Consider the following 50979-nt stretch of genomic DNA (forward strand, 5'->3'; position numbering starts at 1 on the left):
CAAAAAGCTGATTTGATCGTGAAAGCCATCGATACTTTATTAGCCCTGGATGACGAAGATCTGCGCAAGGACTTTCCACTGGTGGTTTACCAAACCGGTTCCGGGACCCAAACCAACATGAACGTTAACGAAGTCGTTGCCCATCAAGCTGCTAAGATCAACGCTGACATCGAAATTTTACCAAACGATGATGTCAACCATGGTCAAAGTTCAAACGATATTTTTCCAACGGCGATGAACTTGACCGCTGCCGCTGCTGTCAATCGTTTGGAAGCATCATTACAACATTTAATTGATGAATTAAAAAAGAAGCAAGAAAAATACTGGACCACGGTTAAAATTGGCCGGACCCACTTGCAAGATGCTACGCCATTGACATTTGGCCAAGAAGTCAGCGGCTGGGTCAGTGCGCTGGAACATGATCTAGGGTACATTCAAACGTTGAGTCAAACTTTAAGTGAAATCGCCATGGGCGGGACTGCCGTTGGGACTGGTTTGAACGCTGCGCCTCACTTTGCTGACATCATTGCCGAAAAGATGAGCGATTTGTACGGCTTGAAGTTTACCGCCGACAGCAACAAGTTTTACGGTCTGGCTCACCACTCAGGGTTGAACGTGGTCCATGGGGCCATCAAGACCTTGGCAAGTGATCTGATGAAGATCGCCAATGATGTGCGTTTCTTAGCCAGCGGTCCACGTGCCGGCTACGACGAATTGAACATTCCTGCAAACGAACCAGGTTCATCGATCATGCCCGGGAAAGTTAACCCAACACAAGCTGAAGCAATTACTATGGCAGCCGTTCGGGTCATGGGAAACGACGTTGTGGTTAACGTGGCTTCCAGTCAGGGTAACTTTGAAATGAACGTCTACAAGCCAGTGCTTATCGATGCCTTCTTGGAATCAGCTGAACTGCTTGAAGGAACCATGCGCGGATTTGCTGACAAGATGATTGCCGGCTTGACCGTCAACGCTGCCCGGATGGAAGAATTAGTCGACAACTCATTGATGACTGTGACGGCTTTGTCACCACACATCGGCTACCACGAAAGTGCAACTATTGCGCAAACTGCTGAAAAAGACGGCACCACGTTAAAGGTTGCTGCTTTGAAGTCTGGACTGGTTACAGAAGAACAATTTGATAAGTGGGTCGTTCCGATTGATATGACCAACATTAACCAAAAATAGCGTGTGGAAGAAGGCGGTTGAGGGCGGAGCAGAAGACGCTTTCGGCAGGAAATCCTTGTTTTGGATTTCGTGTTGGAGGTGGTTTCTGCAGTCGCCCTCAACTTTCTGAAACACGTTTCAGCTAGGCAAAATAGAACTTCCTAGCCAGCAAACAGCGCATTAAAACAAATCAAAAGAGGTAAAATCATGGCTGAAAAATTCACTTTCACACCAACAGATATTAGCACGTTAAAAGATCACTATGACGTTATCGTAATCGGTTCCGGCGGGGCCGGCTTGACGGCTGCCATTCAAGCCCATGAATTAGGGTTGAAACCCGTCATTCTTGAAAAGATGGACAAGATCGGCGGCAACACCACCCGAGCCTCATCAGGAATGAACGCTGCCGAAACGCTGGTTCAATTGAAGCATGGCATCGTTGACAGTTTTGAAGACTTTTACGCTGAAACCTACAAGGGCGGCGGCGAAAAGAACAACACCGAACTGTTGAAGTTCTTCTCTGAACATGGCGCCTTAGCCATTGATTGGTTAGCGGACCACGGCATTCATTTGGATGACATTACCATTACCGGTGGGATGAGTGTTATGCGGACCCACCGTCCCAGTTCTTTAGCCCCGATCGGCGGTTTTCTGGTCACCGAATTTTTGAAACAGGTTGCCAAAGCAGGAATCCCATTGTTTACCGGCGTTAAAGTTACTGAACTGGTCAAGGACGGCGACAAGGTCGATGCTGTTAAGTTAGACATTGCCGGCAAAACCAGTGAATTGAAGGCCGATGCAGTGATCTTGGCTACTGGTGGTTTCGGTGCCAACCAAGAATTGTTGACGAAGTTCCGGCCTGATCTGAAGGGCTACAAGACCACCAACCAGCCAGGTGCAACTGGCGACGGGATCAATTTCGCCCACGCATTAGGGGCTAAGTTAGTGGATATGGATCAAGTCCAGGTCCACCCAACCGTTCAACAAGACACGCCGCACGCTTACCTGATCGGTGAAGCTGTTCGTGGTGAAGGTGCCATTTTGGTCAACAAGCATGGCGACCGGTTCACCAACGAACTGGACACCCGGAAGAACGTTACCGCTGCCATTGATGCCTTGAAAGAGGGCGGCGCCTACCTGATTTTTGACCAAGGTATCCGGGACCGGGTCAAGGCCGTTGAATTCTACGACCATGTTGGATTAGTTACTACTGGTAAGACAACGGATGACCTGGCTGATCAACTTGGCTTTGATAAGACCGCGCTGAACAATGCCGTTTCAACCTGGAACAAGGCTGTTGCTGCTAAAAACGATGCCGAATTCGGCCGGACAACGGGGATGGAACGTGATATTGAACACGCGCCATTCTTCGCTATCCATATCGCCCCAGCTGTGCACTACACTATGGGCGGTATCGCCATCAACCACAAGACCGAGGTGCTGGATGAAAACGGTCAAGCAATCACCGGCCTTTTCGCAGCTGGCGAAATCGTTGGCGGTTTGCACGGGAATAACCGAATCGGCGGGAACTCGATTGCTGAAACTGTTATTTTTGGTCGGCAAGCAGGGCAGCAGGTTTATAAGTATATTAAGTAAGGAATTTCTAAGTTTTAAAAAGGCCGGGCAATTGAGCTCGACCTTTTTTGTATACTTATATCAAATCATAATAGAACTGCATTTTCTTTAATAAAGGATACGAAGCTGGCTACTGCCGGTGACCGTAGACTATTTTCGTAATAACATAGCCAAGTCGAACGGGTGAAGTCCTTGCCATTTTGCCACCTAAGAGGTTTGACATATCCCTTGAAATTCTTGAGTACGATCTTTGGGAGAATTGCCCAACCAAGACCAGCAGAAACAAATGCTAAAGCTGTGTCTATATTGCTAGCAGTCATTCTGACTGGTGGTAAAGCAGAAAAACGCTCATTATACCAGTGTTCAATTTGACCCTTTAAATAAGGGTCAGTATTGTATTCAATATAATCAGATTGTTGCAACTCATCAAACGAAATTTTGGATAGATTGGCTAGACAAAGCGGTTCATCAGCGAGAAGTTGTTTGCCGTCGTTCCATGCATAACCTTCTCGAAGTATAGCTACCGGAGTTTCCTGATTTTTTAGGAGCGGATACACATCCCAGCTCCGACCGGTTTTAACACTGATGTTAACTTGAGGATTCAATTCTAGATATTTTTTAAGTAGATCCGGTAGTCTAAATCTAGCAAAAATAGACGTTACACCAATCGTTAATGAGCCATGAATCTCATCACTAGTCGACAATAAATCTGCCTGTAATGCTTGATAATCGTTTTTAAGTATCTGACAGTGTTGAATGAATTTGCGACCGTTTGGGGTAAATTCAATCCCACTGTGTTCGCGAATGAGCAGATCTGTGCCGAATTCATCTTCTACTTTTTTAATTCGGTTAGTCAGCGCTGGCTGAGAGAGGTACAATCGTTGTGCCGTTTTTGTAATGTTTTTTTGGTCGTATAGCGCTAACCAAAGCTCGACATCTTTAAAATCCATTACAGAGTCCTCCATAACTTATTGTAATCGCTAACATAATAATACCATATTTTACATTATGGTTGATACACCTTATTCTTAACATGTAAACAAAATCACAAATGGGGTGAACAACATGGGTTTAACAGTAGCAGAAAAATGTATTCAAAACTCAATTGTCTACGGTGATATGACAAAGCGTGGCAGTCGAATCGGCATCCATGCCCATCAAACACTAGGACACGATTTGAACGCAATTATGACTTTTCTAGCTCTCAATCAGTTAGGAATTGATCATGTTAAAACGGAACTCTCTGTACAATACATGGATCACAATATGATTCAAGCGGATTATAAAAATGCTGATGACCATCGCTTCTTACAGGAAATGACAGCAAAATATGGTGTGGTCTGCGCACGTCCCGGGAGTGGCATTTGTCACCAGCTTCACCTCGAACATTTTGGTATTCCGGGTAAAACGCTTATCGGTGGTGACTCACACACGCCTTGTCAAGGCGGTTTAGGAATGTTTGCCGTTGGCGTTGGTGGTTTTGATGCTGCCATGGCGATGGCAGGCGAACCTTTATATATCAAAATGCCATACATTATCAACATCCATCTTACTGGTCATTTACCAGCAAAGGTTTCTGCAAAGAATGTCATTCTTGAAGTACTTCGAAGAATTGATGTTAAAGGTGGTGTAGGAAAAGTTCTTGAATATAGTGGTCCTGGTGTTAAGACGCTGAACGTTGCGGAACGGTCTACAATTACGAACATGGGTGCAGAAACGGGTGCTACTACATCAATTTTTCCGAGTGACGAAAACACAAAAGCTTGGATGCGCGCTTATCATCGTGAGGAAGATTGGATTCCTTTAAGTGCTGATGAAGATGCTCATTATGATGAGGTAATGGAAATTAACTTGAACGAGCTTGAACCTCTTATTGCATTACCTTCTTCACCGGGAAAAGTCGTTCCAGTCCGAGAGGTTGCCGGTCGCAAAATTGATCAAGTGATGCTAGGAAGTTGTACGAATACTGCATTGAATGATATGAAGTCAATTGCGAATATCATGGAAGGCCATACAATCAGTGATTCAGTGGACGCGGCACTTTATCCTTCAACTAGAACTGTCATTGCAGAAAGTATCAAGCGTGGGTACTTCAATTCGATTGTTGACTCTGGTGTTCGAATTTTTGAACCAATGTGCGGTGGATGCAATGGTTGTGGGTTTGCACCACAAACTAAAGGTGTTTCTATTCGAACCACACCGAGAAATTTTCCAGGTCGTAGTGGTACTAAAGATGATCAAGTATACTTGGCAGCCCCTGAAACAGCCGCTGTTTCTGCTATCACTGGAGAGATAACGGATCCACGAGATGTTGATATTCCAGAATTTAGTTACGAGTTGCCAGATTCGTTTATCGAACCCTCTAATTTATTTTATACACCACATTACGTTGACGAAGTTCATTACGGCCCAAATTTGAAACCGATTCCAAAATTTGGTAAGCACGACAGTGTTGAATCTGGTGAAGTACTTTTGAAGTTGCCAGACAATATTACTACGGATCATATTTGTCCTGCTGGTGCGCTTTACCTGCCAATTCGCTCAAATATACCAGAAATTTCCAAACACTCTTTCATGACTATTGATTTAACTTTTCCGGATCGTGCCAAGGCTGCTGAAGGCGGTGTTCTTGTTGCGGGTGAAAATTATGGTCAAGGATCAAGTCGTGAACAAGCTGCGATTATTCCACGTTTCTTAGGAATCAAGGCTATTTTAGCTAAAGACTTTGCTCGTTTGCATCTTGCCAACCTAGTCAACTGGGGTGTCGTCCCTCTAACTTTCAAGAGTGATGATGATTATCAGGCTATCGACCAAGGCGATACGCTCACGGTAAAGTTAGACGAGATGCAAGCAGGTCAAGATGTAACTGTTATCAATGAAACAAAAGGAGCGACCTTCACTGTTAGCTCACCGTTGAGTACGGAAGATATTGAGACGGTAAAATGGGGTGGCCGCTTGAATCAAATGCGAAATAGGAGTGATAGCCATGTTACTGCATGAAAAGGGACAATTCTATCAAGACGATGAGTTAGTTGAAGCCACAAATGTTAATCCTAAGAAGATTGAAGCAGGTCGGGCTAAAACTATGGCTTACAAAATCATTAAAGAACATAATACCAGTCATTCAATGACTGATTTACGGTTAAAATTTGATGCTATCGCTTCACATGACATCACGTACGTTAGCATTATTCAGACCGCAAAGGCTTCAGGCATTGATCACTTCCCGATTCCTTACGTGCTGACAAATTGCCATAATAGTTTATGTGCAGTTGGCGGCACCATTAATGCTGATGATCACCGATTCGGATTATCGGCAGCAAAAAAATATGGTGGTATCTTTGTGCCGCCTCATGTAGCAGTCATTCACCAGTACATGCGAGAAATGATGGCTGGGGGAGGCAAAATGATTCTTGGTTCGGATAGTCATACACGATATGGTGCCCTTGGCACAATGGCCATTGGTGAAGGTGGCGGTGAGTTAGTTAAGCAACTGATGGGTAAAACATATGATGTTGCATATCCAGAAGTTGTTGCCATTCACTTAACTGGCAAGCCTAGACCAGGAATCGGACCACAAGATGTAGCACTAGCGTTGGTAGGTGCAGTGTTCAATAAGCGGTTTGTTAAAAATCGGATTCTTGAATTTATCGGCCCTGGCATTCGCCAATTGGATCAAGACTTCCGTAATGGAATTGATGTGATGACTACTGAAACAACTTGTCTCTCATCAATTTGGGAAACAGATGATACAGTCAAAGACTGGCTCACAATTCATGGACGAGCTGATGATTATAAGAAACTGACCCCTGAAGATGGTGCGTATTATGATCGTAGCATCGATATTGACCTGAGTAAGATTGAGTCCATGATTGCTTTACCATTCCACCCAAGTAACGCATTCAGCATTCACGAATTGAACGCTAATTTGGATGACATCCTAGGCGAAGTTGAAGCCAATGGGGAAAAACAATTAGATGGCAACGGTTTGCACTTGCAACTGCGAGACAAGGTGCATAATGGTCGTCTTTATGCGCAAGATGCTTCAATTGCTGGTTGTGCCGGCGGAACTTTTGGTAATATTCGCGCGGCTTCTCATATTCTTGATGGACATGCAATTGGAAGTAAAGATTTTGCTTTAACCATTTATCCGTCAAGTATGCCAATTTATCAGCGATTAGTTGATACGGGAGAAGCATCAACAATGATGACAGCTGGTGCAATATTTAAGACTGCTTTCTGTGGCCCTTGCTTTGGCGGCGGTGAAACGCCAGCTAATAATGCATTGTCTATTCGACACACGACTAGAAACTTTATTCACCGTGAGGGCTCTAAACCTCAAGAAGGGCAGCTTTCATCAGTGGCTTTGATGGATGCACGTTCTATTGCAGCCAGTGCATTAAATGGTGGCGCAATTACGGCCGCGACAGATATTGATTTTAATGAGCCACATACACCTGTTTATAGTTTTAACCCGAAGATTTATAATAACTTGATTTTCCATGGTGAAGGAAAGGCCGACCATGATCAACCATTATTATTTGGTCCAAATATTAAGAATTGGCCGAAATTTACCGAGATGCCCGATTCGCTACTGGTTAAAGTCGCTGCATATTTGACAGATCCTGTAACGACGACTGACGAACTAATTCCTTCAGGGGACACCTCTAGCTATCGTTCAAATCCTGAAAAGCTCGCAAGTTTTGCGCTTTCTAGAAAGGTACCAGAATATGTCGAACGTGCTAAGCTTATGCGCAGTGCAGAAACTCAACGTCGAGACGGTGGGGCTCAAACACAAGTTGATCCCGATTTAACGAGAGTGTACGATGGTTTTCAAAAAAAATTCTCTGATGTGCAACCCAACGATGTGATGTTAGGCACTATGATTTATGCGCATCGACCAGGTGATGGTTCTGCTCGTGAACAAGCAGCTTCTTGTCAAAAAGTCCTCGGAGGTATGGTCAATGTTGCTCGTGAGTATGCTACAAAGCGTTATCGTTCTAATCTTATAAACTGGGGCATTTTGCCACTGTTGAATCAAGACTTTAAAGCGGCACCTGATGATTTTCTGTATTTGACCGGTATTCATGATTTTTTGGCGAATGCTGGTACACAATTAACTGGGTATTTGTTCCACGAAGGGAAGTGGAAGGACTATACGTTTGAAATTGGCGCGTTAACCGATGATGAACGTAAGATTCTTCTTTCAGGTTGTTTGATTAACCTAGATCGCAAAGAAATGCTGGCGAAAATTCATGGATAGTTTAGAAACAAAAGATGCAACAGCTCAATTTTCAGAATTATTAATACAAGAAAAAAAGCGTGAGACCGATTTGGCAAATCACAAATCACCACAGGTAAAAACGAATACAATTGGGTTATTGCCTGGTGATGGGATTGGTCCTCGCTTGATGACACAAGCAAAACGCGTATTGAATCAATTACTGCAATCAGAAATTACGGCTGGCAATTTTAAAATGGAAGAGATTTCAGGTTGTACCTTAAATGATCGGTTAAAAGCGGGTCAAGCCGTTCCAAAAGACGTCCTTGAAAAAATTAAAACTTATCCAGTATTACTCAAGGGACCAATGGCCACGCCTAAAGCTGGGGAAACCAGTAAAAATCTTGAAAGCGCTAACGCTAAACTTCGGCGCTCTCTTGATTTGTATGCCGCAATGAGACCAATGCAACTTGATAATGGTCGTGAATGGACTTTTTTCAGAGAAAACATAGAAGGTCCATACTTGTTCGGGAGTAAGGGTGTTCAAGTAGATGACGAATTATCAGTTGATTTCGTTGTTCTAACTCAGACGGAGATTACGCGATTAGCTAAGCGTGCATTCGAATACGCTAAGAATCATGGTAAAACGGATGTAGCAGTGGTTACAAAGGCAAACATCGTTAAGTTAACTGATGGCAATTTCTTGAAAACTTGCCAAGAAATTGGTAAAGGATATCCCGGTATTACGGTGACACCCTATTTCGTAGATGCAATGGCAGCTAATCTGCATAATCCAGAGTTTGGTAATCAACTTCAGGTTGTTATCTTGCCAAATTTGTACGGGGATATCATAACAGACATTGCGGCTCAACTACAGGGTGGCCTGGGGTCAGCGGGATCTGCTAACATCGGCGATGATTATGCCATCTTTGAAGCAATTCATGGCACCGCCCCGTGGCTGTTTGAACATCATCTAGAGGATTATGCTGATCCAAGGAGTTTACTCAGAGCTGTTGCAATGTTGCTTGATCATATTGGTTATGCTGAACAGTCGCAACGGCTAACTGATGGGTTAAATGGATTAAGCACTAATGCTGATTTGCCAAATGCAGACAACCATGTAACTACTGCTAACTATGTCACTACGTTATTAGAGAGATTATAGATTTATCATTGAGAGATAATTGATAGGAAGCAGGGCGAGGGAGATTCCCCGCCTTACTTCATACCTTCACTTGTGAACAACCGAACTTATAGGCTAACGCTTGGAGGCGAACACCATGAAGCTAGAATCAACTTCAGTCATTATTATTCTAGGTATCGTTATTGCTTACATTATTTTTACAGGTTATTTAAGTGTCCGATGGAGTGGCAAAACAAACAGTGATTTCATGACGGGTAGTCATGGCTTACCAACTATTGTTGTTGGGGTGTTAATGATGTCCCAATTTATTGGGGCAGTCACACTTGTTGGGACAGCACAAACTGCATTTACAAGTGGGGTAGCGGCATTTTGGTCTATCTTTGCAGCTGTTATTGGGTTTATCATTTATGGTTTGTTTATTGTTAAAAAATTGTATGGAACTGGTGGGTTCACAATTTCCGGTATCTTGGAGAGTAAATTCGGTCCTTCAACCAAGTACATTGTTTCGATTATCATGATCTATGCATTATTTTTAACCAATGTGGCTAACTACATCAGTGGTGCTAGTATCCTTGCCACCATTCTTGGTATTAATCTAACACTGGCAATGGTTGTTGTTGGGGTTGTTGGCACATTGTATTTCTGTATTGGTGGAATGAAGAGTGTGGCCTACGTCACGATGGTGCACACGTTTGTTAAGTACCTTGGTTTAATTGTCACCTTAGTCGTCGCATTGATGTTAACTCATGGATTATCACCAGTTATTCATGGCCTGCCACACTGCTACTTCACCGGTTCTGGGAAAATTGGGTGGGCAACGATCATTGGCTGGGTCATTACTTCAACGGGTTCGATTTTTTCCACTCAGTATATCTTACAATCAATGTCATCTTCCAAGAGTGAAAAAAGTGCGCAACATGCAACATTTTTAGCTGCCGGACTTTCGTTACCTCTCGCTATTGTTTTAGCTTTAATTGGCGTTTGTGCGCGATTCTTATTTCCTAAAATAGACAGTTTATATGCGCTTCCGGCTTTCTTAAGCCATATGAATGTGTTCGTTGCGGCGTTTGTTGCTACCGGATTATTGGCGGCGGTGTTCATTGCTGTTAGTGCGTTATCATTGGGCGCTGTGTCACTGATCGTTCAAGATTTTTATGTACCGCACTGGAAGCCGGAGCCCAAACAGCAACTTCGGACAACACGAATTATTTCCGTAATTGTTGGTTTATTGCCACTGGTCTTTGCGTCCATTACACCGCAAGTTTTGTCGATGTCCTTTTTTACAAAGGCAGTTCGGGTTTCGATTGCTATCGTGGCAGTCATTGCCTTCTACTTGCCGCATTTTACGGATACGAAGGGTGCGAATATTGCTTTGGTCGGCACGGCAATCATCTCAACAGCCTGGTATGTATTAGGAGATCCATTTGGAATCAACGATGTATTCGTCGCTTTACTGTCACCATTATTTATCATGGTGTTGTATAGCGGGGCTATGAAATTGATTGGGCGTTCAACCACTGGCAAGGCAGTGACGATTTCGGTGAAGAATGAGCATGTTTCAAAGTAGAAGTACCAGACAGAAAAGGTGGAAATTATGACTTATCAAAAATATATTTATGTTGGTTGTCGCACAACTCAGAAACGGCATGCAATTGGCAAAGGTATTTCAGTATATGGTATTAACGAACAAGGAAACTGGGATTTAGTCGATATTAGTGGAAACTTGGAAAATCCATCATTCCTGACATTAGATAAATCACGCAAATTCTTGTATGCAATTCATGGGGATTTTGGCGATATTACGGCTTTCAAAATTTTAGCTGACGGTAAACTTGAGCAACTAAATACAATAACGTTAGATGCAAAAAATCCAGTACACGTCGTTGTTTCAGAAAATAATCGGTTTTTAATTGTACCATTTTTAACCAGTGGAGATGTGTATACGATCGAACGCGATGTGAAGTCCGGTGAGTTGCTTGGCGTAGCCTCTCATAAGGTCGTTGCTGGTCTCAAAGAAAATACGGTATCCCACCCGCATCAAATTTGTTTTGATGGAACTCAAAAACGTATTATTGTGCCTTGTCAAGGACGCGATGCTGGTCAAAGTAAGCTGGTCGTTTATGATTTTAATGAAGATACAGGCAAATTGATCGAGATTTTTGAACGAACAACTCGTTTGAAGGCCGAGGCACGGCATGCTGCTTTGCATCCAAATGGTAAATTCCTTTATGTTGTAAGTGAACATGACAGCACAATTGCATTCTATGTTTACGACGAATTAAAAGGCACCATGATCCCGATTCAAATTTTAAGTACAATGCCAGATACTAAAACGGGTGATTGCTGGGCTAGTGGTGTTGCTATGGATAATGAGGGGAAATATATCTATGTGTCCAATCGAGCTGATAATTCGATTACATGGTACAGTATCAATCAACGGACAGGCTACCTAACACTAATTGATAATGTGAGTTGCTTAGGTGTTCACCCCCGTTTTATCACCTTAGGACCAGCGGGCAAACATCTTTATATTGCTAATAAAAACACGCACACCATTTGCAGATATACACGGGATGGACAAGGAAATTTGATTGAACCTAAATTAATGGCGGAGACGGGTAGTCCAACATGCGTGGCTTTTTCATGGATTGCAAAATAAATGATTTTTATAGGGAAAGAAGGTGAGGCTCTGTGCATCGTGTTCTTATTGCCACTGACTGCGCAATTACCAACGCAGGAATAACAGCCATTATTAATCAAATTCCAGGTTTTAATGTAATTGGACAGGTAACAAATGGATCTGATGCTGTTACTCGGGTTGCAAATGGCGCCATCAATCTCGCTGTTATCGACCTGTCAATGAGAGGTGAGAATGCGTTGTTTGTGCTAGAAAAACTGCATCGACGTTTCCCAAAAGTCGGCATTTTAGCCATGGATACTGTGAGCATGTTTAATCAACCTGCAGAAGCTATTCGCAAAGGGGCGTTAGCTTACTTATTAATGAATTCACCAATAAAAGAATTTGGGAGAGCTATCAGTGCGGTCTCACAGGGTAAACTCTACCTTGATACTAATTTATTGATGAATAAAAGCGAAGTTGCACAACTTAATCATTGTCACGAACCTTCACAAACTTGCGGGTATGATACATTGTCAGACAGGGAACGCGAAGTTTTACCACTAGTCATCTTAGGGTACAGCAACAAGCAAATTGGACAGCGACTATTTATTTCGGTTAAAACAGTTGAATCCCATAAGGCAAATATTATGCGAAAACTGGCAGTAGACTGCCATTGTGATTTGATTAAGTACGCGATGCAGCACCATCTAGTGACATTTTAATAACAATCTTAAAAGTAGGCAATTAGCCTACTTTTTTGCGATAAAAGATAATTAAGGAGTGAACGCCTAATGACAACATATGACATTTATTAAGTGGATGCTTTTACAAAGAATAAATTGGCTGGAAACCCCACAAGTATAGTCATGGATGCACGTGAGTTAACTGATGATTAGATGATTCGAATTACTCGAGAAACGAACAATTCCGAAACTGCATTTATAATTCCAGAAAAAACAGATGAGTATGATGTTGAAGTTCGCTATTTTACACCTGCAGAAGAGGATCCAATTTGTGGATATGCCACGATTGCAGCACACTATATTCGTGCCAAACGATTAGGGTTGAAATCTAGTCGGGTATTAGCAAGAACCAAGGCAGGAATTTTACCTGTTGATATTACAGTGGCAATGACGCAGAGTCGAGCAATTTTGCTTGAGCCATTTGACAAAATACTAGAACAACAATTATTAACTGCACTCAATATCTCAAAAGAAGATTTACTGCCAGAGTATCCCGTTCAAGTTGTATAAACAGGCCATTCCAAAGTTATGGTACCGTTGAATTGTTTATTGACATTAAATAGTTTAAAACCCAGTTTAAAAGGCTTAACGGCCCTAAGCAAACAAATTGGTTGTAATGGGGTTTATCCATTTTGTATTTCTAGTCAAGATCCTTTTGAAATTCGAGGACGAATGTTTGCGCCTATCTCCGCTAATAATGAAGACTCAGTTACCGAAAGTGCGAACGGTGAAGTTGGAGCATACATGGTGTATCATGGATTAGCCAAAGTAAAGAATGGTACGTTCGAAATGACAGCAATTATGGGGAAAGATTTTGAAACGTCCGGGACGTGTTCGAGTCACTGTCAAAGTTGATGCGGGTTTACCAACGAAGGTTCAAATTACAGGTGAATCGGTAGTGGTTTTTAAAACGCGTGTTGAGTTGTAAATTAACACATTCTTTGAATAAATAAATTTTGCTGATTCACTGGCAAGCTTTATTATTTAGTTATGATAATTAGCATTGGAATAGGAATGGTTACTAATAACTTTAATTATCTGGCTCAATGACGACTAAAATTAAAGAATTTGTGCGAGTCATAACCCCACATTGTCTCATGGCATCGTTCTATACTGGACATATGCAAGTCTTCAAATTTTAGATTCAGTAGGCAGCACACGCTGGGGGATATATTGTGTGTGCAGATATAAAAGGAGATAGTTTAGGATGAGAGTAATTACGTCTAGCGGTTTAGTTGAAGGTCAAGCAGAAAACGAAGGTAACATTGCGTTCATTGGCATTCCGTTTGGCAAAGCACTTCGCTTCAAGCGACCAACTTCGTACCACGGTGACAAAAATAGTCCAGTTAACGTTAAAGATATTCAACCGCTTCAACCCACGGCAGGGTTTGACGCGGTTAATAAGACGGCGACTAAAGAAATTAAAAAAATGGATTTAATGAAAATACCGGATGATGTGACCGTTGGTGAGAACTGTTTGAATTTGACGGTCACAACGCCGGATATTGAGGGGAAACTTCCTGTCGTTGTCGACTTCTTCGGTGGCGGTTTTGCGATGGGCGGCGACTTGCTCACGCCAACCATGAAGTGGCTCAAGGATGAAAAAATTGTTTACGTTCGGTTTAATTACCGTGTCGGTATCCTTGGCTGGGCACAACTTCCAGATATTGCCGATACAAACGTCGGCATGTACGATCAGAAATTGGCGTTGGAGTGGGTCATGACTAACATTTCCCGCTTTGGTGGCGATCCCGAACAGGTGACGTTGGTTGGCTCTTCAGCCGGCGCAAAATCAATCTCGGCGTTAATGGCATCGAATTTCTCTGTGATGGACAGCATTTCCAGAATCTGGACGGTCAGTGGCGGGTTTCAAGCCATTCGTGACATGAATACAGCCTCGAAGGTTAGTCAGAACTTTTTGGAAATTAACGCTATTACGCAAAATGATTTGTTGGGTGCCAGTTCAAAAGAGCTGATGTCACTGCAACGCAAATTCAATGAACATGCCAATACGAACGATTTTGGCCCTGTTATTGACCGCGAAACGATCAAGGAAGACTGGCGGGCTGTTTTGGATGACCGCTTGAACAAAACGCATTTGCACGCGATGGTGTCGTCCAGTGACCATGAATACGCAATGCAGGCGACACTTGCCGGCAACAGTAGAATCCAGCTGTCTGAAGACGCAAAGAATTTGTTTGGCAAAAATACCGACCTAGTCCTAGCCGGCGTTGACACTAAAGACCAACTTGTCGATGCGTTAGGTAAAGCTATGTATCGGCTACCGAGTGACCGGACGGCAGAAATATACGCACAAAATACGAATACTTCAGTCTGGGTCTGCCATTCCAATATGATTGGCGGTGTACACACTTCTGATGCAGCGGTTTTGAACATGGCTGAAGGGCTGACTACATTAACGTCACTGATTCAGGCGTGGCAAGGACGGTTCCTGACCTTTGCAAAAACTGGCGTGCCTAATGGTTCTGGGGATGACGAGTTCGATTGGTTGAAATATCGGACTGAAACGCGGGTTTACGCACAATTAGATCCTGATGGCCCAAAGTTAGCGGTTTTAGATGATGATGCACTGAAGAGTAAATTGCCTTTACAGGCGTTGGTACTGTAAAAAGAGAATAAAAAAAACCGGTTAAAGACTGGCACAGAAGCGGGTGACATAATAAACAGTTTCCGCTCTTGGAATATAAAGCACCCCAGTCCAACATCCCTAATGGATGTTGGACTGGGGTGCTTTATATTCTGATGTTGCAGGTCAGGTTCAAAATGGCCGCGCTAAAATGGTCATCTTGGAGATGCTATGGTCTCTGTGTCAGTCTTTTCCACTTCACACTGCAGCAACGCCATAGTAGAAATCTGTTTGAATGATTACCATATGCCAATCACTTTCATCCAAAGCGCGCCAATGCCACCCCAGACAATCAGGTAGAAAATACCAAGTACGAAGTTCATCTTCCACCAGTCACTTTGTGTCACGTATCCGGGGCCGAACATGATCGACGATGGACCGTTAGCGTAGTGGGTAGTTGAGCTGAAGATGGCACCGTCAAATCCCAGTAATAGAGCTGCCAGCATTGGTGGTGCACCTGCTGAGACGGCGACCCCTAGGAAAGCGCCATACATAGCTGATACGTGGGCCGTGGCGCCCGCAAACAGGTAGTGAGCATAGAAGTACACGAGCATCAAAACAGCAAGCACAACGCCCCAACCAACGCCATGCAGACTGTTACCGATGGCTTTTGACAACCAGGGGATGAAGCCTAGGGTATTCAACTGTCCCGCCATAAAAATTAGGATCGAGAACCACACCAGTGTGTTCCAGGCGCCGGTTTCATGCAGAATATCGCTCACAGACAGTACCCCGGACAATAGGAGCAGTGAGACTGCCATGAAGGCAACCAGCGTTGCGTCCAAGCCGATAAAACTTGATAGCATCCACAAAACCAATGCCAGCAAAAAGATCACCCCCATCAGTTTTTCAGGCAAACTCATCCTGCCCATTTTTACCAATTCAGCATCGGCCCAAGCCTTTGCGTTAGGCGTATCTTTCACCTCCGGCGGATACATTTTGTAGATGATCAATGGCACAAGAATTAGACTGATTAGGCCGGGAACAACACCTGCTAAGAACCAACCCATCCAGGTAATGTTGATATGCATGGACTTAGCCAGTGCGACAGCGACCAGGTTTGGCGCCATGGCAGTCATGAACAGGCCGCTGGTGGCAACGTTGCCGTGAAACGCTGAAAAAATCAGGAAGGAACCGACTTTTCGTTGGGTGCCGTCCTTTGGGTTAGAGTCGTAGGCCGCGGAGACGGATTCGATGATGGGAAAGACAATCCCGCCTGCCCGGGCCGTGTTGCTTGGCGTGGCTGGCGAGGTGACCAGATCGACACCAATCAAGGCATAGGCTAATCCAAGAGTGCGCTTCCCAAATAATCTGACGAATATTAAGGCGACCCGTCTGCCTAACCCAGTATTCACGAAGCCCCGTGACAGGAAATAGGCCATGGCGATCATCCAGACGGTGCTGTCGCCAAACCCGGTCATGGCGTCGTCAATCGATGTGACGTTAAATAGCACGCACACGGTCATCGCGATGATGGCAACACCGGCAATCGGTAACGGTTGGCTGATACAACCGATAATCGTCGCGACAAAAATTGCAAACATGTGCCAGGCGTTTAAGGAGACGCCGGCCGGCTTAAACGGCGATAGGAACCAAATTAACAGCCCAATCAAAATCGGCCAAATGAGTTTTTTGTATTTCACTTGATTTAATTTCAATGTGTTCACCTACTCCACTGCCATGAGAATTTTGGCGATCGCTTTTGCTGAGGCCTGCATCCGCCGGTATTCATCTTCAGATAACTGAGCCTCTAACACCGTTTGAATCCCGCCAGCTGCAATCACTGCAGGTGTGCCAAGGTACAAATCGTGGATGCCGTACTGGCCCTCCAATGGTGCCGAAATTGGGAGTGCGATGGCTTGATCCAGTAAAATCGCGCGGCAAATTTTCATCAGACTTGTAGCCACACCATAGTAGGTGGCACCCTTATGGCTGATGATTTTGCTGCCTTTGCCGTGTACTTGGTCGGTTATCTTGGTTAAGAGGGCAGGGCTGATGCCGGGGTATGTCTTGAGCGGTTTGCCCTGAATGGTGGCTTCATCAAACGCGCCGAAAGAACTGTCACCGTGTTCACCAAGGATGTAGGCATCGATGCCACTGGTGCTGATATCGAGTGCTTGGGCCAGCGCTACCTGTAACCGAGCACTGTCAAGGGACGTCCCAGTACCGATCACTTGCCGTTTCGAGAAGCCTGACAGTCGTTGTGTGAGCGTCGTTAAGATATCAACCGGGTTGGCGGAAACGACAAAACAACCGGAGAAACCGCTTTCAATCACCGGATCAATGATCGATTTTAAAATGGCAATGTTCTTATTGACGAGATCCAAGCGTGATTCATTGGCCTTGCGCGGAACACCCGCAGTAATAACAACGATGTCGGCGTCGGCTGCGTCTTGATAGGTGCCGGCGTGAACCTGGGCCGGTGCCATCATCGGGGTCACGTCTTCCAGATCAATGGCGTCCCCGTGAGCGTGATCAGCACGAATATCCACGATGACTAAATCATCCACTCCGCCGTGCTGCAACAACGAAAACGCGAAGGATGACCCAACCGCGCCGTCGCCGACTAATAGTACTTTGTGCATGTTTTTTTCCTCCTTAGTGCAGACCCAGTTCTAGTTTGGCTTCGCGTGACATGCTGTTTACGGACCATGCTGGTTCCCAAACTAAATTGATGAGAACTTGGTTCACCTCTGGCAACTGCATCAGTGTTGATTCAATGGCTTCGTTGAGGTAATCCGTGAGTGGACAGCCCATGATCGTTAACGTCATGGTGACTGTGCACAGTCCCAGATCAGTGTCGAGTGTGACGTCGTAGATCAAGCCGAGATCCACGATGTTGATATTCAGTTCGGGGTCAATGACCATCTTCAACGCATCGCAGGCGTTATCTTTGAACGTTGGTTGTGTCATCATTTGTGTGTCACCTCTTTTAGTATCATTTTTGAATTGAAAGTGTGATTGATAAATGGGTCACATGTCATTTACCAAAGCAACCTCAGACCGTGACAGAATACCGATCTGAGGTTGTCTTTTTCTAACCGTTTGATGCTACTTAATAAAGCTGACCTGTTTTTGAATCTTCTTGATCTCAGCTTCCTTACGTTCGTTGAAGATAACCTTGTTCTTTTCAAACAAGTTATCGCCATTGGTATCAATGGAAACAATCAGCGGACCAAAGTCTTTAACGTCGCATGACCATAGGGTTTCAGGCATGCCGAGGTCCTTCCACTGAGCGTCAACGATTTTGTTGACGTGCAGGGCAGCGTAAACGGCGTTGCCGGCAGGATAGACCAGGTGCAGGGCCTTATATTTTTTGCAGGCCCGTTCGGTACCGGGACCCATGCCGCCCTTGCCAAGGATGAGCTTGACGCCGGTTTGTTTTACGAATTCTTCTTCGAATTTTTCCATCCGCATACTGGTCGTTGGACCGACAGCAATCATTTCGTACTTGTCGTTGCCTAAATCTTTGATGATTGGGCCAGCGTGCAGGATTGCTTTGTTTCGAACATCGATTGGCAGCGGTCGGTGTTCTTCCACTAATCGCCGGTGGGCAACGTCGCGACAAGTAGTCATTGAGCCGGTCAAGTAAACAATATCGCCGATTTTAATATCTTTAATATCATCATCGGAAACGGGTGTCGTTAATTTCCAAGTTTTCATGTTAAAGTTCAACTCCTTTGTTGTAAGGCAGTTCGTAATTCAAGTCTTCATCAAACTTAATGAACCCGCGCCGGTGCGACCAGCAGCCGGTGCTAACCGCAACACCGATGGTTGAAGGGTGCCGCGCTGTATTGACCACGTTCACCCCCATGACGGATTTTTGACCGCCAAAGCCTTGCGGGCCAAGACCAATGTTGTTGATACCGTCTTCGAGGAGGTGTTCCAATTTGGCGGCGTTCGCGTTTTCCGATTCGCTGTCGACCCGGCGCATCAGGGCAAACTTAGAGTTTAAAGCAGCCGTCTCAACGGATGTGGCCACGCCGACACCAACTAATAGCGGTGGGCAGGCGTTGATGCCATAACTGGTCATCCGGTCCATTACGAAGCGGACAACGCCTTCATAACCTTCACCAGGCATGAGAACCTTGGCTTCACCGGGAAGTGTGCAACCGCCGCCGGCCATGTAGACGTACATCTGAATGTCGGTGCCGTCCCCGTCAACTTGCAAAAAGATGGACGGGATACCGTCGCCGATATTCATGCCGGTGTTGTATTCGTCAAACGTTTGAACGGCGTTGTGCCGCAATGGGGCTTTTTTAGTACCACGGTAAACGGCGTCCTTTAGAATTTTGTTCAGTTCGCCAAGCAGTGGGAACTTAGCCCCACACTTGATGAAGAATTGTAGTGCACCAGTATCTTGGCAGCTGGGGCGTTTCAGCTTGTTTGCCAGTAACTGATTTTCCATCATAGTGTCATAAACGAGTTTTTGGAGTGGATCAACTTCCACTTTTTGAAGTTCTTGTAATTTCGCGGTGACGTCGTCTGGCAGCCGGTGGCTGATCAGGGCGATGTAGTCGGCGAGAATGTCACGCATCTGTTGGCCCTTGGTTGATAAAGCGGGTTCAGTGTAATCGTAGGTCATGGTATCCATAATCGTTTCCTCCTTTAATTTACAAGGCCATTCTAGGTAAAATAGCGGTCATAATCGAACCCCTGAGTGACCTATTTTGACAAGCAAGGTATAGGAATGAATTCACAAGATATCAAAAATACGCCATTCTAAGACAAATAAAGAAACGCACCGCTAACAGCCTTAAAACTGTTAACAGTGCGTTTCTAAACGTTTTTGTTGTTTGTGTGGGACTTGACATTGACAAATTCACTGACAAAAATTGACTAGCCATTATTTAATGATTCAGCAGTAATTTTAATTGGTCGACCTTAGACTTGAGCGCCTGATACTCGGCGAAATGTTCTCTGTAGCCGCAGGTGTCGCAGGCACTAAGCTGGTCAACGGCAGTGACGTCCATCCACTCTGTGAGACGATTGGTAAGCCAAGTTTCCTGCTGTGTGGAGAGCGGCTGTTTGAACTGGTCGATTTGCGGCCGGGCACTTAAGGAGAGGTGGTTGCGATAGGCGGATGGCGTTTGACCGAAGTGTTTTTTGAACATGAGATTAAACGATTTAACCTCTTTAAAGCCATTATTGAGGGCGATGTCAGCAATCTTAGTCTCGGGATCTTCCAGGGCGAACACCGCGTGTTGCAGTCGACAACGGGTGAGATATTCATAGAAATTAACGCCCAGTTCGGCCTTGAAGATTCGTGACAGGTACGCCGTGGAATAGTGGCTGACTTTGGCCGCAGTGTCGAGCGTGATGTTTTGATCGTAGGTCTTGTTGATGTATGTGATGACCCGGCTAAGCGATCCTTGGCGTCGTTGCGGCTGATTGCTGATTTTGGCAGTAGTGTCAAAGAAGTCGTGCAACAAAATGCTGGTCAGCCGAAAGTACAAGGCGTTCATGTCGAATTGTGAGATATGATGGTGCTGCAGGCCAAGACTTAGTTGGGCGAGAATCTGGCGGATAAGGTCATAATCGTGGTGTTGCGGGCGTTTGACGCTGTTGAGCTGAAAGGCGCCGTGATCGAGGTCAACGCCCTGGTCAAGAAGAAATGCCGGTGTAATGTGCAGGCGCATCGCAATACATTCACTAGATAGCGCAAAGGTAGCGTGCCCGCAGTTGGTATTAATGAGCACCAGGTCATTTTCATGCATCGTGTACCGTCTGCCATCCACGTTGGCCTCCACGGTGCCCTTTAAGAGCCAGATAAGCTCAATCTGTTCATGCCAATTATAGTGGTAGCTGCCAATCATGTACGTCAGCAGGTCGAAATTAATTTGAGCCGTTGACGTATATGTAATACCGTCTAACATGGGATTCACGCTCCTTTGCGTTTGATTAGTTGTCTCTAGCTTACACTGGTTTGAAAGACAGTTGCACATTGAACTAGTACCGGTGAATCCAATAGTCAAAAATTGACTAGCTTGGAAGCCCTAAAAATGCCTATTTAATCAGATTATGGCATGATTAGACCGATATTAATAGGAATAACACTAGAAATAATGCGCAAAAATTGGTTGATTTAATTCACAAAATTGTTCAAAAAATGCCCACAAAAAGAGGCCGATGACAACTAATTTACTTAAGATAAGTGGTGTAAAAGAAGTAACCGGCTAACACAAACGCACCGACTGCAATCAATTTTCGCAGAATCGTGACCGAAATATGCCGAACAACGATTGGCCCCAAATAGCCGCCAATGAAGAAACCGGCTCCCATGATGATGGCGTCTCCCCAGACAATGTGAGCAGTGAACGCGTAAACCACCATGGCGATGAAATTGGAGCTTAAGATGGCCAGGTTCTTGATGGCGTTGCTGACGACAAAAGTTTGGTTAATGGTAACGGTCAAGACAGCCAATAGGATCATTCCGGCTGAGGCGCCAAAGTAACCGGTATAAATACCAACTAAAAAGATGGCAACTCCTTTGCCAAACAACACCAGTTTTGGTTGTTGCTCGTTTGCGGCAGTGACCTGTGTACGTTCCTTTTTAGGAATCAACATCAAACAACCGGCAATGAAAATCAGAAATGGCACGATATGTTCAAAAGTGGACGCCGGTTCCATCACCAATAAAAAACTGCCGCAAATACCGCCGATAAAGGTCAATACAGTTACTGAAAGCGTCGTTTTCGGACTGTGACGCAGTTCCTTTCTGGATGACAGCAGTGAGCCGAAGCCAGTAAAGACGGCGGATGTGGTGTTCGTGACGTTGGCGCTCACAGGCGGCAAGCCAACGCTGAGGAGAACGGGATAGGACACCAGCGAGGCTAAGCCAGCCATGGTACTTAGAAGCCCGGCAACGATGCCGGCTAGAAACAGGTAAAGCAATATGAGGACACTCATGCGCGTTAACGCCTCTTTTCACGTTTTCTTTATTGTCAGCTTACACCTAATCCGCAAGATTGCGGAAAAAATAATAGGGTCGAATGTCAAAAATCGGTTACTGCCATTCAGCTGAAAACTCGCTGCTTATATGGCAAATTAATATGCTATAAATGCTGTCATTAATGCATTTATCGGCCTTAAATACCCCTGAAACGGCGACTGCCTGCTACCTGATAATTGGGCAGTTCCCAATGGCACACCACGTGCAAAATCCTCAATAATCACCTTTTTATTAAATGGAGATTCCTTAAACTAGGGGGCAAAGGAGATGACTGCCATGCAACACATTTTAATCGCAACTGACTGCGCAATTACAAGCGCCGGTCTCACAACGCTGATCAACCAAGACCCTGAGTTTCAAATAAGTGGTCAAGTCACGAACGGCATTGATGCTGGAACTGTGATCGAACGGGATTCTATCAATCTTGTCCTCATCGATCTTGCCATGCACGGTGAAAATGCGTTGCTGACGCTGAGTCGCCTGCACCACCAATTTCCTAAAGTTGGCCTGATTGCGCTTGGCTCACCAGCTGATTGAGAACCAGCTGAAGTCATTCGGAAGGGTGCATTAGGTTACTTGCTGACTGATTCTCCCGCCACGGAAATTCTGCGCGTACTGCACGTTGTCGCTCACGATGAACTGTGCTTAGACTGCCACTTGCTTTTGCGTCCGAGTGATAAACGTGCAATGCCCAGCGACACTGCCTCTTTGCCCAGCCCTCGTTATGATAAATTATCCGCCAGAGAACGCGAAGTCTTACCGTTAGTGATTTTAGGGTACGGTAACAAACAAATTGCGCAACGGCTGTTTATTTCGGTCAAGACTGTGGAATCTCATAAGGGAAACATCATGCGGAAACTGGCGGTGGATTGCCACTGTGAATTGGTTCGATACGCAATGCGACACCATTTGATGACGTTTTAGGTGCGCACTGCATAAAATAACGCCCGGGAAGATCCTGTTCTCGAGCGTTTTTTAATGCAACATTGAGATAAACAGTTATTTTCGTGTTTTGATATGATTGCTGACAGCGACTGGGCCAAAAGCCCTTATGACAGATAAACATAATAAACTTGCTGCTTTAGTACTGCCGGTTTATCTCACAAGAACGTGCAACAATCGAGGGCTCACGATGATAGAAAAGGCCCCAACTAAACGCCTCATTCCGGGGTTTAGTTGGGGCCTCATTTGGTAGCAAAGCAGTTGTTTCTATGCAGAGTGGACACAATCACCGCAAACCAAGTACTTGTGCCATTCTCTTATTTCAAACAATAATGTATTAACAGATGTTATTGCGCTACAGAACGCAGTACCTTCATCAATTCAGCCTTGGTTTCAAACCCAACACCGGGAATTTGCGGCAAAGCGACATACCCGTTTTCAATCTGAATATCATCAGCGAACCCACCAAATGGTTCGAAAATACCAGGGTAGGATTCATTCCCACCTAATTTAAGGCCAGCTGCGATGTTTAACGACATTTGGTGTCCACCATGCGGAATGCAACGCCGTGATGACCAGCCATTTTCCTTCAACATCTTTAATGTTTTCATGTATTCAACAAGGCCGTAACTTAGGGCACAGTCAAACTGCAAATAATCCTTGTCTGGTCGCATACCGCCATAGCGGATGAGGTTACGGGCATCCTGCATAGAGAAGAGATTTTCACCAGTCGCCATGGTGTTCTTGTAGTGTTTGCCCAATTCATTTTGCAGGTCGTAGTCCAGTGGGTCACCGGGCTCTTCGTACCAGAACAGGTCGTATGGTTCCAATGCCTCGGCATATTTGATAGCCGTTGGCAGATCTAAACGACCATTGGCATCAACCGCCAAATTTTTGCCGGCTGGGACGACCTTCAGAGCGGCTTCGATTCGGCGAATGTCTTCCTCCAGCGAGTTACCGATCTTCATCTTGACAACGCTGTAACCGAGATCCAGATATCCCTTTAATTCATTTTGCAACATGGTGTCATCTTTACCCGGTTGATAATAACCGCCGGCTGCGTATACGAACACTTTGTCGTCTGGATGGCCGTCACCGTAGCGCTCTGACAATAGTTGATAGAGCGGCTTTTCTTCAATCTTGGCCACCGCGTCCCAAATAGCCATGTCGATGGTACCGACTGCAACTGAGCGTTCGCCATGACCGCCAGGCTTTTCATTGGTCATCATGATTTTCCAAAGTTTAAACGGATCAAGGTTTCGACCATCGTCAGTGAGGTAGTCCGCTGGCTTACTCTCCATGATCCGAGGAATCATCCGTGTGTTGATGATACCGCTGGGAGCATAGCGGCCGTTAGAGTTAAACCCATACCCGATAACGGGTTTGCCATCACGAATTACATCGGTTACAACGGCAACGGCTGATACATCCATCTTTGAGAAATCAATGTATGCATTCTTAATGCTTGAACTAATTGGCACCGGTTTTTCTTTAATCTCGACAATCTTCATAGTAATAGCCTCCGTATCGTCATCTCAGTTTATCTGTTTCAAAGTGACATTAGTGTTGATTACGGCTATATCATAGTTAATGTATACATTAATGTCAAGTCTGGTTAATCATTTCTTTGTTGAATTTTGTTTTTTATGAGGACTAAATAGGCTATTAGGAAGCTGTTTTCGTAACAAAAAACAAGTTTTATTTGCGTCTTTTTTTATTTGAGGTGATAATAAGTAATGAATACATTATTGCGATGAAGGGACTAATTAATGACTATGGCAGAACAATCGAAACTTGCACAAACGTTGCGGGCCTACAAGACTAAGGCACAGGGGACATCATTGACACAAAAAGCCTACTGGATACTGCTGACTGCTATTAGGGAATTAACCTTGCAACCAGGGAAATCATTTCTAGAACGAGAAATTGTTGACTTGTTGGAAATGAGTCGCACGCCGATCCATGAAGCCTTGATTCGTTTGGAGGTTGAGGGCTGGATCACTATTATTCCGCGAAAAGGGTTTACTGTCGCTCCGATTTTAGAAGCAACCATTACTGAAATATCTCAAATTTCGGAATCACTGGACGGGTTAGCCGCACAATTAGCCGCTGAGAACATGGCCAACCAAGACATTGCTCAGTTGGAGATGGAGATTACACTTCAAGAAAAAGCGATGTACGATAATGATTTAAAAGAATACGTCAACATTGATCAAAAATTTCATCAGCTGATTATCAACCAGGTATCAAACAACCGCCTCAAAACGTTGATTGGCAGTTACTCGGATCAACTTTACCGGGCTCGGTTATACACGATCAATGACCGCCAGTTCCCAATGCATTCGATTCAAGAACACCGGGCTATTGTTGCCGCTTTGCAAATTAAAGATGGTTCGGCAGCTCGTCAACTGATGGAATTTCATCGGGAACGCGGCGGCAAAGAAATTGCGCACATTATTCAGCAAAAAGCAGCGGGGAATAACGCAAACGCAAATCAAGATTAAGTCTGAATTGATGGGTAACGCTACAGTCACTGTCGGAACAGTGACGACTTAGCAGCAAAGGTCTGAAAGGAAAGGTTAAAATGAGTGTTTTAAACATGATGGAACGGATGACACCTTACGTGATTGCAGGTGAAAAAATGCCAGTAGATAAAATGGACTTGGCAGATCATCTTTGCTGGCAATTGAATCAATTGGACCCGGCGGCAGACGCTGCTCGACATCAGATAATGTCTGAATTGTTCGGCACCGTTCATTCAGATACGTTTATCAAGGGCGGCTTTCATTGTGATTATGGGTTCAACATTCATTTTCAAGGATACGCATGGGTGAACTATAACTGTTCAATTCTTGATACATCGCCAGTTACCATTGGGGCGGGGGCGTTTATTGCGCCACAGGTCGTTTTTGCCTGCTCTGCCCACCCCCTATTGGCGACTCAGCGGGTTGATGAGGGCTTGATGACCAGTGCGCCGATTACGTTGGCGGATAACGTTTGGATCGGGGCGGGGAGTGTCATCATGGGCGGCGTGACGATTGGTACCAGCAGTATTATTGGCGCTGGCAGCGTTGTGAATAAAGACATTCCCGCCGGAGTAGTTGCCATGGGCAGCCCTTGCAAGGTTTATCGGAAGGTCACCGAGGCTGACCGAATTAACCTGAAAAAGTAACAATATCGGGCCGTCCCGTTTTGTATGTCATTTAAATTTCAATTCACTTCAATTTCTAATCAATGGTATCCTTAAGATAAGAGACCAAGAGGACCGCGGAAGTTAGGTGAACAATAACGGATGAATACACGAGATTTAGCATACTTTAAAGCATTAGTTGAACAACGTAATTACACCGCGGTGGCGGAACAGTTTTCTGTGTCGCAGCCCACGGTAACGCAGGCGATTCAGCGGCTTGAAAAAGAATTCGACACGAAACTGATTCAGCATGATCGCGCGCAGCATAAGACGAACATCACCCGGTCGGGCCAATTGTTGTATGAAAAAGCAACCATGATTCAGCACAACATTATGTTGGCGCATCAAGAAATCGAAGGGGCAAAGCAAAGCAAGATCCGCTTTGGCTTGCCGCCGACCATTGGCACGATGCATTTCCCACGGGTGGCAGGCAAATTGCTTCAGGCAGGTCTGTTGCAGCGGCTGGACGTGTTTGAAACGGGGTCGGATGAACTCTATTCTGAACTGCTGGCCGGACACATCGATATTGCATTGTTGGGGTCCGTCCTGCCCATGCGCTCACCCGAGTTGAACGTGACCCATCTTGGCAGCCGACCATTCAAGATCGTTGTGTCACCTGAACATCCGCTTGCCGATGTCAAAGCCGTTAGCTTTAAAGACTTGGGCAACGAAAACTTTATCACGCTGAATGGCAAGTTCGTGCATCCAAAGGCGTTCAAGGCCTACTGTGACTATGCCGGCATTACGCCAAACGTGGTCTACAGCACGCCGGATATTTTTTGGATCAAAAGCTTGATCAAAGCAAACCTCGGTGTTGCCATGCTGGTTAGTGATGCAGTGACTGACGCTGATCCGCTGACGAGCCTGTACATTACGGACCCGTTGCCGGAACGATTTAACATTTCGGTGGCAACGCGGAAGGATTACGTACTGACGGAAGATGAAGAGCGATTGGTTAGGATTTTGAATGAGATGAACGTGTAAGAGAGTGAAACACGCCGCCCCCTGCCTTGTGCAACTCGTTTCCGCTCGGTAGCCAAGTCAGATCGTTTTTAACATTCATCTCCTTGTGCAACTCGTTTCCGCTCGGTAGCCAAAAAAGAGCGGTTTTGACCTTCATCTCTTTGTGTAACTCGTCCCACTAGGTTGCCAAGAAAGTGTGTTTTTAAATATATCTCTTTTACTAATCGTACGAAGAGAGCGGGGCAAAGGCAATTCTGCTCCCGGAATATAAGAGACCCCAACTAAAACCCGATTGGGAGTTTTAGTTGGGGTCTCTTATATTGTCGGAAGTGGTTTTTTGCTGCGCATTTAGGCATGTTTATCTGTAGTATAGCGTTTTGACTCAGTCTTTTGTGTGTTAAGATTCATCGCCAAACGGCAACGTATTTTGATAAATTGGAGTTTCACGCAGATCATAAATCGAAACCGTCCCAGTGTACACTTCCATCACCCGTAGAAGCACCTTCTTTTCCGGCGTTGGGTAGATGCTGTTCAAGTATGGGTAGGCTTCAAAAATCTCCGGCATTAATGCGGTTCCAGCATCGCGGACTTTGCCATTCACTGTGATAGCAAATGAGGACAGGGTTTCTTCGCCCTTCAAGCCGGTCATTGCCAAGTTTGGATTATCTTGGAGCTGGGCGTAAAAGCCCTTCGTCTTGCCAGTTGTAAAGTAAAGCTTGCCGTCTTTCGGGAACAGCGTATCAATGATGCGGGATTGTGGTTTGTTGTCACCGTCAACGGTTGAGACGACCGTGGCGTGGATATCGTTTGCCAGCGACTTGAGATAGTCGGCGGCAGTCATGGTTTCATGATTCATGTTAAGCGCTTCTTTCTTCACGAAATTTAGTAGAACATTATGATTATTATACGGTTTATTTCGTGAATTAGACATTAGGAACGCTTGCGATATTCATAGAAAAAATGAATTTTATGGTTTTGTAACGTCTAGCAAACTGCCTTTTTCTTGTGCGACAACCATAGCCGCCAACTGGTTTGCGTGTTGAACGGCTTCAGTGAATGGGGCGCCCTGATTCAACGCTGCTAATAATCCGCCGCAATGCGTGTCACCAGCACCAATCGTATTGACCACGTGAACGGGATCCACCGGCATAATTGCGCTTGTTTGACCATCGTTATAGTAACAGCCCCTTGCTCCTAACGTGACTACGACGGGCTGATGCGTCAGTTCAAACAACGCCGTCAGTTTTTTCGGCAGCGATTGCGGGCCCGGCACCAAATAATTAAGTTCAGTTTCATTACAGTGAATCAGCACATTTGTGTCAAACAAGTGCTGGCGTGTTCGCTCAGATAGAAATGAAATTCGCGGGGAAGTATCAAACAGCACGGTTGCGTCAGGTCGACGTCGCGACAGCGCATCTAAAATAACCGAGCCAGTCGTTTCATTTTCCAATTCGTAACCACTGACGTAGAAGTAATCATAGTCCGTTAACATAATGTTATCGAACCACTTGGGCTGCCAAAGCTGCTCGACGCCGTTGATGGTCAGGAAACTGCGTTCACCATTCGGTTCGACAAAAGCCACATCCCACCCGTTATCTGCATCGGTGACTGAGAGACGTTGCGAGATTTGATTTTTATTTAAAGTTTCTCGGACTTGATTGGCGTATTGCCCCTGGCCAACTGGTACAAACAGGTCAACCGGACTCTGTGCATAGCGGATGGCGCCATACACGTTAAAGGCCGACCCGCCAACGCGATACCCCTGCAGGTTTCCAGTGACATCATCACCAGTCTGTGGCAATTTTGGCACGTGAACTAAAACATCTACAAAGGCAGCGCCAATGACCAATATTTTTCCCATCAGGCCACCTTCTCACTGGAATCTGGCGTCCGAGAACCGCTAAGCAGTTTCGCAATGATGATGCAAACAATGGCTGCCAATGCCGAAACGAACACACCCAGACTGTTATCACGGAAAATCCCGTGGGCAAACGGGCCGCTCCAAACAGCATTGTTGGTGAATAGGAAACCAGTCACCGTTGCGATGATCCAGGAAATGATGCCGCCCCAATTATAGTGAACGGCACTATCTGGTTTCATGAGCGCGACATCGTACCCATGCTTGCGCGACATGAGACTGTCTCCCAAGAAGATGGCAACCCAGCTGGCGAGGCAAATACCTAAGAAGTTCAGAAAAATTTCAAAATTACTCAAAAAATTACCAGAAATAAAGAGCACATAAATGGGAATTGCGATGATGATCACTCCATGAATCAGTAGTGAAGTCCGCTGTGACACGTTAATGCCAATTGTTGCCAGATTGATCCGAGCTGACCTTAAGGAAATGATACATTGCGGAATCAGGCCGCCAGCGGCAACCAGAAAATAGACCACACCCAACCAGTTTGGCAGGACGCCATACATGACACCAAAGGGATCACCGGTTGTTGCGAGTGTTGGTTCAATGGTGCTAAGGAGCACACCGCCAGCCATTAAAATGAACAGAGGAACAGCGCCGCCCATGGTCGTTGCCCAAAAAGTCGCTGCGGGTTTAGTTCCCGGTTTTGCGTAAGCCCCCCAGTCGGCTGCGGCCATCGACCAGGAAATACCGGACCCGGCCGCCACAATACTGATAGCCGGAAGAACGCCGGTCACCCAGTTGCCGCTTGGCAGTTTTAATGCGGCTGACCAGTGTGCTTTGACAAGAAAAATTCCCATGATCACAATCGTGAGAATCCCAAAAATATAACTCAACCAAGTTTGAATTTTAGCTAGCGTGGCTTCTTTCAGGAGCCCGGACAGCAGTACCAGACCGCCGAAAATGAGCAGCGCAATCGCTCGTGTGACGTCATTTTTTACGACGTGGATCACACCGAACATCGACATTAAAAGCAGCGTGCCGGTGATGACGTTGACGGCCAGCCAGCCGACCATGTTGAACCAGGCGATGGCGTTTGGAATCTTGTTGCCGCGGGTCCCGTAAGCTGCCCGACTGAGTTTGAACGTTGTTACGCCTTCCCGTTGTCCTAACATAGCCACCCAACCGGGCACTAGAAACGAGAGCAATCCAATGAGCGCAGCCAGAATTGATTGCAGAAACGACAGGTGATAACTAACAATGATAGCGCCATATACAAAGCCCATGATGCCAATGTTGGCGGCAAACCAGTTATAAAATAATTTACTAGAGGTCAACGTTTTATCTTGCTCGGGTACTTTGACACTTTGTTCATCCATATCTTATTCCTCCTGTGAAGGTGACTGGTGGACTGTAAACTGAAGAATGGCAGCGGCGTAATCGTGTAGATCGTGTGTCGGGTTGGCTTCGTCGATCGTTTTGAGCCAATCAGAATCAATTGACTGCACACCATTTTTCGCCCCGCAGATAGCGGTTGCCATGGCGCCAATGGTGTCAGTGTCGCCGCCCAGGTTGGCGCAAAGCAGGGCACAATCTTTGACGTTCCGAGTATAGTAAGCAATTGTCACGGCGGCAGGGATACTTTCAGACACCATCGTGCCGGTACCGACTAAATCACGCAGCGCGGCCATGAATCCTAGTTCATCGGTGCGGTACGTGTGCGCAAGGCGAATGCCCAATTGCAGCCGATTTTTCGTGTGGGCGGCCCAGGTTGGCGCGCCAGCTTTAAACGCCAAATCATTCACTAATTCTGCAAATTGGAGAATGTCTTCCCATGATTGGTCCGCAACCGCAGCGGTGACTGCGCCGGCGATCATCGCCGCGCCGCTTAGCGCTACATCACTGGCATGGGTGATGCGTGTAATCTGGACGACCATGTCGACCAATTCGGTTGGTTGGGAAGGTGTAAAGAGTGCACCGATGGGCGCAATGCGCATTCCGGCACCATTAGTAAGCGCCTTGGCAGTGAAGGGTGCAGGGTCGTTTCCTTCACGAACGGCCGTTAATGCGGCCTTGCTGCTAGGACCCAGGACGTTGTTATCCCATGCATGGACGGCTTCTGCCCAGGTCATAATACGCTGGACCAGACTATGCTGATCGGGAACCCAATTTGTTGCGATCAATGAATCCAAAATGGCCAACGCCTGATTCGTATCATCCGTGTACTGTCCCTTGGTAAAATGCTTTGCGATGTCGTTGCTTACCGGTCCATCTAGAAATGTCGTGATCTTGCCAAACGCCTGCTGAATCTGCGATACCGGCCACAACTCAGAGGGCATGCCCATCGCATCGCCGATAGCTTGACCGTAGAGTGTGCCTAAAATGTGATCTTGTTTGGTCATCTGAGGCTTCCTTTCTGGTTTAAAGTCAAATCTACTTTTATTACTGAACAGATTCTGCTTAAACGGTCAACAAACAGTTGTGTGGTAGCCAACGCCTGTTCGAAATAAAAGTAAATAATACCTAAACACGTGTAAAATAAAAGTAGAAACAACTTCAATCCTACTTGTTAGATAAGATAGTCGATTTCTACTCGTTCGTCAAGTTTAAATAGTTGAGCTGGTACTCTTTTGCAGGTCGTCCAGGGTGCTTAGCACTACTGGTACCAACGGGTTGAAAGAGGTGTTTGTGATTCTTTTTGAAGTTGGAGTTGTCGATACTTTCCAGCGGCACCTGCCGAAAGACAGCAAACACGATCCGAGCGCGTTTTAGCGTGAAGTAATCGCCGAGAATCAGCAAGATATTGGGCTGATAGTCCAGCTTGTTACAGATTCGTTCGCAAGCCACTTTAAGAATCCAGTCATGGTCGAAAGCTAAAGTACTATCAGCATCAGAATTGCGGTCGGTTAACTGGGTATAGTAGGCATCGTGATCAGCAATGGACGTCGTGTGAAAGATGAGCTTGCCATTTTGCAGGCGGTACCGATCAGCATCGTCATCGAAGGTGAACCACCGGGCATCCGTGGCCCCATAGCCCGCTGTCAAAGGCGGCATTTCCGGCAGGAAAGTCATGTAAGCTAACGACAATGACCGGGCATCAGGGACGCGGTTGGGTTGGGTGAAGGTCGCAAGCTGTTCGGTGTGAAAGCCGGCCAACTTCAGCCCAATTTTTTCCCGGACCAGACGCAACGCAGCGGTGTCGGCACTTTCCGTTGGCCGCATCACCGTCTCAGGCAGCGCCCAGGAGCCCTTAAAGGGGTCGCCTGCCCGCTTGACCAATAGTAAATTAACGTGTTTGGTGGTGTGATCGAAGCTCCAGATAATGTTCGTGATGGTAATATTTGGCTGCATTTGCCGCTCCTTTTATGGCATTCGTTACGTCTATTTTACTGTAAATAGCCAAGAAATTCACTACTTAGAACAAACGAGATTACCGTTGACGATGCAGTCAAATGAGAACGATCTGCATTGTCAGCGCAGCCAGCACGATACCGGCTAATGAAGTCAGTGGCACCAATGGCGAAGGCGCTAATGGCTAATGCTAAAAGGGTGAAAGATGGGGCAAGTGGTACGTGCGTTTATCAGACTGTTTTTCTCACTAATTGTTTGTTATATGCCGGCAAGAAAGTATGATACGGGGAATAGACAGCAAAACAATTACGCACTATTAAGTGCCATAGTAGCCCTTTGAAAAAAATGTGTGCCAAGTAGATTAAACCGATTCACAACAAAGCGTAAAAGGAGGCAACGTCAATTGACGTTGCCTCCTTAGCACTTAATCTTCAAGGGTCAAAATTGCGTTGAACACTGCCTGAGGAAGCTCAATATCACTATGGGCTGCTTCGCGTTTGTTGCTATTTTGCCGCCGCAACAATTGCTGTTTCTTAGACACGCTGTACGAATTACCGTTCACCGCTGCGTTTTTTCGTAACGGTGGAATGTCCACGCGTGCAATCGCCTTGCCCTCAACGATGGCCTGCACCGGCATGGGGTACAAACGCCGAGGAACTACGTATTTGAGTTTGTGGACCAGTTTTTGCGCCTGATCGGCCACATCATTGCGGTGCGTAATGAACGTCAACGCATCAACCTTTGCGTAATTAATTTGAACATCAACGCGGACCACATCAGCTGGCGCGTAGTTCGCAAAACTGGTTGAGAGGCTGGCGTAACCGTGTGTCAGGGATTTTAACTCATTGAAAAATGAGTAGGCGATCTCGGACAACGGAATCGTGTACGTCAGGACGACCAGCTCGTCTTGGTTCGTCATATCGACAAATACGCCCTTGTGCTGGTTTGCTAAACTCATGACGTCGTTTAACAGTTCTGCAGGTGTCGTTAATTCGATTCGCATCATGGGTTCTTCGACCTGTTCAATTGTGTTGAAGTCGGGAAAGTGTTGGGGATTCGTCACCGTGAGCACAGCACCTGAGCCGTTATTTGGCGTCACTTGATACGTGACATTCGGCGCGGTCACAATGACGTCAACACCATACTCGTCATGGAGTCGTTCCTTGATGATCTGCAGGTGAAAAATGCCGAGAAAACCGCAGTAAAATCCTGGCCCTAAGGCATCGGATACCGCAGCGGTCACGTGCAGTGACGGGTCGTTCAGCGCGAGCTTGGTGATGGCATCCTTCAAGGTCGGGTAGTCGTCCTGAGGGTAAACGCCGGCAAACACCATGGATTGGGCCGGGGCGTAGCCTGGTAAGGCCGTTTCAGTGGGACGCCCAGTCTCGGTCAGGGTATCACCCACCCGAACAAGCTGCGGGTCTTTGAGTCCGGTGATGACGTACCCGACGTCGCCAGCCGCCAATTTCTTTTGGGAGAGCCGGTTGGGCGTTAGAATCCCGATCTCTTTCGCCTTAAATGACCGGTTGCTGGCCATTAGAGTTAGGCTGTTTTGCGCTGAAAGTCCGCCGTCAAATAGTCGAACGTAGGCAATAACACCCTGAAACGCATCGCATTCTGAGTCGAAAACGAGGGCTTTTAGGGGTAAGCTGTTGTCTGCCGTTGGCGCAGGTAACCGGTGAACGATGACCTCCAATACGTCATGAACGCCTGCTCCGGTTTTAGCGGAAATACGTAAAATTGGACTGTCCTTTAATTCCGGGAATGCAGTCCGAATCTGATGCTCGGTTTTGTCGACCTCAGCACTGGCGCTATCCACCTTATTGACCACGGGCAATACAACGATACCTGTCTTGCGTGCAAGGCGGTAGTTCGCAACGGTTTGCGCTTGAACGCCCTGAGTCGCGTCAACCAGCAGGATGGCGCCTTCAGTGGCGGATAAACTTTTTTCCACTTCGTAATTAAAAGCGACATGGCCCGGCGTATCAATGAAATTGAATTCATAATCCTGGCCATCGTCTGCGTGATAGATGTTACGAACGGTTCGTGATTTAACAGTAACGCCGTGCGCCTGTTCAACAGCCATGCTGTCAAGAAGCTGAGCGCTGGCTTGTCGTTTTGTAATAGTGGCCGTCATCTCCATGATCCGGTCAGCCAACGTGGACTTACCGTGGTCAATATGGGCGATGATAGCAAAGTTTCTGATGTTCATTTTTTAGCTTCCTGCTTTCTGAAACGCGTTCCTATAATGTAAATAAGCGTGGTTTTTCGTAAATCAAACACGTGACCATTATAGAAATATGACTAGCCAGGAGACCTTCTCCTGACTGAACTATAGGGCAGGAGTTCCGATGAATAGAATTTCAGTGGACATTATGGCACACCTCCAGTTAGATATACATGTGCACTACTGTAGGCGAATTTGGCGGCACTTGCAATGGCCAATACCGGCATAGTGCCATGCCAGGGTTGGCATAAGTTAGTGCCCCAGTTGAAACGCCGCTTGGTAGGGTGGGGTCACAGACAGGTCAAAAATAGCGACCGTTCCGCGGTAGACCTCGAACACACTCAGGGTGGCTTTTTTCTCTGGGGTTGGATAAAGGTCCTTCATATACGGATTCTTATCCATGATTTCATCGAGGTAGGTATTCCCGATTTCACGCACGTCACCCTCAACGGTGATGGCGTAAGACGACATTGTGTCAGTACCATGGCGGCCGGTGATTGAGACCGCCGAATTGTTTTGTAATTGGGTGTAGAAGGGTTTGAAATTGGCGGTTAAAAAATATAGCTTGCCGTTTTTGGTCAGCATCATATCAACAATCCGTGATTTCGGGCGGTTATCCTGCCCAATTGTCGAAATGACGGTCGAATGGATATCGTTCACTAATAAACTGAGATAATCATCGGTTGTCATCGTTTGATGATTCATTAAATCGTCTTCTTTCTGAATTATACTTGTTATTTATATTAATACTAGTGATGATGACCGTCAACCGATTCAGTAACTTTGAATGTTACAGGAAATGCGTGTATACTGGGCTCAGAATTTAAGGATAACAGGTGAACAATATGAAATATTCCCACAAATTAAGCGACGCCATCCATATTTTGGCATACGTTGATATCTATAAGGATGACGATCTTTCAAGCAAGGCCATCGCACTGAGCGTGGAATCCAATCCCAGCCTCATTCGGCGGCTGATGTCCACGCTGGCGAAGGCTGGGTTGCTGACAACGCGGCCGGGAACCGTTTCGCCGGAATTGGCCCGACCAGCCAGTGAAATCAGCGTCTATGACGTTTATGAGGCACTGGGGAAGGAAGACTTGTTGCACATTGACGACAAGACCAACCCGAAGTGCATTGTCGGCGGCAACATCCAAGAAACGCTGGACGGCGTGTATGATAAGGTTCAGTCGGCTGCGGAGAACGTGATGGGCGCTGTGACGCTACAGAGTATTATTGATGATATTTTGGTACGTGAACAAAAACGTTCTCGAGTTGATTAAAAAAACGCCTGTAAAAAAGGGCGTTTTTTTTGCGCTGACAGCGATTTGGAAAAATTGACGTTTTATGATAACCTGTTACAATAAAAATAACAAATTATCGAAAATGAGATTGCTAACGGAGGTTATTTGATGAACTATACAGTTACCGGTGCGACCGGTCACTTAGGCCGTATTGTTGTTCAGGATATGTTAAAGATGGTGGGTGCTGAGTCACTGCGCGCGGCAGTTCACACACCTGCCAAGGCAGCTGCGCTCCGGCAACAGGGAATCGCAACCGTTAAGGCCGACTACCTCGATGTGCCGACGATGGTTGATGCATTGCAGGGTACTGACGTATTAATTTATATCCCTAGCAAGACGTACGATGTTTTGCAACGCGTTACCGAATTTGAAAACACGTTGACGGCCATGAAGGCGGCCAATGTGTCACAAATCGTTTTTGTGAGTTTCTATGCCGATCAAGAAGATAACCCCTTTACGATGTCACCATACTACGCCTATGCACCGCGTCGTTTGGCCGGTTCCGGCTTACAGTATGCCGTCGTGAAAAATGCACTGTATGCGGATCCGCTAGTCCCGTACTTGCCGGAACTGATTGAACGGCAGGCCTTGATCTATCCTGTTGGCGATGCGGCAATGTCGTTTATTGCCCAGAATGACAGTGCCGAAGCAATCGCAACGGTGGCGGTGAAACCCGAATTACGGGGGGCCGGCCAAGTCTATACTGTGACCCAGAATGAAGCCTATACGATGCCACGACTTGGTGAAGTTATGACGGCAGTAACCGGCAGAACAATTGGGTACCAACCCGTTTCTGTTGCTGAATTTGGGCGCATCTACGCGGCAGAGGGTGACGGTGATGAGCTCGGATCCATGTACGCTGGTGGTGCCAAGGGTGAGCTCGGGTTGATGACCGATGATTTTAAGACGATTACTGGACGGAACCCTGAAGATATGACGCATTTTTTGAAAACACGGTATCAACGTTAACCACGATATTATTAAGAAGGACCAGAGACGCTTGATTGGCGTGCTTTGGTCTTTTTTTGCTGCCAAAAAGAAGAAAAAGGGCATGATGATCACCATTCTGTTAGTGATTTGTAATTGGTTTTGTGACACAGTGGATCCATCTGCCGGCGCGCACCGAGTGAACGGTTTCGGTGCCGCCTAAAGCAACGTGCCGTGCCGTTAATTACTGCAAGGCAAGAGATCTGTTATCAGCAATAATCCTTGTATTATTTTCTGAAACATCTAGACTGGTGGTTGCGGTTTGATTTGGACGCTTAACTGACAAAAGGTCGCCAGTTAAGCGCAAAGGATACGAACAGCATAGTCTTGTTACCTCTTGGGGACATTCTTGCGATGCCTCATTTGTAGAAAGGATCTTTACTTTGGAAAATCAAGCCATTCCCAAGAAGACTCTGCTCGCCATTCTTGGCGCAGGTCTAATGGCTTTTTGCGGTGTTTTAGTTGAAACATCAATGAACGTGACGTTCCCAACGCTTATGAAACAGTTCGGATTGCCGATGAACGTGGTCCAGTGGATCGCCACTGGGTACCTCCTATTGGTTTCATTGACAATGGCCACGTCTGCGTTTATTCAACGGCGGTTTAAGATTCGCAGCATCTTTATTTTTGCGGGTCTCGCCTTTATTCTGGGGAGCTTTGTTTGCGCGCTGGCACCAAGCTTTGCCACGCTGCTCATTGGTCGATTGATTCAAGCTGTTGCAACGGGTTATGCGATTCCCTTGTTGTTTGCAATTATTCTGCAACAAATTCCGGTTGCCCGGTTAGGCGGTTTTATGGGTCTGGGCAGTATGGTCGTCGGGATTGCACCGTCTCTTGGTCCCACGTATGGCGGCATGAGCACTTTCCTGTTTAGTTGGCGGGAAATCTTCTGGTTCATTCTGCCTGCTGTTGTCGTTGCGGTACTGCTAGGAAGTTTCAACATTCCGCAGAAATTTGAGACCCGTCGTGACCCGTTTGATACTTTTGGTTTCATTTTGTTAGCTGCGGCGTTTTTCTTGATTGCCGAAAGTTTCACTGATGCGGGGTCATACGGCTGGTTAAGTATTCAGTTCTGGGGGTTCTTAGTCGCTGGCCTAGTTGTGTTAGCCTGGTTTGCCTACCATTCAACCCACTCAAAACGAGAATTATTGGATTTAGCCATTTTTAAATCACCAACACTCGTGTTAAGTCTGATACCGTATTTTTTGCTCCAATTGATCAACATTGGGATCTCGTATCTGCTGCCCAACTATGGTCAGCTGGTGATTGGCGCCAACTCATTGGTTGCTGGAGCAGCAATCTTGTTGGGAAGCTTGGTCGCCGCTATCATTCAGCCAATTAGCGGGCGGATGCTGGATAGTCGTGGTGCGGCTTTACCGGTTCAACTTGGCGGGGCCCTTATTGTGGTGGCACTAGTGTTGTTTGCCCTCTTTGGACTGCATCTGACAACGGCATTGATCGTGCTGTTTTACCTCGTATTTGGGATCGGATTTGGATTCAGTTTCGGCAATGCGATGACAAATGGTATCCAGCAAGTTGATATAAAATTGCAACAGGACGCTAACGCCATGTTCAGCACCAGTCAACAGTATGCCGGAGCAATTGGAACGGCAATTATGGCGGCTCTTCTGACAAGTAGTCAGGAGAGTGGACAACACTTGTCACAGAAAGTGTTATCAGCTCAGGGCAGTGAACATGATTTCATTTTGCTGTTAGTTCTCTCGATTGTGGCGTTTGGGGTGATGATCGTTAACTTCAGAAAACAAGCACAACTCAAGAAAAGTTAAAAGTAATCAATAAATGCCTCATCCAAAAATCTAATCGAGATTTTTGGATGAGGCATTTTTATCTGGCCCAAATCGACCATTTGTTGTTTGTTGAGATGATCACCCTTAGAAATCAAAAAGCTATGTTTATCTGGATTCAATCTTTTCTAGGGTGATTACACAGAAAAGTGTGCGCAAATGACGCATTTTCAAAACGGCATTATTTGCTTCTCTCTGCGTTATTTTTTGGCGTCTTCTAAGATTTGACGGAATGGAATCAGACTTTCAGCATGGTACTTTTTAACGAAAGCATCAACGGCGTCGGGATCTTGGGTCTCCTTATCGAGTACCAACTGTTCGACAGGAAGCGGACGGAGGTCAGAAATCTTAACATCAATGACGACGGGACCCTTGGCATCCTTGGCTTTGGCAAATGCGTCTTTCAACTCTGCTAAGGTGCGGACTTCAAACCCGGTTGCCCCTAAAGCGGCGCTGGCGGTACCGTAATCTGCATCAATCAAATCAACGCCTGAATGCGGCTGCTTATTGTCATCTTGTTCGCCTTCAATGAAGCCTAAACTTTGGTTCGTTAAGACAACGTTGATAATTGGCATGTGATACTTGACCTGTGTCAAAATATCCTGCATGACCATTGCGAAACCGCCGTCACCGGAAATTGGCCAGACTTGGCGATCTGGGAATTCGGTTTGCGCGCCGATTGCGGCTGGTAAAGCGTAGCCCATTGTGGCATACCAGCCACTGGTCGTGAACCGTTGCTGCTTATCCGTATTCAAGTAACGCATGCCATTGATCGTCACGTTACCGACATCGGTCTGGAAAATTGCATCGTCGGTTGCCATGTCGTTGATTTGTTTGAAGACGGGTTCAACACGTAATGGCGTTTCATCATCATTTTCAAAGCTGGTCTTCCAATCTTCCCAGTTTTGCTTATCGGTCAGCGCTGCGTGGTACCAAGGCGTTACTGGTAATTGAGGCAGTGCCTTCGTAATGGCTGCGGCGGTCTTCTTGGCGTCAGCGAGAATTGCCAGGTCAACGTGGTGGCGACGGCCAAATTTTGCACCGTCAATGTCGACTTGGATGTACTTTGCTTGCGGCCCAATGAAGAAGCTTTGGAAAGACATATCAGAGCCGAGGAATAGTACAGCGTCGGTGTTGCTGGCGATTTCCACACCAGGTTTAGAGGCGACCCGACCGGCTGAACCCATATTTGCCTTATAAGAATCAGGTATGATACCCTTGCCCAGTGCTGAAGTTAAAATTGGTGCATGTAGTTTTTCAGACAGGGCGATGATTTCATCACCCGCGTCACGCGCACCTTTCCCAGCGTAGATCAACGGGTGCTTGGCAGCCTTTAAAATATCGACCGCGGCACTGATCTTGTCTGCTGGTGGTTCTGGTAACAGTGGTTGCTGATAATTGGCTGCCCGTGATTCGTAATTGTCTTCGATTTCTTGCCAGCCGAAGTCCTTTGGAATGGTGACCACGGCCACACCGTTTTTGGCGTAAGCTTGTTCGATGGCATCATCAATGACCAGCGGCAGTTGTTCAGCTGTCATGACGGTTCGGTTATACACTGAAACATCGGCGAACATCGGGTTTTCATTCATTTCCTGAAAGAAATTGGTGTTCATAGCGCTGCTTGGTACTTGCGCAACCAAGGCAAGTACAGGTACGTGATCCCATTGGGCGTCGTATAGCCCGTTCAGCAAGTGCACCGCACCAGGCCCGGCAGAACCAAAGGTGACCCCGATTTTGCCCGTAATCTTTGCTTCGCCGACAGCTGCCAAAGCCCCAACTTCTTCGTGACGCACTTGAACGTAGTTGATGGTATCTTGTCGGTTATGGATGGCGTTCATGGTCGAATCAAATGATCCGCCTGGGAGCCCAAAAATATTACGAACACCCCAACTTTCAATGACTTTTAATCCCGCATCAGCTGCATTAATTTTTGCCATACTTGTTGCCTCCAATAATTTTTTGTCTCAACGCCGTGACTGTGTCAAATGCCATTACTCACTGGAAATGTTTTGAAAAGTACTAGTATTTGCACGCGTGACGACATTTAAGGCGACCTACTTGAAAGGTGATGAATATCACTAAAAAGTGTCATTCACCTATATATAATAGGAGCTGTTTATAAATTTTGCGACAATAGTGACTTGATGGGGATGAATTTAACGATGAATAATGTATCCTGTTCAAATTTGGGTTTCAATATTGCAATTATAAAAAGTGCACAAATTTCCATACTATTTCTAAAGCGTACCAACATGATTGATTTTGGCGCGCCACATATATCTTTAGTCAAATCGTGTAATCAACTATCAAGCACGACATATAAGCGACCTCCTCTAACAAACCATGCCGGATTCTCAGAGGGGGTCGCTTATGTGTTGGGCCTAAAACTGCCGTTTGTTTCACGCTCATTTCTATGATTCATTAACCATTTGATTGTCAGGCTTTCTTTTTTGGCAACCAGTTTCAGGAAACAGCGACTGGCCATGTAAGTACAATTAGTGGGAAATCCTGGACTTGGATTTCCCACTAATTGTACTTACATTCTAGTTTCTGGTCGCTTCCTGCCACTCTCTGGCTGCTTGACCACGACTTTGCTTCTATGATACACGGCCCGTTTTAATTCCCCCTCACCAGCAGCCACCGCTATTGCCGTCGTGGTATCTCCCACGACGTTGGCCACCGTTCGGAACATGCCGGAGAACCAGTCAATACCGGCAAACAGCGCGATGCTTGACATGGGCAGGCCGAGTGTGGGGACGATAATCGTCAGTGCGACCAATCCGCCACCTGGTACCACTACGGTTCCCAGGCAGGAAAGAACGGAAAGGAGGACGATTTGAATTAAGGCGATCGGTGTAACTTGAATGCCGTACAGCTGGGTCAGCATGACGCAGACCAGCGACAAATACATGGCGAGACCGTTACTGTTGAGGGCCATTCCCAAAGGCAGTACCAATTGGCTGATGGGCTTGCTGACACCGAGTTTCGTTTGGGCGTCAGCCATTTCGACTGGCAACGCCACAGCGGAGCTTGTGGTGGTAAAGGCGACCATGATGATTTGGGTCAGACCGTGGACCAGGCCAGCTAAGGGCACCTTTGCGAGCCAACTAATGATGCAGAAGAGGACGACCAGAAAGCTCACGGTTGCCAGTCCGTAGATCAGTAGGAACGTCAGTAACGGCAGAAAGACTTGGCTGCCATTATCGGCAACAACGCCGGCCATGAGTGCTGCAATTCCAAGCGGGGCCGCTTTCATGATCAGCATGACCAGTTTAACGGTCAGCTGATTGACTGCTTTAACCAGCGTCAGTACCTGGTTGAACTTACCATCATTATTCGCTTCACTCAGAACGAGGCCAAACAGGATGGCGAAGATGATCACCTGAATGACGTTGCCCTTCGCAAGGGCGTCAAAGATATTGGTTGGAAAGAAGTTCAAGATGGTTTGACTGACGTTGGTTGTTGCTTTCAAGTGGACAGCCGTTGTGTGCAGTTGATCGAGGCGGACGGTGAGTCCAGGTTTAAACAGTATTCCGCTGCCAAGCCCGACCAGCGCAGCCAGCAGAGTGGTCATGAGAAACCACAAGCCCGTTTTGACACCTAAGTGGCCGAGATCGTGGGGTTTTAGACTGCCTAGTGCTTCGATAACGGCGCCGAGAATCAGCAGCACCACGGCCATTTGAATCAGGCGCAGGAAAATGTTGCCGACCACGGTGATGGTGTCAACGCTTTTGCCAAACAACATGCCGGTCAGTGCTCCCGCTAACATGCCCACCGTGATTTGGGTGGTAAGACTTATTTTGTGCATGTGTAAGCCCTCCTCATGAGTACGCTTGCTGGTGCAGACTGGCTGTGAGTAACGCAATGCCAGCAGTCAGATCCGCAGGTGCCGTTAATTCTTTAGGTGCGTGGCTAATGCCGGCAACACTGGGCACAAAAATCATGGTGGTCGGGGTGACCCGGCTCATGATTTCACTATCGTGTCCTGCCCCTGATACCATCACCACTGGATCATAGCCAAGGCGGGTGGCCAGGACACGGTTAGCTGCCAGCAAGGGGGCGGCTAAGGGTACCGGCTTGTCAGACACCCATCTGGAGATGGCGGTAGTAATGCCAGGTGCTGTTGCTTGGTTGACGGCATTGCGCAGTTGTATTTCAAACGTGTCAAGAATGCGGTCCTCGGCGTGGCGGCAGTCTACCGAAAAAATGACCTGTCCCGGGATAACGTTTGACGTGTTCGGTGAAACTTCAAGATGGCCCACGGTGAAGGTGAGCAGCGGGTCCGGCGCTGTTGCCAGCTGGTTGAGCCGGCTAATGAGTTGAACCGCAGTTTGCAACGCATCTTTGCGGACATTCATCGGGGTGGTGCCAGCATGATTTGCTGCACCGATAATCGTCACTGAAAATCGCCGCTGCCCCACGATGGCCTTTACGAGGCCGATAGTCTTACCTTGATTGCTTAATCGCGGACCCTGTTCGATGTGCAGTTCGGTAAACGACTGTGGCAGATCGGGCAGGCTGCGGCTAACGCCTGGCTCGCGCTGGAGTTGACTGACGGCGGTGGCGCGGGCGGAATCAATACTGATACCAGCGTTGTCCGTTATACCTGTCACGTCAATTATGCCTGCGTAGTGCTTAGACCCGCTAAACGTGACTGGAAAACGACTGCCTTCCTCTTCGCTAAACGAGATGACGCGCAAAGTCTGCCGCGGCTGCCCGTACTTGTCACGCAGCTGTAGAAGTGCTGATAAGCCGCCAAGAACCCCGTAGAGGCCGTCATATTTGCCACCGTGGACAACGGTGTCCATATGAGATCCGGTCGCAATCGCCGGTGAAGCGGTCGTTTGACCGGGCAGATCCACGTAGACGGTGCCGTAATCGTCCACGCTGACGGTCAATTTCTGGTCGACGGCAAATTTGATAAGTGCCTGCTGGGCGGCCACCCAATTCGGCGTGTAGACCAGCCGATTCTGACCGATGGTATCGTCAGACAGGCGGATGATTCGCCGAAACAGGTCGGCAACTTCGGTTCGGGTTACTGCTTGCTTGGCAGGCATGGCTATGCCTGCTGACTCACGCCGGTGACTGGCGACGAAGCTGCGGCACCGTGTTCAATTACCCGGCCAGGACCTGCCAGATAGGCTTTCCGACCGGCTTCTACGGCGAGTCGAAATGCTTCAGCCATGAGGGGAATGTTTTTCGCAGTGGCCATTGAGGTGTTGGCCATGATAGCGTCTGCGCCCATTTCCATTGCTTCTGCTGCCTGACTTGGTCGGCCGATGCCAGCATCAATAATGATTGGTACGTCGATTTCATCGATCAAAATCTGAATAAGATCCTTGGTAGCCAACCCTTTGTTGGTGCCAATAGGGGCAGCTAATGGCATGACCGTTGCGGCTCCAGCGTCAACTAGTTGCCGGGCCGTGTTCAGGTCTGGCAGCATGTAAGGCATGACGATGAAGCCTTCCTTAGCAAGCACTTCGGTAGCTTTAACGGTTTCTTCGTTGTCTGGCATTAAGTATTTTTTGTCCGGGACAACTTCCAATTTGACGAAATTACTGCCACTGAGTTCGCGGGCAAGACGGGCAGTACGAATAGCTTCTTCAGCATTGGTCGAGCCGGAGGTGTTGGGCAGAATCGTGACGTTTTTGGGAATGAAATTAAGAATATTTTCCTCAGCTGACGCGGTTCGACGTAGCGCCATGGTGATGATTTGGGCTTTTGCATGGGTGACTGCGGCGTCGATCAGGTCGTAGGAATACTTCCCAGAACCCAAAATAAACCGGGATGAAAACTTGTGGTCCGCTATGGTTAATAGATCTTCTGATACAGTTGTCATAAGTTTAAAACTCCTTTGTTTATAGGTCGTGAATGCCTAAAATAAGTTGGGTGATCATGTTGGCTTCGTGACCCGCTGCCACCATGACACGTGGTGCCATCAAACCTTCAGCACCCTTCGATTCGCCATCGCCCGCAATGTACAGATTTGGTCGCGGATGTTTTGTCGTGACCGTGTTAGCGCTATGAACCCCAGCCATCCCGGTGCCCATGACGAGCGGTTTATCAGGAAATACGTCACTGACAGTATCCAACAAGAGTGCCTTGGCAGCGGGGTTGTCGAACGCTTCGCAGATAATGTCAGCATCCTTGAATAAGTCGGGGATGTTGTCACGGGTAACTTCCGTTTGAACTGTATCGATCGTGACAAACGGATTAAATTCCTGCAGATTCTGCTTCATGGCCACGACTTTGGGCATGCCCACTTGGCTGAGCTTGAACTGCTGACGATTAAGATTGCTGAGTTCAACGCTGTCAAAATCGATGAGTGTTAAATGGCCCACGCCGATACGGGTCAACGCAATCGCAATATTGGTGCCGAGACCGCCGCAACCCGCAATAACGACGTGGGCGGCGGTAAGTCTTTCAGTTGAATCCTTGACGTTTCGGGCCTTCATGCCGTGATAGACATCGGAAAGGGGCAGACCTTGAAGTGTTGGAGCTGATATTGTTTCTGACATTTGCTGACCTCCTCCTAGCGTCCGCCACCGACAAAGGAGATGAGTTCCACCCTGTCGTTTTCAGTGAGTTGCTTATCGTCAAACTGCGGCCGGTGAATGATCTCACCGTTGAGTTCCACCACAATGTTGTCAATGGGAGCCTCTCGGGCAGTGAGAAATGCCGTGATTGTCTGTCCGGCTACTTGTTGTTCTTCGGTTCCGTTTACGATAACCATCAAAAAAACCTCCTCTTCGGATACCCGAAGTAGGAGGATGAAATCGCTTTCTTAACCGAGTCGTGATGGCGCCCGTCTTCCAACCAAAAAAGCGAGCCCGCTCTTTGATTGAAAGAGGGGCTCGTCAGTTAAGTCAAGTCAATTTTAAGTCGCTCTTCCTTCGGTAGTATCAACTACATCAGGTTCGATGGGTATCATCTCAGCCGTTACCGGCACCCCAGACGAACTTTGCATATTTTGTTGTGCGCCACAATTCGTGACTTCGCTTATATTTATACGCGAGATTATTTTAATTGTCAACCGAAAGTGTTTTTGTCGTTTTTCTTGTTTCGGGTTACCAATTCAGCACAGATGAAAGAATTTTACTCGGCAGCTTTTTCGGGGTAAAAGGCGCATAGTTGCGGCTATACAAACGTGATTATTTTCGCTAGAATGCAGGTGAAATTATTTTACGTTAACGGGAGGATGAACCCATGGAGCTCACAAACAAACCGTTATACCTGGTCACAGACCGGACGGGATTAACGGATAACGTGTTTTTTCAGCGCCTTGACTTAGCATGTCAGGCCGGTGTTGACCTTGTTCAATTACGCGAGAAGAACCTGGAGAGTCGGGATTATTTTCAGTTGGCACAGCGGGTAAAAACGATCACTGACCGTTATGCGGTGCCGCTGGTCATCGACGACCGGTTGGACATTGCAGAGGCAGTGGAGGCAGCCGGTGTTCACGTGGGGCAGAGTGACCTGCCTGTTGCGGTCGTGCGTCAGATTCTAGGCCCCGACAAACTCATTGGCGTGACTGCTAAAACGGTTGCTCAGGCTGATTTAGCCGTGACTGAAGGTGCTGATTACCTTGGTGTGGGTGCCATTTTTCCGACGACCACCCACGTGAAAACGGTGCGGATCAGCGTTGAGACGTTGGCTGAAATTAAAAAGCGCGTGCCTATCCCGGTGTACGCAATCGGTGGTTTGAAAGCACATAACGTCGCTGTGATTCAGCCAGCGCACGTCGATGGTGTTGCCGTGGTGTCAGCCATCATGCAGGCACCTGACACTGTGGCTGAAACTAAAGCGCTGCGCACAGCTGTCCTGAAAGCGCTGTGAGTTTTTTCTTGTAATTTGCCAGCACTTATGGCATGATTTGCTCTATAAGCGAGGGGAGCCCACCACGGGCTGAGACGGTTAACGACCGGACCCTTTGAACCTGAGAGTTAGAACTCGCGTAGGGACGGCTATGAGAAACGAAAATACGCGCGATTTCTAACCTCTTGATCATCGTAAACAAGAGGTTTTTTGTCGTGCAAAAACTACGAAACAGGTTCGCTTTGTAAAAGAAATCAGAAAGGATGAGGATTTTGACACAAGTAACAGAACAGGCACTTTTACAAGCGATTGATGCGCATCAAACTGATTTATTGGCAAAGTTAGGCCAGTTGGTGGCGTTCAAAACGGTCTCACCACCAGCTCGAAATACAGTTCCATTGCAAGAAGAGGTGGCGGACCAGTTAAAGAAGGACGACTTTGAAGTAAAGGTCCAACCGTTTTATGAAACAGACACGCTGGTCTCCGGCACCCTGCACGGAACAGCACCAGCAACGCACAACAGTCTGTTACTTAACGGGCACGTTGACGTGGCCACGATTGCTGACCAGCACTGGCGAACCGACCCGTTTTCCGTGCAACGTAGCGGTGATTTAGTGATTGGCCGCGGCGTTAGTGATATGAAGGGTGCGATGGCATGTTTTTTGTATCTGTTTGACCAGCTGAAAGAACTGGGCGTGACGTTACCCGGTGATTTGAAGTTTCAGTCAGTTGTCGGTGAAGAAGCAGGCGAGGCGGGGACCAAGCGGTTGTTAGAACAGGGGGAGAAAGCGGATTTTGCGTTAGTTGGAGACACCAGCGACCTGCAGTTGCAAGGTCAGGGCGGTGTGGTGACTGGCTGGGTCAAATTAAAGAGTCCGAAGACTTACCATGACGGCAATCGCGTCAATATGGTTGCGGCTGGCGGCGGCCTGAAGGCGGCCAGCATGGTTGAAAAAATGGTCGTTGTTATTCAGGCGTTGCAGGCGTTGGAACACTACTGGGCAGTCACTAAGTCCTATCCTGGTTTTCAAGCGGGCACGGATACAATCAACCCATCGTATATTGAAGGCGGCATTCACCCGGCATTTGTGGCGGATGAGGCAAAATTGTGGATCACCGTTCATTTTTACCCAAATGAGAACGTAGCTGATGTCACGGCTAAAGTTGAGCAGCAGGTATTAGCCGCTGCAAAGGCCGACCCGTGGTTACGGGATAATTTACCGACGTTTGAATGGGGCGGGGAATCAATGCTGGTGGATAAGGGTGAGGTATTTCCTTCGTTAGCACTGGATGAGAATTCTGCTGCGATTCAATTATTGGCAGATAACCATCAGACCCAGACTGGGGTTTCCCCAAAACTCACGATGTCTAGTACTGTCACGGACGGCGGGTGGTTCGACTATTACGATATTCCGTGCGTCATATACGGACCAGGGCAGATGGCCCAGGCTCACAGTGAAAATGAACAAGCCAGCTTTACCCAATTATTAACCTATACAAAAATCATTGCCCGGTTCGTTTGGCAGTGGTGTCACGCTGAAAAAGCAGCAGGGGGGAAATAAGCATGCAAAAAAGGAAGTTTCACTTACAAGATATTATTCTTATTGCAGTTATGGCCATTGTTTTTGGCGCCATTTTCGTTGGAACAGATTATTTGTACAACGCCCTGTATATCGTTATTGGCCCGTTCGCTAACGAAGTGTTGTTTGGTTTATGGATCATGGCTGGACCATTAGCCATCTTCATGACTCGAATTCCTGGTGCTGCCATTGTTGGTGAAGTGCTAGGTGCGGCTGCGGAGGTGATTTTCGGCGGAACGTTTGGTATCGCAGCGTTACTTTCAGGTATCGTTCAGGGAATCGGCAGTGAAGTCGGATTCACGATTTGGCGCTATAAACGCTGGGATTGGGTGAGCCTGCTGACGTCATCGGTGACGACCACCATCGTGGCCTTTACCTATGAAGTGTTTAAGCTGGGATACATTCACTACTCGCTGCAAATGATTGCGGCACTGTTTGCGGTGCGGCTGGTTTCGGTGATCTTCTTTGGGACGGTCCTGGTACACAGCGTTTACATTTTGTTGGAACGGTCACGGGTGTTGAAATTTGACCGGTAGACACGGGTTAAAAAGGGGATAAGTCAGCGTTTGAGTCGATGCAAATTCAACAGATATTCGTGGTGGTGCCCCATTGTTAATGGGATCGCATTCTTGTACACAGGGGCAAAAAATCGTACCATATAACCAATATAGATGCGTAATTTTCGCATTAGTTTGGAGAGACCACCATGACGATTGCCTTTGAACAAGTGGAAGAATGGCAGCAATTGCCTTTTAAATTTTATCAACATGACGCCACGAACGACATAAACGTCGCACCGCACTGGCATACTGGGATTGAACTAAATTTTTTGGTTGCGGGCGGCGCACTAGACTTTGTGACTGATGGGCAAATCACCAGATACGTGCCAGGTGACTGCTGGGCTGTGAATCGCCGTGTCGTGCATAGCGTTAAAGGAGATAATGCGCTCAAGTGGGACGAATTCGGGTTTATCATTGATGATACATTTTTGGTTGATAAATTACCGACGAGCCAATACTGGCATCTTAAGCTTCGCGGCCAGGCGGGCTTGAAAAATGATTCGCGGGCTTATCAACAGTTGTTTGATCAGGCACAACAAATTCGGCATTTGCTGACAGATAACATTGATGACTATCGGCGCATGGAGATTCTAGGCCATTTTTATCAGCTGTTGGTCCTGTTGGGGCAGCATTTTTCAATTTCGAGTGACCCTCGGGATGTGCCGCGTAATGCCCAACTGGTGACTGCTGTGATGCGCTATATTCACAAGCATTTTGCGGAAAACATGCTCAGTCAAGACCTTGCTGATTACGCACACGTGTCGCAAACAACTTTGAACCAGCAGTTTCAAGCCAGTCTTGGCATGTCGGTTCAGGATTATCTGCGACAGATTAGGTTAATGAATGCAAAGAAGCTCCTAGTGGAAACACCGTACTCGATTGCATATATCGCCAGTCAGTGCGGGTTTGGCAGCATCAAAACCTTTCAGCGCCATTTTTCTCAGTGGACACACCAAACTCCCACTCAATTTCGCAGGTCTTCAACGCAGCCAAGCCAAAATGACGCTGGTTGCTTTTGATAGTGTCGCTTAATAACGTTCATTTCGTGTTAAGATACTCGCAGAATTCACGTGGTTATCATGTTAACGACCGCGGTTCAATTAAAAGCGAGGATCTTTTTTTATGTCTAAAATTACTCGTTGGGCATTGCCCAGCATTCTAAGCTTGTCTGCTGTGAGCGGTGTTTCGGCACTCATTACGGGAATTACGCCGCAACTGCACGCCCAGTTTAAAACCGTTCCAACGACGCTCATTGAGTGGACGGTAACGATTGCCAATTTCAGCGCTTTACTGACATTGATAATTAACCCGCGATTGACCAAACGATTTGGGGTACGCAAGGTGGTTGTTGTTGGGCTATTGATGAGCGGAATTGCCGGGGCAGTTCCGGCAATATTGACCAATTTTACGGCAATTTTCTCCTGCCGAATCATTTTGGGTTTAGGAATCGGGTTATTTTCGCCGCACGCGATCAGTATGATTGCCCACGTCTATCAAGGTGATTTTCGGGCCAGACTGTTGGGCTATCAAACCGGGATCTCAGCGTTAGGCAACGCGGTGCTGCTGGCCTTTGCTGGGATTGTGATTGTTGTAAGCTGGCGTGCTGTCTTCGCAATTTATCTGCTGCTGATTCCGATTGCGGTGCTTGTTATACGGGCGTTGCCCAATGTTGCTGACAATGAAAAAGAGCCGGTCAATTCAAACCAACGTTTGCCGGTATTGCAATTATTTTTATGTCTCTTAGCTTTCGTCACCTATATGCTCATATGGGGCGTTCAACTGAAATTGCCGGTGCTCTTTGCCAGTCATCACATTGGATCACCCAGTACAGCTAACTGGACACTATCGGCGATGAACATCGGCGGGCTGGTTGCAGGGTTAACATTTGGTCGGCTGCACGCTAAACTATCGGCCTACACGCTCAGTTTGGGCTATTTGGGTGCCGCGTTATCAGTATTTGCAATGGTGTTTGTGCGCCAACCTAGTGTCGTGATTCTTGCCTCAGTCTTTTTCAATTACATTTATTCCTACACGGGTCCGTACTTGGTCTATCGCAGCAACTTGGGCTTGTCAGATCAACTCATTGATAGGGTCAGCAGCTATTTAACAATGGCGACAATTATTAGTGCCTTCTTTGCACCTGTCGTTTGGAACTGGTTAGGACAATTCGGTACGGGTACGCTGACGGAAAACGCCTTAATTTGGATTGGTGGCTCATTGAGTGTGATTGCAATCGGCAGTTTTGTTTTTGCCAAGAATGACCTAAAAAAAGATCCCGAAGTGTCAAATCAAGTGCAACAGTTAATGACCTATTCCAATGATTGGTCT

General features: G+C 46.8%; 44 protein-coding genes, 1 pseudogene and 2 riboswitches (1 of these 47 cut by a window edge). Of the genes and pseudogenes, 23 read left to right on the forward strand and 22 right to left on the reverse strand.

The window, feature by feature from the left end:
- Positions 1–1188 carry the 3' portion of a class II fumarate hydratase gene (locus FC82_RS02125; RefSeq protein ID WP_056996070.1) on the forward strand. Its footprint begins 201 nt before the window's first position, so 1188 of the gene's 1389 nt are visible here — the last part of the coding sequence; the start codon falls outside the window, past its left edge; the stop codon is at positions 1186–1188.
- Between the two features lie 186 nt (positions 1189–1374).
- Positions 1375–2763 (forward strand): flavocytochrome c, encoded by a 1389-nt coding sequence (locus FC82_RS02130; RefSeq protein WP_054759076.1) that lies wholly within the window; start codon positions 1375–1377, stop codon positions 2761–2763.
- A gap of 65 nt (positions 2764–2828) precedes the next feature.
- Here the strand turns inward: FC82_RS02130 and FC82_RS02135 are convergent, their stop codons facing one another.
- Complete coding sequence (locus tag FC82_RS02135; protein WP_056996071.1) at positions 2829–3692, reverse strand: LysR family transcriptional regulator; 864 nt, start codon at positions 3690–3692, stop codon at positions 2829–2831.
- A gap of 115 nt (positions 3693–3807) precedes the next feature.
- Between FC82_RS02135 and FC82_RS02140 the strand changes: the two genes are divergently transcribed.
- From FC82_RS02140 to FC82_RS02175, 8 genes and pseudogenes are all read left to right on the forward strand, one after another.
- The gene (locus FC82_RS02140; protein WP_056996072.1) at positions 3808–5742 is read left to right on the forward strand and encodes an aconitate hydratase; all 1935 of its coding nucleotides are present in this window, start codon (positions 3808–3810) and stop codon (positions 5740–5742) included.
- The gene (locus tag FC82_RS02145; RefSeq protein ID WP_056996073.1) at positions 5729–8005 is read left to right on the forward strand and encodes a hydratase; all 2277 of its coding nucleotides are present in this window, start codon (positions 5729–5731) and stop codon (positions 8003–8005) included. Before FC82_RS02140 ends, FC82_RS02145 begins: the two co-directional genes overlap by 14 nt.
- The gene (locus FC82_RS02150; protein WP_056996074.1) at positions 7998–9128 is read left to right on the forward strand and encodes an isocitrate/isopropylmalate family dehydrogenase; all 1131 of its coding nucleotides are present in this window, start codon (positions 7998–8000) and stop codon (positions 9126–9128) included. The genes FC82_RS02145 and FC82_RS02150 overlap by 8 nt, the downstream gene beginning before the upstream one ends.
- Before the next feature lie 115 nt (positions 9129–9243).
- Entirely contained in the window at positions 9244–10674 is a 1431-nt protein-coding gene (locus tag FC82_RS02155) for a sodium:solute symporter family protein (RefSeq protein ID WP_056996075.1), read from the forward strand.
- A gap of 27 nt (positions 10675–10701) precedes the next feature.
- Complete coding sequence (locus FC82_RS02160; protein WP_054759086.1) at positions 10702–11766, forward strand: lactonase family protein; 1065 nt, start codon at positions 10702–10704, stop codon at positions 11764–11766.
- 32 nt (positions 11767–11798) lie between these two features.
- Positions 11799–12449, forward strand: a complete 651-nt coding sequence (locus FC82_RS02165; RefSeq protein ID WP_054759088.1) for a LuxR C-terminal-related transcriptional regulator — start codon at positions 11799–11801, stop codon at positions 12447–12449.
- A 174-nt stretch (positions 12450–12623) separates the two neighbouring features.
- Positions 12624–13325, forward strand: a pseudogene (locus tag FC82_RS17075) (PhzF family phenazine biosynthesis isomerase).
- Between the two features lie 352 nt (positions 13326–13677).
- Positions 13678–15099, forward strand: a complete 1422-nt coding sequence (locus FC82_RS02175; protein WP_054759092.1) for a carboxylesterase family protein — start codon at positions 13678–13680, stop codon at positions 15097–15099.
- Between the two features lie 257 nt (positions 15100–15356).
- Here the strand turns inward: FC82_RS02175 and FC82_RS02180 are convergent, their stop codons facing one another.
- The 7 genes from FC82_RS02180 to FC82_RS02210 form a co-directional block, all read right to left on the reverse strand.
- On the reverse strand, positions 15357–16775 hold the full coding sequence (locus FC82_RS02180; protein WP_056996076.1) for a DASS family sodium-coupled anion symporter: 1419 nt from the start codon (positions 16773–16775) through the stop codon (positions 15357–15359).
- A gap of 9 nt (positions 16776–16784) precedes the next feature.
- On the reverse strand, positions 16785–17702 hold the full coding sequence (locus FC82_RS02185; protein WP_056996077.1) for an L-lactate dehydrogenase: 918 nt from the start codon (positions 17700–17702) through the stop codon (positions 16785–16787).
- Between the two features lie 13 nt (positions 17703–17715).
- On the reverse strand, positions 17716–18033 hold the full coding sequence (locus FC82_RS02190) for a metal-sulfur cluster assembly factor (protein WP_412778483.1): 318 nt from the start codon (positions 18031–18033) through the stop codon (positions 17716–17718).
- 135 nt (positions 18034–18168) lie between these two features.
- Entirely contained in the window at positions 18169–18780 is a 612-nt protein-coding gene (gene ttdB / locus FC82_RS02195; protein ID WP_054759094.1) for a L(+)-tartrate dehydratase subunit beta, read from the reverse strand.
- A 1-nt stretch (position 18781) separates the two neighbouring features.
- Positions 18782–19711, reverse strand: coding sequence for a L(+)-tartrate dehydratase subunit alpha (gene ttdA / locus FC82_RS02200; protein ID WP_056996078.1), 930 nt, complete (start codon positions 19709–19711; stop codon positions 18782–18784).
- Positions 19712–19967: 256 nt separating this feature from the next.
- The gene (locus FC82_RS02205; RefSeq protein ID WP_054759095.1) at positions 19968–20993 is read right to left on the reverse strand and encodes a helix-turn-helix transcriptional regulator; all 1026 of its coding nucleotides are present in this window, start codon (positions 20991–20993) and stop codon (positions 19968–19970) included.
- Positions 20994–21258: 265 nt separating this feature from the next.
- Complete coding sequence (locus FC82_RS02210; protein WP_056996079.1) at positions 21259–22026, reverse strand: sulfite exporter TauE/SafE family protein; 768 nt, start codon at positions 22024–22026, stop codon at positions 21259–21261.
- A gap of 319 nt (positions 22027–22345) precedes the next feature.
- On the opposite strand from FC82_RS02210, the gene FC82_RS02215 reads away from it, so the two are divergent.
- Positions 22346–22606, forward strand: coding sequence for a response regulator transcription factor (locus FC82_RS02215; RefSeq protein ID WP_161939749.1), 261 nt, complete (start codon positions 22346–22348; stop codon positions 22604–22606).
- A 39-nt stretch (positions 22607–22645) separates the two neighbouring features.
- Positions 22646–22993 carry a response regulator transcription factor gene (locus FC82_RS02220; RefSeq protein WP_054759099.1) on the forward strand — a complete coding sequence of 116 codons (348 nt, stop codon included), beginning with the start codon at positions 22646–22648 and terminating at the stop codon, positions 22991–22993.
- A 365-nt stretch (positions 22994–23358) separates the two neighbouring features.
- Here the strand turns inward: FC82_RS02220 and FC82_RS02225 are convergent, their stop codons facing one another.
- Entirely contained in the window at positions 23359–24522 is a 1164-nt protein-coding gene (locus tag FC82_RS02225; RefSeq protein WP_054759101.1) for a mandelate racemase/muconate lactonizing enzyme family protein, read from the reverse strand.
- Between the two features lie 264 nt (positions 24523–24786).
- Here FC82_RS02225 and FC82_RS02230 point away from each other — a divergent pair, with 264 nt between their 5' ends.
- The 3 genes from FC82_RS02230 (at position 24787) to FC82_RS02240 (ending at position 27185) form a co-directional block, all read left to right on the forward strand.
- A complete protein-coding gene (locus FC82_RS02230; RefSeq protein ID WP_065101487.1) occupies positions 24787–25515 on the forward strand; it encodes a GntR family transcriptional regulator in 729 nt (242 codons plus the stop codon).
- 80 nt (positions 25516–25595) lie between these two features.
- The gene (locus FC82_RS02235) at positions 25596–26183 is read left to right on the forward strand and encodes a sugar O-acetyltransferase (RefSeq protein WP_056996080.1); all 588 of its coding nucleotides are present in this window, start codon (positions 25596–25598) and stop codon (positions 26181–26183) included.
- Between the two features lie 120 nt (positions 26184–26303).
- On the forward strand, positions 26304–27185 hold the full coding sequence (locus FC82_RS02240) for a LysR family transcriptional regulator (protein ID WP_056996081.1): 882 nt from the start codon (positions 26304–26306) through the stop codon (positions 27183–27185).
- Between the two features lie 376 nt (positions 27186–27561).
- Here FC82_RS02240 and FC82_RS02245 read toward each other — a convergent pair whose 3' ends face one another.
- From FC82_RS02245 to FC82_RS02275, 7 genes are all read right to left on the reverse strand, one after another.
- Entirely contained in the window at positions 27562–28020 is a 459-nt protein-coding gene (locus FC82_RS02245; protein ID WP_056996082.1) for a pyridoxamine 5'-phosphate oxidase family protein, read from the reverse strand.
- A gap of 111 nt (positions 28021–28131) precedes the next feature.
- Positions 28132–29025 carry a PfkB family carbohydrate kinase gene (locus FC82_RS02250; RefSeq protein WP_056996083.1) on the reverse strand — a complete coding sequence of 298 codons (894 nt, stop codon included), beginning with the start codon at positions 29023–29025 and terminating at the stop codon, positions 28132–28134.
- Positions 29025–30401, reverse strand: coding sequence for a purine-cytosine permease family protein (locus FC82_RS02255; RefSeq protein WP_056996084.1), 1377 nt, complete (start codon positions 30399–30401; stop codon positions 29025–29027). Before FC82_RS02255 ends, FC82_RS02250 begins: the two co-directional genes overlap by 1 nt.
- A gap of 3 nt (positions 30402–30404) precedes the next feature.
- Positions 30405–31424 carry an ADP-ribosylglycohydrolase family protein gene (locus FC82_RS02260; RefSeq protein ID WP_056996085.1) on the reverse strand — a complete coding sequence of 340 codons (1020 nt, stop codon included), beginning with the start codon at positions 31422–31424 and terminating at the stop codon, positions 30405–30407.
- Positions 31425–31611: 187 nt separating this feature from the next.
- The gene (locus FC82_RS02265) at positions 31612–32373 is read right to left on the reverse strand and encodes an NUDIX domain-containing protein (RefSeq protein WP_056996086.1); all 762 of its coding nucleotides are present in this window, start codon (positions 32371–32373) and stop codon (positions 31612–31614) included.
- A gap of 424 nt (positions 32374–32797) precedes the next feature.
- Entirely contained in the window at positions 32798–34585 is a 1788-nt protein-coding gene (lepA, locus tag FC82_RS02270; RefSeq protein ID WP_056996087.1) for a translation elongation factor 4, read from the reverse strand.
- A 267-nt stretch (positions 34586–34852) separates the two neighbouring features.
- Positions 34853–35305, reverse strand: coding sequence for a hypothetical protein (locus tag FC82_RS02275; RefSeq protein WP_056996088.1), 453 nt, complete (start codon positions 35303–35305; stop codon positions 34853–34855).
- 140 nt (positions 35306–35445) lie between these two features.
- Between FC82_RS02275 and FC82_RS02280 the strand changes: the two genes are divergently transcribed.
- The 3 genes from FC82_RS02280 to FC82_RS02290 all read left to right on the forward strand — a co-directional run bounded on the left by FC82_RS02280 (position 35446) and on the right by FC82_RS02290 (position 38678).
- Positions 35446–35883 (forward strand): Rrf2 family transcriptional regulator, encoded by a 438-nt coding sequence (locus tag FC82_RS02280; protein WP_056996089.1) that lies wholly within the window; start codon positions 35446–35448, stop codon positions 35881–35883.
- A gap of 129 nt (positions 35884–36012) precedes the next feature.
- Positions 36013–36873 carry an NAD(P)H-binding protein gene (locus FC82_RS16395; protein ID WP_065101451.1) on the forward strand — a complete coding sequence of 287 codons (861 nt, stop codon included), beginning with the start codon at positions 36013–36015 and terminating at the stop codon, positions 36871–36873.
- Between the two features lie 401 nt (positions 36874–37274).
- Positions 37275–38678, forward strand: coding sequence for an MFS transporter (locus tag FC82_RS02290; RefSeq protein WP_056996090.1), 1404 nt, complete (start codon positions 37275–37277; stop codon positions 38676–38678).
- Positions 38679–38896: 218 nt separating this feature from the next.
- Here the strand turns inward: FC82_RS02290 and spxB are convergent, their stop codons facing one another.
- From spxB to thiS, 6 genes are all read right to left on the reverse strand, one after another.
- Positions 38897–40633 (reverse strand): pyruvate oxidase, encoded by a 1737-nt coding sequence (gene spxB, locus FC82_RS02295; RefSeq protein ID WP_056996091.1) that lies wholly within the window; start codon positions 40631–40633, stop codon positions 38897–38899.
- A gap of 599 nt (positions 40634–41232) precedes the next feature.
- On the reverse strand, positions 41233–42504 hold the full coding sequence (locus FC82_RS02300; protein WP_054759110.1) for a dicarboxylate/amino acid:cation symporter: 1272 nt from the start codon (positions 42502–42504) through the stop codon (positions 41233–41235).
- A gap of 13 nt (positions 42505–42517) precedes the next feature.
- Complete coding sequence (locus FC82_RS02305; RefSeq protein ID WP_054759112.1) at positions 42518–43753, reverse strand: M20 family metallo-hydrolase; 1236 nt, start codon at positions 43751–43753, stop codon at positions 42518–42520.
- Between the two features lie 2 nt (positions 43754–43755).
- Positions 43756–44535, reverse strand: a complete 780-nt coding sequence (locus FC82_RS02310; RefSeq protein WP_056996092.1) for a thiazole synthase — start codon at positions 44533–44535, stop codon at positions 43756–43758.
- Between the two features lie 19 nt (positions 44536–44554).
- Positions 44555–45214, reverse strand: a complete 660-nt coding sequence (gene thiF / locus FC82_RS02315; RefSeq protein WP_054759114.1) for a sulfur carrier protein ThiS adenylyltransferase ThiF — start codon at positions 45212–45214, stop codon at positions 44555–44557.
- A gap of 14 nt (positions 45215–45228) precedes the next feature.
- Complete coding sequence (thiS, locus tag FC82_RS02320) at positions 45229–45429, reverse strand: sulfur carrier protein ThiS (protein ID WP_054759116.1); 201 nt, start codon at positions 45427–45429, stop codon at positions 45229–45231.
- A 137-nt stretch (positions 45430–45566) separates the two neighbouring features.
- Positions 45567–45659, reverse strand: a riboswitch (TPP riboswitch).
- Positions 45660–45902: 243 nt separating this feature from the next.
- Between thiS and thiE the strand changes: the two genes are divergently transcribed.
- The 5 genes from thiE to FC82_RS02345 all read left to right on the forward strand — a co-directional run.
- Positions 45903–46532 carry a thiamine phosphate synthase gene (gene thiE, locus FC82_RS02325; protein WP_054759118.1) on the forward strand — a complete coding sequence of 210 codons (630 nt, stop codon included), beginning with the start codon at positions 45903–45905 and terminating at the stop codon, positions 46530–46532.
- Positions 46533–46573: 41 nt separating this feature from the next.
- Positions 46574–46674, forward strand: a riboswitch (TPP riboswitch).
- Between the two features lie 100 nt (positions 46675–46774).
- Complete coding sequence (locus FC82_RS02330) at positions 46775–48073, forward strand: acetylornithine deacetylase (protein ID WP_056996093.1); 1299 nt, start codon at positions 46775–46777, stop codon at positions 48071–48073.
- Between the two features lie 2 nt (positions 48074–48075).
- Positions 48076–48627, forward strand: coding sequence for an ECF transporter S component (locus FC82_RS02335; protein ID WP_056996094.1), 552 nt, complete (start codon positions 48076–48078; stop codon positions 48625–48627).
- Between the two features lie 170 nt (positions 48628–48797).
- Positions 48798–49670, forward strand: a complete 873-nt coding sequence (locus tag FC82_RS02340) for an AraC family transcriptional regulator (RefSeq protein WP_056996095.1) — start codon at positions 48798–48800, stop codon at positions 49668–49670.
- Positions 49671–49773: 103 nt separating this feature from the next.
- Positions 49774–50979: MFS transporter (locus FC82_RS02345; RefSeq protein ID WP_082620135.1), on the forward strand; the 1206-nt coding region annotated here is incomplete at its 3' end.

Origin of the sequence: Secundilactobacillus collinoides DSM 20515 = JCM 1123 (assembly GCF_001435975.1) — a bacterium.
Lineage (GTDB): Bacteria > Bacillota > Bacilli > Lactobacillales > Lactobacillaceae > Secundilactobacillus > Secundilactobacillus collinoides.

Excerpts from the sequence above, each read along its gene's own strand:
- spxB (WP_056996091.1), bottom strand. The coding sequence starts at position 40,633 with ATGGCAAAAATTAATGCAGCTGATGCGGGATTAAAAGTCATTGAAAGT.
- FC82_RS02130 (WP_054759076.1), top strand. The coding sequence starts at position 1,375 with ATGGCTGAAAAATTCACTTTCACACCAACAGATATTAGCACGTTAAAA.
- FC82_RS02330 (WP_056996093.1), top strand. The coding sequence starts at position 46,775 with ATGAGGATTTTGACACAAGTAACAGAACAGGCACTTTTACAAGCGATT.
- FC82_RS02240 (WP_056996081.1), top strand. The coding sequence starts at position 26,304 with ATGAATACACGAGATTTAGCATACTTTAAAGCATTAGTTGAACAACGT.
- FC82_RS16395 (WP_065101451.1), top strand. The coding sequence starts at position 36,013 with ATGAACTATACAGTTACCGGTGCGACCGGTCACTTAGGCCGTATTGTT.
- FC82_RS02175 (WP_054759092.1), top strand. The coding sequence starts at position 13,678 with ATGAGAGTAATTACGTCTAGCGGTTTAGTTGAAGGTCAAGCAGAAAAC.
- thiE (WP_054759118.1), top strand. The coding sequence starts at position 45,903 with ATGGAGCTCACAAACAAACCGTTATACCTGGTCACAGACCGGACGGGA.
- FC82_RS02225 (WP_054759101.1), bottom strand. The coding sequence starts at position 24,522 with ATGAAGATTGTCGAGATTAAAGAAAAACCGGTGCCAATTAGTTCAAGC.
- thiF (WP_054759114.1), bottom strand. The coding sequence starts at position 45,214 with ATGTCAGAAACAATATCAGCTCCAACACTTCAAGGTCTGCCCCTTTCC.
- FC82_RS02150 (WP_056996074.1), top strand. The coding sequence starts at position 7,998 with ATGGATAGTTTAGAAACAAAAGATGCAACAGCTCAATTTTCAGAATTA.
- FC82_RS02205 (WP_054759095.1), bottom strand. The coding sequence starts at position 20,993 with ATGTTAGACGGTATTACATATACGTCAACGGCTCAAATTAATTTCGAC.
- FC82_RS02190 (WP_412778483.1), bottom strand. The coding sequence starts at position 18,033 with ATGATGACACAACCAACGTTCAAAGATAACGCCTGCGATGCGTTGAAG.
- FC82_RS02310 (WP_056996092.1), bottom strand. The coding sequence starts at position 44,535 with ATGACAACTGTATCAGAAGATCTATTAACCATAGCGGACCACAAGTTT.
- FC82_RS02135 (WP_056996071.1), bottom strand. The coding sequence starts at position 3,692 with ATGGATTTTAAAGATGTCGAGCTTTGGTTAGCGCTATACGACCAAAAA.
- FC82_RS02145 (WP_056996073.1), top strand. The coding sequence starts at position 5,729 with ATGTTACTGCATGAAAAGGGACAATTCTATCAAGACGATGAGTTAGTT.
- FC82_RS02155 (WP_056996075.1), top strand. The coding sequence starts at position 9,244 with ATGAAGCTAGAATCAACTTCAGTCATTATTATTCTAGGTATCGTTATT.
- FC82_RS02210 (WP_056996079.1), bottom strand. The coding sequence starts at position 22,026 with ATGAGTGTCCTCATATTGCTTTACCTGTTTCTAGCCGGCATCGTTGCC.
- FC82_RS02260 (WP_056996085.1), bottom strand. The coding sequence starts at position 31,424 with ATGACCAAACAAGATCACATTTTAGGCACACTCTACGGTCAAGCTATC.
- FC82_RS02215 (WP_161939749.1), top strand. The coding sequence starts at position 22,346 with ATGCAACACATTTTAATCGCAACTGACTGCGCAATTACAAGCGCCGGT.
- FC82_RS02185 (WP_056996077.1), bottom strand. The coding sequence starts at position 17,702 with ATGCACAAAGTACTATTAGTCGGCGACGGCGCGGTTGGGTCATCCTTC.
- ttdA (WP_056996078.1), bottom strand. The coding sequence starts at position 19,711 with ATGGATACCATGACCTACGATTACACTGAACCCGCTTTATCAACCAAG.
- FC82_RS02235 (WP_056996080.1), top strand. The coding sequence starts at position 25,596 with ATGAGTGTTTTAAACATGATGGAACGGATGACACCTTACGTGATTGCA.
- FC82_RS02300 (WP_054759110.1), bottom strand. The coding sequence starts at position 42,504 with ATGCACAAAATAAGTCTTACCACCCAAATCACGGTGGGCATGTTAGCG.
- FC82_RS02245 (WP_056996082.1), bottom strand. The coding sequence starts at position 28,020 with ATGAATCATGAAACCATGACTGCCGCCGACTATCTCAAGTCGCTGGCA.
- FC82_RS02250 (WP_056996083.1), bottom strand. The coding sequence starts at position 29,025 with ATGGGAAAAATATTGGTCATTGGCGCTGCCTTTGTAGATGTTTTAGTT.
- FC82_RS02160 (WP_054759086.1), top strand. The coding sequence starts at position 10,702 with ATGACTTATCAAAAATATATTTATGTTGGTTGTCGCACAACTCAGAAA.
- FC82_RS02305 (WP_054759112.1), bottom strand. The coding sequence starts at position 43,753 with ATGCCTGCCAAGCAAGCAGTAACCCGAACCGAAGTTGCCGACCTGTTT.
- FC82_RS02265 (WP_056996086.1), bottom strand. The coding sequence starts at position 32,373 with ATGCAGCCAAATATTACCATCACGAACATTATCTGGAGCTTCGATCAC.
- FC82_RS02140 (WP_056996072.1), top strand. The coding sequence starts at position 3,808 with ATGGGTTTAACAGTAGCAGAAAAATGTATTCAAAACTCAATTGTCTAC.
- FC82_RS02340 (WP_056996095.1), top strand. The coding sequence starts at position 48,798 with ATGACGATTGCCTTTGAACAAGTGGAAGAATGGCAGCAATTGCCTTTT.
- FC82_RS02275 (WP_056996088.1), bottom strand. The coding sequence starts at position 35,305 with ATGAATCATCAAACGATGACAACCGATGATTATCTCAGTTTATTAGTG.
- FC82_RS02230 (WP_065101487.1), top strand. The coding sequence starts at position 24,787 with ATGGCAGAACAATCGAAACTTGCACAAACGTTGCGGGCCTACAAGACT.
- thiS (WP_054759116.1), bottom strand. The coding sequence starts at position 45,429 with ATGGTTATCGTAAACGGAACCGAAGAACAACAAGTAGCCGGACAGACA.
- FC82_RS02335 (WP_056996094.1), top strand. The coding sequence starts at position 48,076 with ATGCAAAAAAGGAAGTTTCACTTACAAGATATTATTCTTATTGCAGTT.
- FC82_RS02280 (WP_056996089.1), top strand. The coding sequence starts at position 35,446 with ATGAAATATTCCCACAAATTAAGCGACGCCATCCATATTTTGGCATAC.
- FC82_RS02255 (WP_056996084.1), bottom strand. The coding sequence starts at position 30,401 with ATGGATGAACAAAGTGTCAAAGTACCCGAGCAAGATAAAACGTTGACC.
- lepA (WP_056996087.1), bottom strand. The coding sequence starts at position 34,585 with ATGAACATCAGAAACTTTGCTATCATCGCCCATATTGACCACGGTAAG.
- ttdB (WP_054759094.1), bottom strand. The coding sequence starts at position 18,780 with ATGAAAACTTGGAAATTAACGACACCCGTTTCCGATGATGATATTAAA.